Genomic DNA, 54,119 nt, shown 5'->3' with positions numbered 1-54,119 from the left:
GGAGCGGTGGACGCCGTTCGCGTGTGTCTCTACATCAGGGCCTGATTCAAGGTTAGGGCTTCCCTGACGCGTTCGAGGGGGCGCGCAGCGCTCCGACAGCGTGAAAGGACGAATATGGGTCAGCTCAACGCCGGCATCGTGCCGGTCACCCCGTTCCAGCAGAATTGCACCATCCTCTTCGACATGGACGACAGGCAAGGCGTTGTCATCGATCCGGGCGGCGACATCGACAAGGTGCTGGCGGCGCTCGAGGACAATGCGATCACTGCCGGCGCGATCTGGATCACGCACGGCCATATCGACCATGCCGGCGGGGCCATGGAACTGAAGGAGGCGCTCGGTATCGAGATCATCGGCCCGCATGCCGCCGACCGGCCACTGCTCGCCAATCTCGAGAACCAGGCAAAGCGCTACGGCATCACCGATCCCGTGCGCAACTGTGTCCCTGACCGGTTCCTTGCCGAAGGCGAGACCGTTTCGTTTGGCTCACATGTGTTTGAGGTGCTCCATTGTCCGGGCCACGCACCCGGCCACGTCGTCTACTATAACCGGGCGGCGAAGTTCGCCCATGTCGGCGACGTGCTGTTCCGCGGTTCGGTCGGCCGCACTGACCTGCCGGGCGGCGATCACGCCGCGCTGATCGCCTCGATCAAGGAGAAGCTTTTGCCGTTGGGCGACGACATAGGCTTCATCTGCGGCCATGGTCCCGGCGGCCGCTTCGGTGAGGAGCGGCGGAGCAATCCGTTCCTGATCTGAAACCGCTTGCCGGAAACAAAAAGCGCGGCCTGTGCGACCGCGCTTCTTTCCGGCGGGAAACTGCCTCCGTTAATTGGCGGTGCAGAAATGCTGTTCGCCGTCATAGCCGGTGAACGTGCCGGTACGCGCGTTGAAGCTCCGGTAGCGGTCCGAGCAGTATTCGTACCAGCCGCGGGTCCACGGCTCCGCATAGCTTTCGGCATAGGCTACTCGCGGCTGTACGTAATAACGGCGCACCGGGGCAGGCCGGTAGTACTCATCATCATAGGCCGGATCGTAATAGCGGGGCTGCGGACTGGCGAGGGCACCGCCGATCAGGGCACCGGCCGCAAGGCCGAGCACGCCGGCGGCAACGGCGTCGCCGTGGCCGTGGTGGCGGCGGTGATGACGCCATTCGTCGGCATTGGCCGCGGGCAAGGTCGCAAGTGTGGTCGCAACAACCGCGGCGGACAGGATGGCAGTCTTGAAAATTCGGTTCATGTCGGTCTCCTTCGTGCCGGCCCGGGTCGTTTTCGGGGGATGCGGTCCGGCTTTAACGAAGATTAATATGCGACCGTGGCTGAACGGGGGCTGAACGAACTTTGACCGGGCGGTTCATCTAACTGGGCGATTCAAGCGTGCGGCAAACTCCGCAGACCAGACCGGCCCACGTCCATTCTGCCCAGGGCTGGTTCAGCCGATCGACAGGTTGACGGCTTTCGGACCCTTGCCGCGCTTGTCCGGCTCGGTGTCGAATGTCACTTTCTGCCCATCCTCAAGACCGGGAAGACCCGACGCCTGCACGGCCGAAATATGGACGAAGACATCTTTTGCCCCGTCGTCCGGCGTGATGAAGCCGAAGCCCTTGGCGTGATTGAAGAATTTGACGGTGCCGGTCTGCGGCATGGGAAGCTCCTTTGATCCCACAAGTCCAGTCTCGGGCCGGCAAATGCCCGGAGGGAAATTTGTCCTTTATTTTAGTGCCATCGGCAAGAGAAAGTTTTGCGGGCACCAGCAAGCATCCCGGAACACAAAAGGCGCGACGAAAACCGCCGCGCCTTTACAGAATCCAAGTTCACTCCAAAGCCTTGCAGCATCCTCACACCCCGAAAGGACGCGCGGCACGCTGTGGTTTCAGGCAGCGCGGAGATTGACCGCTTTCGGACCCTTGCCCATACGGTCGGGCTCGACATCGAAGGTGACCTTCTGACCGTCGACGAGCGTGCGCAGCCCGGAAGCCTCGATCGCCGAGATGTGGACGAACACATCCTTGGCGCCGCCATCGGGCGTGATGAAGCCGAAGCCTTTGGTAGCGTTGAAGAATTTAACGGTGCCGGTCTGGGCCATTGGGGAAACTCCTTCACCCGTGTCAGTCTTGGTGGTTCCGCCCGCGCCTGGCGCCGTGGGCAAGTCCCGGTGGTTGCTTCGGCAGTCATGCATTGGCGCATGGTAAAACCCCCCGCCGAAAACGGGGCTGTCAGAGATTCACAGTATCGGGGAAAGGTCGTCCAAAACGTTCCGCTCTCCGGGTCGCAAATGCCCGAACACAAAATTTATCGCACGGAAACGTGATGCTTGCAAGATAGAGCCGCGGGCGGCCCAACGGGCGCATCCCGACGCATCGCACCGATAGTCCCGGTTCTCCGCGCGGTCATCGGCCAGACTTCACCCAGGCATGGTCCAGCAAGCGGGACAGGTGCTGTCTTGGCTTGCGCCGCCGTACCGCCCTGGCTCGCCAGTTGCAAACAGGGGTTGCATTTAGCAGCGGAATGACGAGGATCGGCCTGACCCAGGCACCATTTGTGCAGGCAGGAGTTTCGAGGGGAGGGAACATTCATGCGGCTTCTTGCGGCAATCTTTCCGCGGCAGGTTTTTTCCATCCTGTTCCTGTCGGCAATTCTCGCAGCCTGCACCGTCGTGGTGGATGATGAGGGGGCGGGGCCGCGCCCGCCACGGCCGGGGCCGCAATTCTGCACCAAGCAATATGACCCGGTCTGTGCCCGGCGCGGCGGCGACCGCCAGACCTTTGCCAATGCCTGCCTTGCCGAACGGGCCGGATACCGCATCATTCGCGAGGGCGAGTGCCGCGGCGGCGGCGGTGGTGGTGAGGAGCAGACATTCTGCACCCGCGAATACCGCCCGGTCTGTGCCCGTCGCCATGGCGAACTGCGCACATTCCCCAACGAATGCGAAGCCCGCGCCGCGGATTATCGCGTCGTCGATGACGGGCCTTGCTAGCGCACCGGCCTCACTGTTCGTCCGGATAGGCACCATCGGCGGGGCCGACGTAGAGCTCGGCGCCGTCTTCGTTGGAGATGCGCAGGCGATCGGGGATCTGCGGCATCATCAGCGTGTGAAGCAGCGTGGCGGCGCCTTGCAGGGCGGCGCGCAGGTTCGGTGCCTCGAGCGACACTCGATCGAGTATCGCTTCGTCGGCATCGCGCGAGCGGTAGAACTCGATGACGAAGTTCAAGCACGCCTCCAGGCAGATTGTCGTGCGATCGAACCCTAGCCTTTGGACCTGGGTTTCACAGCGGTCTCCGCCTGCTTGACCGCCGAGCCGAAGGGCGAGGCCGGTTTTGCCGCCACCTTGTCCTTCTTGGGCTTGCGCGTCTCGCGATTGCTGCGCTGTTGACCCTTGGCCATTTTCTGATCCCTTATACGTGTTGCGGATTGCTTTCGGATCAGTTGGCCGGGTTGTCGACCGGTTCGAGATTGTCTTCCGTGGTGACCCGCTCATAGGTCTCCTGATCGCTGCGGATGCGATATTGCGGCGAGCCGTCCTTGACCGGCAGCCGGCTCTTGATCTGGAACAGCTCCGCGGTCTTTTGGGCAAGGCCGGTGCGGCTCTTCATACGGACGGTCTGGCCGACGGTGAAGATATGCGCCGGCGTGTCCGTGCGCCGCGCACTCTGCTGGAAGCGGATCATGTGGCGTTCTCCTGGTCGTGCTGAAGCGCTGCGTCGAGCTCGGCATGGTCAATGGCGACAAGCTGGCTGGTCGCGCTTTTCACTGTCCTTGCCGGCAGATGGATGAAAGTGGCGACGCGGCGCCAGGCAGGCCACGACATGCCGTCGATCAGCTCTTCGTCGTGGTCGATGTCATAGTCGCCGGCCGGCTGCACGCCATCCAGCCCGCCAAGCACGAACGGTGCCGCGAAATGCGCGATGGAATGGGTGGTGCGAGCAGACATTCTTGTGCCTCGAAGTTCTCGCTTGTGCCTTGAAGTTTCTCGTGCCTTGAAGTTTCTTTCCGGCCTGCCCCGGAAGCGGAGCCTGCATTGCGGTACCAGGTGTCGGCGATTTGGATAAGTTTGGCGGGCCGAGAACCCCTGACGCCGCGGGGCCAAGCATGACCCAAAACGGTTTCATACCATTAGTCTGAAAATACGGCTTATTCAAGAAGTTTTCGGCCTCTTACCCCTACCAATGCAAAATTACTTTTCTATAGTTATCTGCAGAACGATGATACGATCCCGGTGCACCTCAAAACTTGTTTGAAGAACTTCCGGAAAAATTCCTCCGGCATTTGTATTTATCCAGGTATCAAAGGATGTGAGTGATGAATTCCGCAAGAACACCTGATGTCCCGACAGTTGCAGTCAGTCCCGTCACCAAGCCGATAAAGGTCTTGTCGCCGCGCCTCACTATAAGAAGCGACGAGGCGGCGAGGCGAAGAATTGCCGACACTGACGGAACAGCGCGGCGGGCGCGCCAGCTTGCCGAAAGCAACCGCCTGATTTGACGCGCAACCATGACGCTGAATTTTCCCAACCCCAGCCGCTCCTATGACGCGGCGGCCAAGCGCATTCGTTTCGTCGGCCATGACGGCATGCTCGAAGTCCCGTTCTTTGTCGAGGTTGCGGCACTTTCGGCGGCAAACCCGGCTGCAAGCGGAGCCGAGGCCGAATTTCTCAACGCCTTCGACGCCAAGCGTTCGTCGATCCACGAGATTGCGCGCCAAGCCTACTCGCACGGCCGCAAGAACATGTATGTGCTGACGCCGACCGACTTTCGGTAAGTTCCCGGGTTCGGAGGTTTGCTTCGCAACGACCGCCGTCTGCTCTTGCACGTGCCGCAGCGATGGCCTAGATCGCGGCAGGCGGACAACACGGCAGGTTTCCCATCAACAGAAATCCGAGACGACCGGCAGGCGCACGTTACGGCTCAGGCGGACAGCCGCCGCTGGGGCTCGACCAGCACGTGCAGCAGGCGCTGCAGTTGCACCAGGCGGGGCGCCGGCAGGAAGCCGAGGCGCTTTACCGTCAGGTGCTGTCGCAAAAGCCCAACCACCCGGCTGCTGCGCATTTCCTCGGGCTTCTGCTGCACCAGACCGGGCGCAGTGCCGAGGGGCTGGCGCTGATCGAACAATCGGCGCGTCTGCAGCCGAACAATCCGGATTTCCTCAACAATCTCGGCACCGTACTGCGCGACCTCGGCCGGGTAGCGGCCGCCGCCGATCTCTTCCGCAAGGCGGTGGCGATCCGGCCGGAGCAGTTGGCGGCGCGTGACAATCTCGGCTCGTCGCTGAAGCAGCTCGGCCGATTCGAAGGCGCCGAGGATATTTATCGCGGCACGATCGGCCGCAACCCGTTCCATGTCCGCGCCCGCGTCGGGCTTGCCGAAACGCTGCAGGAAGCGGGCCGGCTGGGTGAGGCACTGGCTGTTTTTCGCGAGGCACTGACGATCCGGCCGAAGGATGCCGATCTTTTGCACGGCTTGGGCGTCGGGCTGATGGAAAAGGGCAATCTCGACGAGGCTGCCGATCTTTTCAGGCAGGCGCTGGCGGTGGATCCCGGCATGGCCAGAGCCTGGCTAATGCTCACCCAGGTCAAGCGCCAGGAGGAGCGCGACGCCGAGCTTGCCCGCATGGAGGCGGAGCACGCCAAGGCGCCGCAAGGCAGCCTGGCGCGCATGCAGCTTTCCTTCGGCCTCGGCAAGGCCAATGACGACCTCAGGGAATATGGCCGCGCCTTCGACTATTTCGCCGAAGGCAACGCGATCCGCCGCCAGGGCATCGACTACGACGCCGGCAAGACGCGCGGCGAGTTCGAGGCGATGAAGGCGGTGTTCGACAAGGCCTTTTTTGAAAAGCACAGGCCGAGCGGGATCGCCGACGCCACGCCGATCTTCGTCGTCGGCATGCCGCGTTCCGGCACCACGCTGGTCGAGCAGATCATCGCCAGCCATCCGCAGGTCTATGGCGCCGGCGAGCTCAGCATTTTGAAGACGGCGGTTGGCAAGCAGTTTCCGCTCGGCATGAAGGGCGGCTTTCCCTGGGGCATCACCGACATGCCCGACAAGGCCTATGCCGAGGCCGGCCAGGCCTATCTCGACATGCTGCACGCCCGCTATCCGGGTTCTCGGCACGTCACCGACAAGATGCCCGGCAATTTCCTCTTGGTCGGCTTCATCCATATGATGCTGCCGAAGGCCAAGATCATCCATTGCGCGCGCGATGCGGCGGCGACCTGCCTGTCGATCTACAAGGTGCATTTCCGCGGCGACAGCCACCGCTACGGCTACGACCTCGGCGAGCTCGCCGATTTCCACAATCTCTACACCGATATCATGGCGCACTGGCACGCCGTGCTGCCTGGTGTCGTGCACGACGTTCGCTACGAGGATTTCGTCGCCGACCAGGAAGGCCAGTCGCGGGCGCTGATCGCCCATCTCGGCCTGCCGTGGGACGACGCCGTGCTGTCGTTCCACAACACCGACCGGCCGGTGCGCACGGCGTCGGCCGCGCAGGTGCGCCAGCCGATATATCAGGGCTCGGTCGATCTGTGGAAGCGCTATGGCGACCGGCTGAAGCCGCTGCTCGACCGACTAGCGTAATGCGTTGCGGACCTACAGCTCCAAAAACGGCTGGAAGCCGCCAAAGATCATGCGCTTGCCGTCGAACGGCATGGTCTCCCAGTCCGGCTTGAGGCGCGGATCGGCCATCACCTTGGCCATCACCGCGTCACGATTCTGCCTGGATTCATAGACGATCCAGGAGAAGACGACGACCTCGTCTTCCTTGGCCTGCACGGCGCGCGGGAACGAGGTGAGCTCGCCATAGGGTACGTCGTCGCCAATGCATTCGACATAGGCCAACGCGCCATGCTCCTTCCAGACGGCGCCGGCCGTCTGCGCCATTTTCTTGTAGGCATCGAGATTTGCCTTGGGCACGGCCAGTACGAAACCGTCGACATAGGACATCTGTCTTCCTCCATGCGATTGTTTTCCTCTCCCTCTAGAGCGGGGAGAGGTGATTTCAAACACAGCCTGTGTTGGATGTTAAGCTGCTTTCACCGGTGCGTTCATTGCCCATTCGACGCCGAACGGATCACGCATATTGCCCCAGCGGTCACCCCAGAACATCACCTGCAACGGCACGACTTCCTCGCAGCCCGCCTCGATGGCCCGCTTCCACCAGGCGTCGATGTCGTCGCTGCCGAGATGGAGCTGCATGGTGTAGCCCTGCGGCTTCACAGCGGCCATTCCATGCTCGGGATAGAAGTCGGAAAGCATCAGGGTCGAACCGTTGATGTGGAGATGGATATGCATGGTGCGGCCCTGTTCATCCGGCGGATAGGCAAAGACCTGCTCGGCACCGAAGGCCTTTTGGTAAAATTCTGCGGCTTTGAAAGCGCCGTCCAACTGAAGGTAGGGCGTCAATCCGCCAAGCACTTTGGCGGCGGACTGGGTCTGTGGCTGGTCATTCATATCATGCTCCTCTTTGCGTCTGGTTTGCCTTTGCGAACCACAGGACGAACGGAACGGCGACGATCCTACACGGCCGATGGCTTTTTTGGACTCGAAATGGCGTCTGCTGCCAGGCCAACTGCCACCTTTCAACCTTCGATGCGAATCCGCGGGCTGTTTTGCGCGTCGACGACGATTTCCGGCCAGCCGATATCTTTGCGCAGCTCGATCGGCAATGAAAGGATGGCGCGTTCGCTGCGATAACGAGCGCGAGCCGCCGAGTAACGCGTTACGGCGTGACCTATGGATGACAGAATAGACATGATGCTTTCTCCTCGATTGGCGCCGGCATCACCGTGTCGGCGTCCCAAGGACGTGGCATGCGATCATCATCCGACAGGGCACCGGAATTTTTCTCGCAATTTTTCAGCTGCCCGCTTCGGCAACCTCCTGGAAGAACCCCTCCGGGTCGTCGACTTCGGTCAGCCGCCGTTTCTTGATCAGCCAGAAGCGGTTGCCAACCGCGCGGATGAAGGAGCGGTCGTGCGAGGCAAGCAGGCAGCTCGCCTGACGTTCCAGCAATTCCGCTTCCAGCGCTTCCTGGCCATCAATATCGAGGTGGTTAGTCGGCTCGTCGAGCAAACAGAAATTGGGATTGGCGAGCCTGAGCGCCAGCATCATCAGCCGTGCCTTCTGTCCGCCCGACAGCACGCCGATTCTGCGCTCCTGCATGTCGATGCTAACGCCGGCGCCCGCCAGCAGCGAGCGGGCGCGCTGCTCGCCGACATCGAATCTGCGCGAGAGCATCGCCAGCGGCGTGTCGTCGCCGCTGATGCCCGACAACGCCTGGTCGCTATAGCCGAGCACGGTCGACGGCGTCACCTTCACGCCTTGCGCCGCCGTTTGCGGCGCGACGATGGCATTCCGGATCAGGCCGATCAGCCGTGATTTGCCGACGCCGTTACGGCCGAGCAGGACGATGCGGTCGCCTTGGCAGATGTGGCGCTTGCCGGTGCTGAACAGAACCGTGCCGTCGGGTGTTCCGACCGCCAAATCTTCGAGCGTGATCAGCACCTTGGCATGGCTGCCGCGATTGGCGAGCTTGATCGTGCCCGCCGATCTTTCGCGGTGTGCCGGCGCTGCCGCTTCTTCCAGACGCTCTGCCCGCTGGTTAAGCTGCTTGGTCTTGACCGTCAAAAGGTCGCTGCCGGAATTGATCCCGATATTGTTGAGCTTGGCCGCCTGCCGGCGCAGCTGCTGCGCCACTTTCATGTCGCGCTGGAATTTGCGTTCGGTCGAGGCGTCGACCTCGTCCAGCGCAAGCCTCGCCCGCGAATAGGGCAGCGAAAACACCGGCGATTGTTCGGGACGCAGGAACAGCGTGCGGTTGGTCGTCGCGTCGAGGAACGCCCGGTCGTGGCTGGCGATCACCACCGGCACCTCGCGCGGCAAGGCGTTCAGCCAGGTCTCGAGCTGGCTGATCTTGGCGAGGTCGAGATGGTTGGTCGGTTCGTCGAGAAGCAGGACGTCAGGATCGGTGACCCAGACGCGCGCGATCAGCGCCAGCCTTTGCCAGCCGCCGCTTAAGGCCAGCATCGGCCGCTCGCGCATCGGCTGCGGCACGTCGAGCGAGTCGAGAACCACATCGACGCGCCATTGCTCGCCTTCGGCCTGCTCGGCTGGCAAGGCGTCTGCCACCACCTCATGAAAGCTGCGCCCGGCCAGCGCAGCGGGGATGACCTGCTCGACATAACCGATGCGCAGGCCGCGCGTGCGGGTGATGTCGCCTGTGGTGGCTTCGAACTCGCCCGTCAGGCACCTCAAAAAAGTGGATTTGCCGCGACCATTGGCGGCGACGATGCCGAGCCGGTCGCCGGCGCCGATGGTGAGGTCGAGATGGGAGAAGAGCGGCGCACTCATGGTGACGCCGAGGGACTTGAGGCTGATCAGGGCCATGTCGATTTCTCTGGTCTGTCCGGAGTGATTCCGGCTGATGCACTTTGACGGTGCGCAGGCTGGCCATCAGGCTCGGCGTTGCAGCACCACGAAAGGCGGACCAAAAAAATCGAAGCGGGAAGAAAAACCCGGACCGTCTCTGGTCAGCCCTGCAAGCAAGCTCGCAGGGCAGAGACAGGGCCGCGCTGACGGTGGTGGTCGAAAAACACGCAGCCCTCCTTTCAAGACGTTCGAGTATAGGGATTGGGTTACACCAGGGGTGGGGCCGATGGCAAGCGGTTGGCGCTGGAGTGAGCGAGCGCCGAAGCTGCCAATCTCCCCCCTTGTGGGGGAGATGTCCGGCAGGACAGAGGGGGGCGCGAAGGATCGCTACCGTCCCGGCCGACCCGCCTTGCCGGGGCGGCGCTTTTCGCGGCGGGCGTCGGCGGGATCCTCGTAGGAGCCGATACCGGCACGCTGGCGGACAATGGGTTTGGCGGAAACGTCGTGTTCCTTCGCGCCCCCCTCTGCCCTGCCGGGCATCTCCCCCACAAGGGGGGAGATTGGCTGCGGTTTCGCCGGCACTTTTCCCTCGACCGGCTTCTCGGTCCGCCGCACCGTCATCTCGTCCAGTGAGTTCTTCCTGAACAGCGGTTTGGTCGGTTCACCCGGTATACCGAAATCCGAGCCGTGCGCCTCCTGCGCCGACTGTTTCTTGAACAGCGAACGGGACACCGCGCCTGACGGTGTCGGCATGTCGGTGCCAGGCCCCATATCGTCCAGCGACGGCTTGGCGAACAGCGGCTTCTTGACCGGCACAGCGCCGTCGGCGCCCATTTCGTCGAGCTCCGGCTTGCGGAAGAGGTTGGGCCGGGCAGCCTTGGCCGCCTCTTCGGCGGCATGTGCCTCATCGAGCTTGCGGAAACGCTCCTGTTCCTCTGCTGTACGATGTTTGGCCACGCCCTTGTTGTGCTTGCCCTTTTCGCGGCCCGAGACCGGGCTTTCCATGTCGGCATATTTGGCCAGCGGATCGTCGGAGATGGACAGCTCCATCTCTCGCAGCCGCTTGATCTCGTCGCGGATGCGGGCCGCCTTCTCGAAGTCGAGATTGGCGGCGGCGTCGCGCATCTGCTTGTCCATCGCGTCGAGATGGGCTTTCAGATTGTTGCCCATCATCGCGCCGGCGCTGTCGGTGAACTGCGAGATGTCGGCGCGGACATGGTCCTTCTCGTAGACCGAATCCAGAATGTCCGAAATGCGCGACTTGACCGATTCCGGGGTGATGCCGTTGGCCGCGTTCCACTCCATCTGCTTTTCACGACGGCGGTTGGTCTCGGCCATCGCCCGCTCCATAGAGCCGGTGACCTGGTCGGCATAGAGGACAACCTTGCCGTCGACGTTACGCGCGGCGCGGCCGATGGTCTGGATCAGCGACGTCTCTGAGCGCAGGAAACCTTCCTTGTCGGCGTCGAGAATGGCGACGAAGCCGCATTCGGGAATGTCGAGGCCTTCGCGCAGGAGGTTGATGCCGACCAACACGTCGAAGGCGCCGAGGCGCAGGTCGCGCAGGATTTCGATTCGCTCCAGCGTGTCGATATCGGAGTGCATGTAGCGGACGCGAATGCCCTGCTCATGCAGATATTCGGTCAAATCCTCGGCCATGCGCTTGGTCAACACAGTGACCAGCGTGCGGTAGCCGGCCCTAGTGGTTTCGCGGATTTCGCCGACGACGTCGTCGACCTGTGTCTTGGCCGGGCGCACTTCGACCGGCGGGTCGATCAGGCCGGTCGGGCGGATGACCTGCTCGGCGAAGACGCCGCCGGACTGCTCCATCTCCCAGGCGCCAGGCGTCGCCGAAACCGCGACGGAGAGCGGGCGCATGGCGTCCCATTCCTCGAAGCGCAGCGGCCGGTTGTCCATGCAGGACGGCAGGCGGAAACCATACTCGGCCAGCGTCGCCTTGCGGCGAAAGTCGCCGCGATACATGCCGCCGATCTGCGGTATGGTGACGTGGCTTTCGTCGACAAAGACCAGCGCATTGTCGGGGATGTATTCGAACAAGGTCGGTGGCGGATCGCCCGGCTGGCGGCCGGTGAGATAGCGCGAATAATTCTCGATGCCGGCGCAGGAGCCGGTCGCCTCCAGCATCTCCAAGTCGAAGCGGGTGCGCTGCTCCAGCCGCTGCGCCTCAAGCAGGCGGCCAGCCTTTTCAAGCTCTTGCAGGCGATACTTCAGTTCTTCCTTGATCGACTTGATGGCTTGATTCAAGGTCGGGCGCGGCGTCACATAGTGCGAATTGGCGTAGATCTTGACGCTCTTCAGCTCGCCGGTTTTCTGGCCGGTCAGCGGATCGAATTCGGTGATCGCCTCGATCTCGTCGCCGAAAAGCGAGATGCGCCAGGCGCGGTCCTCGAGGTGGGCCGGGAAGATCTCGATCGTGTCGCCGCGCACCCTGAAGGAGCCGCGGACGAAGTTGATGTCCTGGCGCTTGTATTGCTGGGCGACGAGGTCGGCGAGCAGCGCGCGCTGGTCGAGCCGGTCGCCGATCTGCATCTGGAAGGTCATCGCCGTATAGGTCTCGACCGAGCCGATACCGTAGATGCAGGACACCGAGGCGACGATGATGACGTCGTCGCGCTCGAGCAGCGAGCGCGTCGCCGAATGGCGCATGCGGTCGATCTGCTCGTTGATCGAGGATTCCTTCTCGATGTAGGTGTCGGTCCGAGGCACATAGGCCTCGGGCTGGTAATAGTCGTAGTAGCTGACGAAATACTCGACGGCGTTTTCAGGGAAGAATTTCTTGAACTCGGAATAGAGCTGCGCGGCAAGCGTCTTGTTGGGCGCCAGGATCAGAGCGGGGCGTTGCGTCTCCTCGATTACCTTGGCCATGGTGAAGGTCTTGCCCGAGCCGGTGACGCCGAGCAGCACCTGGGTGCGGTCGTTGCTGTTGACGCCCTCGACGAGATCCTTGATCGCCGTCGGCTGGTCGCCGGCCGGCTGGAAATCCGAGACCATCCTGATGGCGATGCCGCCTTCGGATTTCTCCGGCCGGGCAGGACGGTGCGGCGTCCACATCACGCCGTCCTTGTGCAGCGGATTGCCGGATTCGATCAGCGCCGACAGCGCCGCGACGGTGGCGGTGACGCCGCCCGAGGCCATGGTCTCGGCCTCTTCCAGGGAGACATCGAGGCCGGCGACAGGGTTGAGACCGGCCGCAGTACGCTCCCGCGCCGAAGCCGCGCCGCCCATCGAGGTACCGCGTGCCGTACGGCCGGGGGAAGACGAGCGCTCCGGGATTTTCTTCGCCGGCTTGGCGCCTTCCCTCCCCCTCGAGGGGAGGGTGGCGGCGGAGCCGCCGGGTGGGGTCGGTGCGGCAGTGCTCGGCGCTCCTTTGCGTGCCGCGCTGCCTCCGGCGACCCCCTCTGTCGCCTTCGGCGACATCTCCCCCTCGAGGGGGGAGATTTGGCGCCCTTCCTTCTCGGCTTCCTGCTCGATCTGCTCGGCCCAGTCGGCGATCGAGCCGGTCAGCGGCGCGCCGGTGAACTCGGCCTGCGGCGCCTCGGCAAAGCCGCCCTTGCACAGGGGCTCCGAGGCATCGAGGAAATCGGTCAGCCGACTGCGCCGCTTGGGCGGCGAAGCGCGCTCGTCATTCGCCGGCGGCGGCGTTTTCTTGTCGGAGAGTCTGGCCATGGCCCGAATATGGGAGGTATCGGCCAAAATGGAAAGAGCGGAGTGGCGGGTGGCGCGAGGCGCAATTTGGCTGCTGACAGCAGGCTGTCAGGAGTGACGTCGAACCACGCCCTCAATTAAACCACAGCGCAAACGTCAGAAACCCGGCGCCGCCGAACTGGCGCTGGATCTGGTTGAACTCCTCGCTGGTGAGAACCTTGCCGCGTTCGAGATAGGGCGCGATGGCCGGGCCGGTGATCGACAGCACCAGGTCGAAGGGTTTTGGCTCGTCGAAGAAGCGCTTCATGTTGATGCCTTTGTCGGCGATGCGGAAATGCGGCAGCAAGCTGCGGCCTTCCAGAAGATCCTCGGCCATGGCCAGGGCGGCGAGCCAGGCCTGCACCTGCTGCTCGCCGACGTCGAGGCCGGTCAGCGGGCTGGCGCCTTTCTGCTGCGGCCCGGGCAGCCATTCGCGGTCATTGTCGGTTTCGGCGCGGATGGCTTTCCAGTCCTCGCGCGACAGCCGGATCATTTCCATGAGATGGCGGCGTGCCGCTTGCCGGCGCTCAGGCTCGACCACTTGCCAGTTGATGAGATGCACCAGGGAGATGAAGTCGGCGAGGCGCCATTCGGACGTCAGAATGCCGCCGCCCATGCCGCCGTCCAGCGGCACGAGCGTGTCCTGCAGCGGCAGTTTTGCGCGCGGGAACAGCATGTGGAAGGAGCCGTCGAACGTGTTCCTGAAATCATGCGCCAGCCAGAAGTCGGCCTGCGCCATCAGGAACTCGGCATAGCCCTGCAGCCAGTAGCCGTCGGCGCGGTCGAATCGGAAGGTGAGGGCGGGTGCGGCCACGTCTGGCGCACCGCTGCCGCGTGACAGAGACGCCATGATCGCGGCAGCACTTTCGTCCGGCGCGATCATGCCGTCTTCGTTGAGGTCTATGCCGAGGCGGGTGAGGTCGATGACCATGCTGATGTCCGCGTCGGCGGGCACCGAACCGAGCGTGGCTGCGGATTTCTCCAGCCTGTCGCGGAAGGCAACGAGAATGGCGCGGAATTGCTCGTAGGTCAGCGGCTCGGGATTGGCATTGTCCGGCACCGGCAGCCGCATCAGCGGCAGCATGAAGGATTGCGGGCTTTCGAAACCGTGGCGGTGCAGGCCGCCGGCCAGGATCTCCAGCGCGGTGAAGAATTCGCCGGCGCCGGCGGCGTAGGCAGCTGCCGGATCGCCGGGCGCTGCGGTTTCCAGCGCGGCAAGGGCGCCGTCGCGCTCATTCACCGTTTTTGCCTCGAACAGGGCGGCCTGTTCGGGAGCCGCGGCACTGGCTGAAGCCAGCGGCAGGAGAAGAATGATGGCGCACGCCACCAGCCTGGAAAAACGCTTCATCGTGATCGCCCCTTTTGTCGCTCCGCAGTGGATCATACACGCATTTGGTTCGCTGCGCCTGTGGCCCTGTGGTTCACCCATAATAGTCGACGCTTCAATCAAGCCGGCGGACGGTCTACACAAGGCAAACGATTGGGCGTCGCGTGTCGAACTATCCGCTTTCCTACAAACTGTCCTGGCTGCCACGCTTCCTCTGGCCTTCGCTCGATGGCGACGCGCGCGGCTTTGCTCCGGCGGCCGCAGCCCTGCTCGAACCGCCGCCGGCGCGGACGGTGCGGCTGGCTTTCGTCGGCGATATCTCGGCGGTGGCCAATCGCCGCGCGCCGGACTGCGATCCGGCGATTGCGGCACTGCTTGCCTCGGCCGATCTAGTGGTCGGCAATTGCGAAAGCCCGGTGGTGGAGCGGCCGAGCGCTGTTTTGGGTACAAGGTTTGGCACGCATCACGCGATGAGCGAGCGGTTCCTTGCCGAGGCCCTGGCCGCCGTCGGCATCCCGCGTGAAAAACTGGTACTGTCGCTGGCCAACAACCATGTGCTCGACCAGGGTATTGCCGGCTTCGACGAGACCGTCGCCGCGCTGGAGCAATTAGGCATCCGCACGATCGGCACTGCGGCTCCGGTCGAGCGGTTTGCGGTTGGTTCGCTGACCATTGGCCTTGCCGCCTTTACCTTGTGGCGCAATACGGGCGCGGCTCAGTTCGCGGGCCGAGTCTCGATGCAAGGCGATCCGACGCAATGGCCGCGCGACGCCGCTTCGGGTGTCGATCTCCTCTGCGCGGTACCGCATTGGGACTGGGAATTCCGGCATTTTCCGCGTGCGAAGACGCGGGCACTGGCGCGGCTTCTGGCCGAACATGGCGTCGGCCTGGTCGCCGGACATCACGCCCATGTCGTTCAGCCGATCGAGCGGATCGGCCAGACGCTCGTTGCCTATGGGCTCGGCGATTTCATCGGCACCGCCTTCGCGCGGCAGCCATGGCCGGGCCGCATCGGCGCCATTCTCGTCGTCGACATCAGCGCCGATTCCGGCACGCGCGGGGCCATCGCCGCCTACCGGCTGCATGCCTTCATGCGGCTGTGCGCCGGCGATCACGAGCGGCTGGTCCCGGTCGAAGCGCTGGAAGGAAAATTGGGGCAAAGGGTTCTGGCCCGCCTCGATGCGATCTTCGGTGCCGTGCGCTGACGGCCGCGCTGACGCGGTCCACCAAACCGGCTATCATGCTCAACGCGGGCAGGCTTGTGGCGGCGGTGGGTGATGGAAACTGCGGATTTCATGCCGAGCGAAGCGGTGATCGCCGGCCTCAGGAAGAACATCGAGGCCTATGAGGCCGAAAGAGCTTCGGCCCATCGCCGGACGCGCTGGCGGGTGCCACTTTTCATCGGGCTGGTGCTGGTTTTCGTGGTGTTTGTGGCCTGGCTCTTCAACGGGGTTGCCGACCCGAACGAGCAGTGGTTCTCGACCCCGCATGTATTCCTCTATATCGGCGGATTCCTGGCGGCGATCCTGCTCTATTTCCGGGCGATCAAGCCAGCGAGCAAATTGCAGCAGTCGTTTCGCAACAGTTTGCTGCCGATCGTCTTCGGCTTCATCCAGGACGTGCGCTATCAGCATGGCGTAACGCCGAACTCCTTCGATCGGCTACCACGCGAGACGATTGGCGCGTTCAACCGTTCATATTTCGAGGACATCGTTTCCGGTCGGTACGAAGACTTTGCGTTCGAGCTCTATGAGGTGACGCTGCTGGAGAGGAACGGCAAGACCACATCGCAGGCCTTCAAGGGCGTCATTATCGCGTTCGACACCATTGCGCCGTTCCCGGGAATATTGGTGGCGGCGCGCCGTGCCAATATGGTGGTCGGTTTCTTCCGAGGCATGTTCGGCGGCAAGACAGAACAATTGTCATGCGGCGTACCCGAACTCGACGCCGCCTATGAGTTCCACACCGACAACATCGAAGCGGCGCGGCCGCTGGTGACCGGCCGGCTGGCGCAGGCGCTCGAATGGCTCGGCGAAACATGGCCGAAGGAACCGGCACGCGTCGCGCTCAACGGCAGCGACGGCTTTCTGCTGCTTCCGCAGACGAAGAACTTCTTCGAACTGCCGGACATCTCTGTGCCGCTCGACTATGCCAAGCATGTTGCGCCGATGATCGCCGACATAGCCACCATCCTGGCGACCGCGGCACTGGTGCGCAAGATCGGCGTGAAGGACGAGGAGGCGGGTTAGTCCGGCTGGGCGGTCAGCAATCGAAGCCGCGTTGGCTACGCATGTAGGCGACTTCTTCCTTCGACATCGACCTGAACATCACACAAACGGTGAAACTGCCAACCTGGTGACCGTTTCTGGTGTATCCCCAGTCGGAAATATCGTCTCGGTTGAATTCGATATACTGGCCAGCCACGACGTTGTGGACACTATGTGGCTCATTCGCCAATATCCCCACGAATCCGTTTTCGGTCCGCTGGAACGGGATGACCCAGAAGTGTTCGGTGACGTTTCCGTCCTTGATCATCACCTTCAGTTTGAATGTGTCCGTTCCAGGTGGCGGTTTCTGGGATAATGCCAGGAATTCATCCAAGCTGGCACGTGCCTGTGCAGTCGCCGCCGCCATATCTGGATCGTCAGGCGCGACTGCGACGACGCTGTCGTCGCCCTGACTGGAATCCTGAGCCTCGGCGGATATCGGAGCAAGCGCTAGCATCAGGGACAGAATCGCGCGGGACAGGTGCTTCATGGAATGGCGCCCTTACAATGGTCAGCATCATCATGGATCCGTTCGTATTTTCAATCATAGCGCGAAAAATACATTCACTGCAACCATAAGAAAATGCTCCTGATGCCGCAACTGCCGCTCTAGTTCTGCTACGCACTCCGGCTATGGTTTTTGCCGGAAGCTCGCGCTATCTCTGAGGCGGCGAGGGGTAGCATGATCGAAGAACGCAAGGGGTTTCGCCTATCGCGGCGGCTGCTGTTGGGTGCGGCGGTGGTCGGCGGCGCGATGCTGTGGGGCGGCACGACCGTGGCGCGGCTGGCGCGCGGTCCGTCCGGGCAGAAGAATTCCGGACGCATCGCCGACATTGACGGCATCGACCTGGCGCAGAAGCCGCTGGAGGGCCCGCCAGCCTACGATCCGTCGCTGCCATGGCTGACCAAGGGCGGCAACATCAACGATGCCAGCGGCCTGTCGATGACGCCGGTCTATGGCGTCGTCGAAGTCAGCGAGGAAGACCACATTGCGAGTGCGCTGGCCTTTGCCCGCACCAATGGCCTGAAGGTCTCGGTCGCTGCGGTCCGCCATTCGATGGGCGGCCACGCTTTCGACGACAACGCACTGGTCCTCGACATGCGCAAATTCAACAAGGTCAGCATCGACGCGGCGGCGAAGACGATGACCTTGCAGCCGGGCGCGCGCTGGCACGACATCCAGAACCTTTTGCACCCGCACTTCGCGGTGAAGGCGATGCAGTCGACCGACATCTTTTCGGTCGGCGGCTCGCTGTCGATCAACGCGCATGGCATGGACCACCAGGCCGGCTCGGTCGCCGGCTCGATCCGTTCGATGCGGGTGATGCTGGCGGACGGTTCGGTGACAACCTGCTCACCGGCCGAAAACACCGAGCTGTTCCGCCACGTCGTCGGCGGCTACGGCCTGTTCGGCGTGGTGCTGGAGGCGACACTCGACATCGTCGACAACGTCGTCTACCGGACCTCGCGCGAGATCATCAAATCGGACGATTTTCCAAAGTTCTTCGCCGAGGTGCTGGAGCCAAACAGGACGATCGGTCTGTTTTATGGGCATCTGTCGACTGCGCCGGGTAATTTCCTCGAGGATATGATCGTCTACCGCTATGACAAGGTGGCCGACCAGCCGCCGGCCGACCAGCCGGCAATCGGCGAGCCCGGTTCGGTCGGGCTCAAGCGGGTGATCATCAACCTGGCGAAATGGGGCAGCCTGTTCCAGGAGCTGAAATGGTTCACCGAAAAGACGCTGGAGCCGCAATTCGAGAGCTGCACGGTGGCGCGGACGACGGCAATGGCCGAGGGCGAGGCCTGCCTCGTCACGCGTAACAATCCGATGCACGATTCAGTGCCCTATCTGTTCAACGATCTGCTCGACGAGACCGACATACTGCACGAATATTTCATCCCGCGGGCCGCCTATAACCCGTTCATCGCGGAAGCGCGCGAGATCCTGCGCAACCAGAGCCTGCCGGTGCTCAACGCGTCGGTGCGCATCGTCCACAAGGAGGATGTGGCGCTGAATTATGCGCCGGAGCCGGCCTATTCGCTGGTGCTCTACATCAATCAGCCGACCGACGCCGACGGCAATGCCAGGATGCGGGCGCTGACAAGGGCGCTGATCGATGTGACGATCAAGCATGGCGGGCGTTTTTTCCTGCCCTACCAGCTCCATTATACGGGCAACGAGCTGCTTGCCTCCTATCCGGAACTGCCGTCCTTCCTGGCGAAGAAGCGGCAATACGATCCGGACGAGCTGTTTTCGTCGATTTTTTATCGCGCCATCAAGGCATTGATCGGCACGGCCTGAGCGGCGGCTACAGACCGTCAGGCAGTTTAGCCGCCAGCCAGTTCGCCGAACGCCTGGCGATGCCGATCGTTGCCGACGCGGCGCGGCCGAGATCGGTCGTGACCACGGCGTAGCCGGCCTTCGTGCGGTAGAGCACGGCGCGGCCGCCATCAACCGCCGCTTCATAGGCGACCGGCCGGGCGGCTTCCGTTTCCGTCGCCGTTGCCTGCGTTCCGACCGCAGCACTGGGCCGATGGCTCAGCTCCGGTGGCAGCGGGTCTGTCGCGGCCGTGCTGGCCGTCGTCAATTCAGGCTCGGAAGCGGTCGCCGCGAGCTGCGATGACGAGTTCTGTGTCCGGCAGATGCCGGAGACCAGCGGATAGTCGAAATTGCGCTCGTGCAGCATCTGGCTTTTCATCGCCGCTTCGCATTCGGCGATGGTCGACCATTTGGCGGGCGTCTCGCCGATATATTCGCAAAGCCTGGCGTCGCAATCGCAGCCGACGATGGTCATGGCGACAAGGGCGGTCTTGATCACGGTCTTGTCCCTCCGAGTTGCCCGGCGCATGTGCGCAGGACAAATTGCTGCGGCGTCATCAATCGTTGCGGAACAAGGCGGGATTTGGCCGCGATTGTGGAATGAGCGTGGCGGAGCCTCACGCAACGTCTTGCCGGGGCGGGCTGTGACCGAAAGGCCTCAGTAATCGTAGACGTGCTCGAGCCTGGCGCCCGCCGTCATCAGCGCCGGCAGCACGAGGTGCAGCTTGCGCACGGCGACGGTCAGGCCGGTGCGGCGCGTCGAAGGTTCCGCCGGAAGCGGGTAGCTGAACAAGGTGCGTGCGCCTTCGGGAACATTGATCTCGTCATTGGAAAGCATGGTGATCATGATCTCGTCATTGCCGCCGATCTCGACGAAGGAGACGCCCTTGCCGATCAGGCGCGGGATCATGTCGGTGAACACCTGGTAGCGCCTGGTGACGAAGACCGTGCCGTCGGCGCCGAGATCGCGCTCCAGCAAGGTGTCGGGCTCGTTGCGCGTCACCTCGCTGACCGGACCCTTGGCCCAGACGTGAATGTCGAGCAAGGCCGGGTCGGTGGTGGCGGCGAGCGCCGACTTGATCAGATCGGCGTAGCCCTGCTTGATCGTGTCGGCGAGGCCGAAGGCGAGCTTGCGTTCACTGGTGCGGACAGCGCTGTCGTCCGCTGCCGGCTGGACGGCAAACAGGCCGGCACGCTTTTCGGCATAGGGAAACTGGTACCACGGCACCTGGTCGAGAAAACCGGCATAGTCCGCCGCCACCTTCGCCTGGTAGATGTCGACCGCGGTGCGCTTGCCGGCTGTCGCTTCGGTGACGCGGCCGACCGTATTTTCATAGGCCCACTGGATGGCGTGCTCGATCGTGTGGCTGGTGCCGATGATCACCAACATCTGGTGGTTGTCGAGGTTGAACTTGTAGGTGGAACTGGCGCGGATGACCATCGCATAGTCCTGCCAGAAGCGGCCGATATAGGAGAGATATGGAAAACCGCTCGGCTGGTTCTTGTCGACGAAGCCGGCATATTCGCGGGCGGCGTAGACGATGGCCCATTCCGGATAGGTGAGAAAGGTCGATTCCTCCGGCCGCTGGTAGCCGGGGATCTCGGCACGGACCTTGTCGGCCAGCGCCTTCGGCGGGGCACCCTCAGTGACGCCCGGCAATGGTGTTGTGTCCAGCGACGGCGTCGTGAGAAAGCCGTAGGCCAGCCCGGCGATCGGGATCAACACGACAATGACGACGACCCAGAGGATCGCCTTGATGATGCGCTTCAGCCAGCGGAACAGGAACATGGCCGGTCAGGCCGTGGCGAAATGGTCGTACACACGTTTCGACAGCCAGAACCCGACATAGACGGCGAAGCCGCCGATGACGATGTGCGGCAGGTTGGCGAAGAAGCGGGCCGGGAATTCGATGTCGTTCAGGGAACGGAAGCCGTTGATGAAAATGCCGCCATCGAGGCAGCCGGAACCGGTGACCAGGCCGAGCACGCCGTCGAACAGATAGACCGAGCCGAACAGCTTGAAATAGAACACCGCCTGGCGGTGCGAGATGAAGGCGGCCGCCAGCGCCCAGACGCCGGAGAAGGCGTGCAGCAAATCGTCGTACCATTGCAGCGAGAACAGGCCGAACAGATTGCCGCCGGCATCGTTGAAGGCCGGCACATAGCCGACCGCAACAACGCCGAAGAACAGGAAAGCATAGGCAACAGCAAGCTTCTGGATGAGCGTCATGAAATGTCCCCCTGCCGTCAGCCCTTTTAAACGGCCCCCGACGGCAAATGGATAGTAGCTGATTTTGGCGCAGGGTGAAGCGTCGCCGGCAAAATCGTCAGGCGGGGTCACAAAGACAGTCGGCGCCGGGATTTCTCCCAGCGCCTCCCTGTCAGATCAGGACACGGTCGCGGCAGCAACTCCCGAAAGATATCGCGCCAAGCCGGCCTTGATTTTGACGGTCCTGCCAGTCGCCGCCCGAGGGCAGCGTCCGTTCCGGACCACGCCGGTCTCCGCTCTTGCAAGCTTTGCCCAGCGCGCCATCGAAGGTTTTTGCCGTCCTTCATGGCAGCATCGGTCCGCCGTCGGCGTTCGCACGCTTTCCGCGGCCCCGTAGGTCTCGGCGTCCATCTCTCCAACAAGCAAGCCTGTTCTCGTTCAGGGCCGTACGGGCCTCAGGAAATCCGCCGTTCCGCTTTACCTTTCGGCGTGGCGATCGGTAGCCGCCTGAGATGGGTTTAATGTACGCCGGGTAAGTGTTTAGCGAAACTACCGCGAGCCTGTGGATAGCGGGATTATCGGGGACTGACCCTGCCAAAATAGCGACTTACCGATCTCTGCCGCCGCCGGCCGGGCTTTGCCGCCTCGATGCCGAAGCCGCATTGTCGGCAATCGACCCTTGCCCCGCGGCCCGGCGCGGGCTTCAATGCCGGCAAATGATTGGAAGGCGTGTTCGATGGCCTTGGGGAGGCAGGCTTGAAGGTCGCGGTGATTCTCAATCCGATCGCCGGCGGCGGCAGGCTCAAGCGGCATTGGCCCGAGGTTGCGGCTTCGCTGAAAAGACATTTCGGCGATTTCGAGCTGCGTGAAACGCAGGCCGAGGGGGATGCCGAACGGCTGGCGCTCGACCTTGCCGCCATCGGCTTCGAGCTGGTGATCGCGGCCGGCGGCGACGGCACCGCCAGCGAGGTCGCCGACGGGCTGCTGAAGGCTTTCCGGGAAAGCGGCCGGACGGCCGAACTCGGGCTGGTGCCTTGCGGCACCGGCATCGACTTCGCCCGCGGGCTCGGCCTGTCGAACAATGTCGATCTGACACTAAAGCGGATTGCCGAGGCCAAGCCGCGCAAGGTCGATGCCGGCTGCATCAGCTATGTCGACGACCATGGCGCGCTGGCCAGTCGCCATTTCATCAACATCGCCAGCCTCGGGCTTTCCGGCGCCACCGACCGCGCGGTCAACGCCGACAAGCGCAAGGGCAAGGTTTCGGCCAAGGCGCTGTTCTACTGGCGCACGGTCTGGGAATTCCTCCGTTACCGCTTCCAGGACGTTGCGATCACCATCGACGACGGCGCCCCGGTCGAGGCGCGCATGGCGCTGGTGGCGGTGGCCAACGGCAAATTCTTCGGCGGCGGCATGATGATTGCGCCCGACGCCGAGCTTAACGACGGCGCGTTCGACATCGTTATCCTGCGCGCCGCCGGCAAGCTGAAGCTGATCTGGGACATCCGCCTGCTCTATGGCGGGCGGCACCGCAACCATCCGGCGATCACCATTTTGCGCGGCAAGAAAGTGGTTGTCGAGCCGCTCGGCGATGTGCAAAAGAACGCCGCGCTGATCGACATAGACGGCGAATCGCCGGGTCGCATACCGGCAACTTTCGAAATTCTGCCCGGTGCCTTGACGCTGAGATATTGAATCAAGTCGTTGAGACTTTGAATCAGGTCTTCCCGGCCTTGCTTCCGACGATCTGTCCAATCAACTGAAATCAATTGATAATCTGGCTAATCTCAGCTTCGAGCTTAGCCGGGAAACCAGTCGCGCGCAGCTCGGTGCCGACCGCATCCTCGAGCAGCTTCACGATCATGGTCGACCAGGCGCTGCCGCCATAGGCCTGCTTGCCCTGCTGAAAGATCGCATCGACATGTGATGCAAGCGCGAGCGGCACGCCGAATTTTTCGCCCATGCCGAGCGCGAAGCCGAGATCCTTCAGTGCCAGGTCCATGGTGAAGCCGATGTCGTAGGAGCCGTTCAGCACCAGCTGGCTTTCGGTCTCGTGGACGAAGCTGTTGCCCGAGGAGGCGACGATGGCGTGATAGGACTGGGCAAGGTCGAGCCCGCTTTTCTTGGCCAGCATCAGCGCTTCGCCGGCGGCAACGAGATGGATGAAGGCCAGCATATTGGTGATCACCTTGATCGCCGCCGCCGAGCCGACCGGACCCATCAGGAAAGACCGGGCGCACATCGCCTCGATGGCCGGCCGGTGGCGGGCATAAAGCGCTGCCTCGCCACCGACCAGCGCGGTGATCTTTCCGACAGCCGCCAGATGCACGCCGCCGGTGACCGGGCATTCGAGCGTCTCGACGCCTGCTGCTGAAGCCAGTGCCGCGAGCCACACGATCTCGTCCTGGCCATTGGTCGACATCTCGATCCAGCTGCCGCCGCTGGGCAGGCCTTCGAGCAATCCGTCGGGGCCGGCCAGTACCGCCTCGCTGACCTTCGGCGAGGCCAGGCAGGTGATGGCATTGCCGGCGCGGGCGGCGGCGTCGGCCGGGCTGTTGGCGGCTTCGGCGCCGAGCAGCACAAGGCGCTCGACGGCGGCGGGGTCGCGATCGTAGACGCTGACGGCAAAGCCGTTGCGGATCAGGCTGGCGGCGAGCTGGCCGCCGAGATGGCCAAGACCGATGAAGGCATATCCCTGACGCGTGCTCACGGCATCAGCGGCGTCTGCATCATCTGCAAATGCAGGTCCTTGCCGGTCCAGGGATGCGCCTCGCAGACGGCTTCGTCGAGCTCGACGCCAAGGCCCGGCTCCTGAGACGGGATGACGTTACCGTCCTGCCATTCGATCTTCTTCTTGAGCAGCTTCGCGTGAAAACCGTCCCACTGCTTCAGCGATTCCAGAATGAGGAAGTTGGGCAGCGTCACCGCGAGCTGAATGTTGGCGGCGCCGACGATCGGTCCGCAATAGCAGTGCGGCGCGATCTGGATGTGATAGGCTTCGGCCATGGCGGCGATCTTCTTGGTTTCGAGAATGCCGCCGGAGCGGCCAAGGTCGGGCTGAAGAATGGTCGCCGCACGGTTCTCGATGACGCGGGCAAATTCGAATTTGGTGGTAAGTCTTTCCCCTGTTGCGATGGGGATCGAAGTGCCCCTTGCGACCTGAGCCATGACCTCGGGCATGTCGGGCGGCACCGGCTCCTCAAACCACAGCGGATCATAGGGCTCGATGGCACGGGCGAGGCGCAGCGCACCGGAAGCGGTGAACTGGCCGTGCGTGCCGAACAGGATGTCGGCCCTGGTGCCAACCGCCTCGCGGATCGCTTTGACCATGCGGGCGGAGAGGTCGATGTCGACGAGGCGCGGCTGGTGGCCGTCGAAGGCGGTGTAGGGGCCGGCCGGGTCGAGCTTGACGGCGTTGAAACCCTGCTCGACATATTCGAGCGCGCAGGCTGCAGCCAGATCGGGATCGTTGTAGACGTTCTTGCCGCGGGCGTCCTCGGAGTGGACGCTGCCGCTGTGCGGGTAGAGGTAGGTATAGGAACGCAGCGTTTCGTGCACCTGGCCGCCAAGCAGCTTGTAGACCGGCTTGCCGGCCTCCTTGCCGATGATGTCCCAGCAGGCGATTTCGAGCGCCGAGAAACAGCCCATGCCGGACACGTCGGGGCGCTGGGTGAAGCCGGATGAATAGGCGCGGCGGAAGAAGGTCTCGACGTCGTGCGGATCGCGGCCGACGAGATAGCGCTCGGCCATGTCCTCGACCATTTTTGCGGTGACATGGGCCGAGAAGGTGGCGTTGTAAGCCTCGCCATAGCCGACCACGCCGCCATCGGTGGTGAGCTTGACGAAAATGAAATACTTGCCGCCGATGCCGGGTGGCGGATTGCCGACCACCCAGGTCTTGACGTCGGTGATCTTCATTTCTGATCCTCCAGAACCAGTTCGGCGCCCTTCCATCCGGTCATGATAGCGGCGGCGTTGGTGTTGCCGGTGATGTTGTCGGGAAAGATCGAGGCATCGATGACACGCAAGGCGTCGATGCCGTGCACCTTCAGGCGCGGATCGACGACGGCGCGCGCCGCGTCCGGCCCCATGCGGCAGGTCGAGACCGGGTGGTAGACGGTGCCCGAGCGCTTCCTGAAATCCTGAATGAGATCCGCATCGGAGGTGATCGACGGACCCGGCAAAACCTCTTCCTCGATGATCTCCGCCATCGCCGGCATCGAAGCGATCTTCCGGACGAATTTCACCGCCGCAAGCATTTCGGCGACATCCGCCTCGGTCGAAAAGGCGTTGGCGACGATTCTGGGATAATCGCACGGATTGGCGGAGCGGATCATGATTTCGCCGCGGCTCGACGGACGGCAATTGGACAGCCCGATGGAAAAGCCCGGCCATGGATCGGGCGTCAGGATCGGCCGTTCGCCGCTCTTCGGAATGACGGTCGAAAACGCCTGGAAATAGAGCTGCATGTTGGGCCGTGCCGTGGCCGGATCGGTGCGGAAGAAGCCGCCGGCATTGTTCATCGACAGCGACAGCGGGCCTGAGCGCAAAAACACGTACTGCATGCCGACCAGCAGCTTGCCCCACCACGGGCGCAGGATCTGGTTGAGCGTCGGCAGCCTGCCCTTGAAGGTGTAGTTGATGCCGACATGGTCCTGCAGGTTTGCCCCGACATTTTCGTTGGCGTGAACGACGGGAATGCCCAGACCACCAAGCAGCGTCGATGGACCGACACCGGTGAGCTGCAGCAGTTGCGGCGAATTGACCGAACCGCCCGACAGGATGACCTCGCGGCCGGCACGGGCGGTCTTTGTCTCGCCATTCTGGAGATACTCGACGCCGACGGCACGCTTGCCCTCGAACAGGATTTTTGTCGCCAGTGCATTCATCTCGACGCGAACGTTTTTGCGCTTCGTCGCCGGGCGCAGGAAGGCGCGCGCAGCCGACATGCGGCGGCCGTTCCTGGTGGTGATCTGGTAGACGCCGACGCCTTCCTGCGAGGCGCCGTTGAAATCCGGGTTGATCGGCAGGCCGGCCTGATTGGCGGCGGCGAGATAGCGCTTGGTGAGTGGATGGACGGAGGTCGAGCAGTCGGTGACGTGCAGCGGGCCGCCGACGCCGCGCCATTGGTCGGCGCCGGCCTGATTGTCTTCCAGCGCCTTGAAGGCGGGCAGCAGGTCGTCGAAGCCCCAGCCGGGATTCCCGGCCGCTGCCCAAGCGTCGAAATCCTCGCGCGCGCCCCTGATCCAGACCATGGCATTGATCGAGCTCGAGCCGCCGAGCAGCTTGCCGCGCGGCCAGTGGTCGACATTGCCGGCAAGCCCGGGGTCCGGATCGGCTTTGTAGTTCCAGTTGACCGCCGGGTCGAAGAAGGTTTTGCCGTAGCCAAGCGGCATCTGGACGTAGAAGCGGCGGTCGCTGCCGCCGGCCTCGAGCACCAGCACCGAGAAGCGGCCGGAAGCCGACAGCCTTTCGGCCAGGACCGAACCGGCCGAGCCGGAGCCGACGATGATGAAGTCATATGTTTGCATGGTGGCTGCGGCTGGCTCCGGAATTCGGCTCTAACCTAGGCTTCGGCGCGACGCGGCGTCGCCGGGTCTTCCGGCATCCGATGTGAAAAAAGCGACTGGCAACTTCGTTTGAATTTCGACTTTCGGCGCCAAGAAGATTGATGAAGACCTAACTTGCCCACGCATCGAGTTGATTGAGGACAGCAATCGCTGGATAGGATTTTCGGTTGGGATAAGCATGCCTATGATAGGCATTCCAATAGCTTGTGGCCCTGGTGCGCATCGTACGCATTGTGTTTCGGTTCTGTCGGACAAAACTGGCATAGGCTGATGCGTCCAGATCAGGTATTGCCGCGTAGATATCTTCGGCGATTTCGACGACATATTCGCCCAACAGCAGAACGACGAAGGCGATGCTCCAACTTTCGTTCAGCGAAAGGATCACCCTGGCTGATTTCTGCCGCAAAAAGCCATCTGTCGATCGTGTCAGCAGGCAATGCGACGGAAACGAAAAGCCAAGGTGATGCTCTCGCACGCTTGGCAGAAAATGTAACCGATAAGGAATATAGATGCCCGCTCCATCAGAAATGAGATGCCGGGACGTCGTTCGGTAAGTGTCGTCGACAAAGGGCGTCAGCTCCTCCTCTGCCATGGTGGTCAACATGCTGAATGGGAAAGCCCACTTCGCAACGCCTGAGAATGGCTTTCGTCGTGAACCCATCCACGTTGTGCCCCATGACCAAAGTTGAAACATCTATATACCGGGATCACGTCGGCTGCGCGATGGCGCTGCGACCGCGTCGACGCATCGCCGAATTTCAAGCCCCGCCATCTGAGCTCAGGACCTTGGTCACGCCTTCGCCTGTGCTTTGTCGGCAAGCCCGTCCGGGCATCACAGGCGATAATCGGCGATCTGCTTGAATTCATAGCGCATGATCGGGCGGGCCGGCGTCCTGCGGGCAACGACCTTGAACCCGGCGCGCGCGAAGGTGGAGGCATATCCACTGCCGGAAGCGCTCGGCGACACGTCGGCGTCGAAAGGATAGGCTTCGAGTGCCGGAGCATTTGCGCGCCTTGCGACTTCCAGAGCCTGTGCAATCAGCTGGGATGTTACGCCGCGGCGGCGGTATTGTTTTCGCACGTAGAGGCAGGACAGGGACCAGACCGGCCTGTCGTCCACGCGCTTGAGCTGCCATAGCCGATCGAGCCAGGGCAGGGCATCTCGCGGCGTCAGCTGGCACCAGCCGACAGCCACATCGCCGTCGAAAGCAAGCAAACCCGGAGGCGGACCATGCTGGACGGCTTGCCGGAACGCTGCCTTGTTTTCCTCGCCGGGCCGCTTTCGATAAGATCGACCGATCCGCGCGTACATACACCAACAACGACTGCAGACGGCGCTGTCACCGAACAGGTCCTCGAGCGCCGGCCACAGATCGGGCGTCAATGGGCGAATGCTGAGTTCCATGTCAGCCGTCATTCGCTATCGATGTTGCCCAGTCTAGCGTTCACTGCGCGCTAGCGCACCATAGGTTGCGGTCCATGCGGGGATGTTCGAAACGGGGATTCACTCAGCATCCCCGCCGTGCTCCGGCTCAGCGCAGAAAACCGAGCACGGCCTCCATCAATTCGGCGGGGTACTCGACGTTCGACAAGTGGACCGCGGGCAGGACAACCAGTTTCGCGCCGGGCACCGTCGCCGCGATCAGCTCGCTATGGCTGGCGGCTGTCACAGTGTCGTGGCGGCCGGCGATCACCAGCGTTGGCCTGGAAATCAGCGCTATGGTTCGGCGAAGGTCCGCATCGCGAACCGCCGCAAATAAACCAGCCAGGCCTTGCCGGTCGATGGCCAGCAGCATGGCGCGAAATTCTTCGATGACGGGCTCGTTGGCCGCCAGCATACGCGCAGGAAACCAGTTGCCCAGGAACATCTCGGCGGTTTCCGACATGTCCGGCGCCTGCAGCACGGCGGCAATCCGCTCATCAAACTGCTTTGCCGGTCCGAGGTAGGACGAGGTGTTACTCAGGATCAAGCGCTCGATCCGCTCGGGCGCGTGGATGCCGAGCCACTGCCCGACGAAGCCGCCCAACGACAGACCGAGGAAGTGTACGCGTTCAATGCCCAGGGCATCGAGCAACTCGATCACGTCGCGGCCAAGCCGGTCGAGCGAATAAGCGCCGGCCGGAACGCTCGACCCTCCGTGGCCGCGAAAATCATAGCGCAGAACACGGAAATGCTTCGACAGCTCGTCGACCTGCATGTCCCACATCCGCAACGTGGTGGCGATGGAATTCGACAGCATCAGCACGGGCTTCCCGGCGTCGCCGTCGATGCGGTAGGCGATGCGTGTGCCATCGCCGACGGTCACGAAATCCAGCTCATTCATGGTGAATACACCTTCCTTCTTGGAGCGTTGAATGCGGCAAAGCCTAGCTGCGGCGCGCTTTTGATGATATTACAAAGATGGGACCAACTCTGTAATAAAAGCTGACATGGCCGAATTCACCCTGCACGACCTGCAATGCTTCGATGCCGTGGTTCGCTGCGGCGGCTTTCAGCCTGCGGCGGCCATGCTGCATCGCTCGCACCCGGCTGTGTTCGCCGCCGTGGCAAAGCTTGAGCGGCAACTCGACCTAGTTCTTCTGGATCGCGGCGGCTATCGCGTGCGCCCGACCGAGGCAGGGCTGTCGTTCCATCGCAGGGCACAATCGCTGCTGCGCGAGCTCGAGGGCTTGCGGCTTCATGCTGCTCAGCTGTCAATGGGCGAAGAAAGCGAGATCCATGTGGTGATCGGCGACCTGTGCCCGCGCCCGCAGGCACTGGGCATGCTCGGACGGTTCTTCGCCCAGTGCCCGGGCACACGCCTGCATCTGCACTTCGAGGCGGTGGGCGGGCCGTGGGAGCGCCTCTTCGACGACGAAGCCGATTTGATCCTGCACTGGATCGACAAGAGCGACCCGCGCGTGGAATGGATCGATCTGTGCAAGGTGCCATTCGTTCCGGTAGTGGCGTCGGGCTTTCTGCCGGAGCGGATCAAGCACCCCATCACGCCGGATCAGATGCACGGGTTCACCCAATGTGTCATGCGCGACACGGCCCGCCATTCACCGCAACAAGACTACTTCATGATCGAGGGTGCGCCTCAATGCATGGTGGCCGATCAGGGCATGAAGAAGGAAATCATCCTGCAGGGTCTCGGGTGGGGCCACATGCCCCGCTTCCTGATCGAGGAAGAGCTGCGCGACGGACGCCTGCAATCCATTGCCGGTCGTCATCTGCCAGGCCGCACCGAGGAGTTGGTGGTGGCGCGCCGCCGCGACCGGCGCACGGGCCGATCTCGAACCGTCTGTGGGATCATATCGAGCAAGAGGCGCCGACGTTGGGGGCGGTTCCGGTAGAGGGCGAAATGACACCCTAAGCGGCCATGACACGTTTCACATGACAGGGATTTTAGCCGGTTTCGCCACACAACGGTCGCGGGACAAACACCTTGCAGACGGCAGAGTGCGACCCTTTCCGGTCCTCGGCGGCGGACGCGATGAACGGCTCGATTGAGCCCGAAACGAACTTCTGCCACATCGGTAACCTGCCGCCACCTCCTCAGCAAGATATGTGCTATTCTGAGGATATGCCCGCGCCCTCCGACCGATCACCCGACAAGTCGCCGGAAGACGGTGCAGTTGCATCGGATCCGTATGCGGAGCTAGCCAATCGCGGAGATTGGTCCAGGCTTCACCGCGAACTGTCAGACAGAGACCGCCGCAGTGAACTTGGCGGCGCCGAGCTCCAGCGCCTCGGGGAAGCCGCCTACATGCTTGGGCGCGAGGAGGAATTCGTTCGGGACTACGAGAGGGCCTTCGAAGAGCATCTCCGGAACGGACGCGAACGATCTGCAGCGCGTTGCGGCTTCTGGATCGGGCTCACCCTGATGTTTCGCGGAGAATTCGCCCAAGGCAGCGGATGGCTGACCCGTGCCAACCGGCTGGTCGCGGATCATGCGCCGGAATGTGCAGAACACGGCTACCTTCAGCTTCCAATGGTCGAACAATGCCTCGCCGCCGACAGTCCGGACGAAGCATTCGCGCACGCAACACGTGCAGCGGAGATCGGACAGCGCTGCGAAGATTCGGACCTCTTGGCTATCGCGCGCCACCTTCAAGGCCGGATATTGATCCTGCGCGGCGACTATGTGCGCGGCTTCGAACTGCTGGACGAGGTGATGGTTTCGGTCATCTCGGGCCGGCTCTCACCGATCGTTACCGGGCTGGTCTACTGCAGCGTGATCGAGATCTGTCAGAAATTTCATGCCACGAGCCGGGCGAGGGAATGGACATCGGCGCTGGTCGGATGGTGCTCGGGACAGCCCGACATCGTTGCCTTCACCGGCCGATGCCTGATCCACCGGGCCGAAATCCTGATCCTCGACGGCCACTGGGACGAGGCCGGCCGTGAGGCCGGTGTCGCCAGCATCCGCCTTCAGCAGGGGCCCTCGAAGCACCACGCCGGTCCGGCATTCTACCAGAAGGGCGAGGTCTTTCGCCTCCGCGGCCAATGGGACGAGGCCGATGCCGCTTATCGCGCAGCGAGCAGGCTCGGGTTCGATCCGCAGCCGGGGCTGGCGCTTATGCGATTGCAGCAGGGGCACGAGCAGTCGGCCCTTTCGGCGATCCGCCGCGCACTGCAGTCGGTCGACGACATGCCCGGCAAACTCCGCCTCTTGCCGGCTGCGGTGGAAATCACTCTCGCTGTCGGTTCTGCCGATGACGCCTGGGAACTGTGCGAAACACTGCGCGACTGCGCGCGCCAATATTCCGCGGATGCAGTCCGCGCCGCAGCCGCCGAGGCTACCGCGCGGGTGCTGATCCATGCTGGTCGAGCCGCGGAGGCATTGGCCCATATCCGGCGCACAGTGGAGATCCTCTGGGACCTTCGGGCGCCCTATCATCTTGCCCGGATGCGGGTGCTGACAGCGCGGGCCTGTCTCGCAACCGGCGATACTGAAGCGGCGCAGACCGAACTGGACGAAGCGATAAGACTTTTCCGCGAGCTCGGCGCGCGCCCCGACGAAGCCGTTGCCGGCAAGCTGCGGGCGACCATGACGGCGACAGGCAGCGAAGCTCTCACCCCCAGACAGTCGCAGGTTCTGCGCCTGATCGCGTCAGGCCTGACCAACCCGGAAATTGCCGGCGAGCTCGGTTTGAGCCAGCGGACGGTAGACCGTCACGTTAGCGATATCCTGACGCGGCTGAACGTGCGCACGCGCGCGGCAGCCACGGCCTTTGCGATCGAGCACGGCCTGATCGGCATGGGCGTATCTGGGTAATCTTACCCAAGCCAAAATTTCTCGCTGCGTGGGTATTTACGCCGAAGCGGGCAACCGTGGCGCGGGTCTAAACGTCATGGTGTGGTAAAGGCCACAGGAGGTTTTCCCGATGCAAACGAATAATAGCAGCATGAGCGGGCCGGGCGGTGTCTGGCTCGCCACCGGAACGCTGCTGCTGGCGGCTGCGCTCGTCTTTCACGGGCCACCGGACGCGGATTTGTCCGTTCAGATGCAGAATATCGCCGAGGGCCATGGGCGATGGGCTACGGTCCATTGGACGGCGGCAGCGGCGCTGTTCCTGATCGCCGGCGCTTCGTTCCTGAACCTGGCGCTCAACCCCCGGGTCCGGCATTCGCCGATGCTGAGTTCCGCCTGGATGGTGATGGCTCTCGGCGCCCTGACCACGTTCTCCACCGCAGTCGCCGAGGCATCGGTGGTCGCGGTCGCGGCCGACCGGGGTGACACCAACGCTTTCATGACCTGGTGGGCGTTTTCCGGCGGCATGGGTAACGGATTCTGGGCGCTGGCCTTGGCGACAGCGCTTGTCGCGTATCACGACGCCCGCGACAACGTCGGGATACTGCCGCGATGGGCCGCGATCGTCGGCTCGGCGTTCGGTATCCTTTCGGCAACCGGGTGGACACTCGGTGAGCAGCTCGGGATCGGCATCGGAGGTCCGATCTGGCTGATTTCCTCGCTTCTCATGTGCCTGTGGCTCGCGTGGTACGGGCTGTCCTCAAGCAGCGTCCGGTCGGGGCAAGCCACGGCGTAAAGCGCCTGATCCAGCATCATCTTGAGACAGGAGGAAAAAATGTCCCTTCAAACGAAGGAAATCGAGGCGACGATCCACGACATCCACGAATTCTTCACCGACTGGGTGGCGGGCCGATGCCCTGGCGACGACGCGACGTTCAAGAAGAACGCGCTCGACCGGATCAGCGACGATTTGGTCGCCATCATGCCAGGCGGCAGGGCGTTCGGGAAAAAAGACTTCGCAGGTTACATGAAGAGCATCTACGGATCGAATCCGGCCTTCCGTATCAAAATACGCGACATCCGGATCAGCCATCAAAGCGCCGACCTGGCGATCGTGAACTACCACGAATGGCAACGCGACGCGAAGGACTCCGATGAACCGAACAATGGCCGGGTCACGACGATGGTGGTCCGCGATCGCGGCTACAGCCGCGGGCCCGAGATCTTGCAGGTTCATGAAACCTGGCTCCCAGCCGATGTCGTTCAGTCCGCGGATTTCGCGTTCTGAAAAGCCTCGGTCCGAAACGGGCAGAGAAAGGAATTGCGCTGGCGGGACCATCGGCTCTGCCGCCGTCATGGAGCCAGAACTTTGCTTCTTTTTCAGCCCGAATTGATCCACATTCACCTGCCTTTCCAGGCATCGGTCACGTTATCCGCGAAGGCAACGCCTACGCCTACGTCCCGACGCCCTGGCCCGTTTTGTGAAGCACGCCTATCGGCGAGGGCTTGGTTCTGTCGCGCCATCGGGCGCGCCAGCCTTCTCGTTGCAGCCATTTAGAGAACTGCGAACTTCGGTTACAAGATTGCCGGAGCAGGAGCATGGAACCATGAAATGGAGACGAGTCTTGGCCGCTTCAACTGTGCTCGCGATCGTGCTCGTCCTTGGATATTCTGAAGGTTACACAGGTCGGTTCCTGTGTCGCAATTTCAAGGACGGCTGGTTTGAAAGAAGTGGGTTTATGGCGTGCTATAGAGCGCCATAGCCCACATCGATTTGACCGTTTTCCGCCGATATTGTTGAAAAGTCACCCAGCCAACCGCCTGACACATTCCGTTAGAATCTCGTTTCAGGACGAGGTTGATCGCGTATCACGAATACGCCGCCAGCTCGGCTACGGTATGCAAGCGTACTGGTTGCGCTCGTCTAGCTTCGCGCCGCATCTTTTCAACACTGTCGACCGATAGCCGAATTTCAGGCGGCGACACCATTCAGTGGCGTTGACCTGTCTGTGCCGTGACGATACGGGATCGGGACAATCGGCTTCGAGAGGATTGGCCAAATGGTGCATTACGCGGACGGGCGGCCGATCGGCGATCTGACGCTCAGGACGCTGGCCATGCCTTCGGACGCCAATGCGGCAGGCGACATTTTTGGCGGCTGGGTGATGGCGCAGATGGATCTCGCCTGCGGCATCCGCGCCGCCGAGCGCGCCAAGGGCCGCGTGGTGACGGCGGCAGTGAAGGAAATGTCCTTCGCCAAGCCGATGAAGATCGGCGACACGCTGTGCATCTATACGCATGTCGAACGCGTCGGCCGCACCTCGATGACGCTCAAGGTCGAGGCCTGGGCGCAGCGCTATCTCTCCGACCTGATGGAGAAGGTCACCCATGCCGACTTCGTCATGGTGGCGCTGGACGGCGAAGGCAAGCCGAAGGCGGTTCCGGCCGAAGGCTGACCGGCCTGATTCCAGAAGACGGATTTATACAGCCGTCTCTCCCGCGCGGGGGATGCGGACAGCGATCCCGCGTGGTCTTTGGCCAACGGGTTCCCGCATGCGCGCCTGCAGCGCGACCGACGGGATCTTGGGAGGAAAGACAATGCGTCAACACATGCTGAACGCTGCCCTGGCGGGTGCCTTTGCAGCCTTGCTCTGCCTGTCGTCCGCGAGCGCTTTTGCCGAGGTCAAAAAAGGCGATCCAGGCGCTACCTGCACGTCGGAAAACCGCACCATCAACGGGCAGGCGGCCAAGTGCGAGATCTGCTCGGCGACGAAATGCGATACCAGCGGCACGACGGTGAGCAATTGCCGCAAGGAGACGACTACGACCTGCACGATTGGCGGGCGGGTGGTCAGTCCCAACCCGAAATGGAACCGGATCGAGAAGCTGCCGAAGAGCAAGATGCAGTTACAGCAGTAGGGCTCGTCCAGGGTTATCCCAGGCAGGTTCAAACCCTTGTAGCGCAAGGGTTCAGCTGTGCATGGCGTCGAACTTCTCGCGCGCGGCCTTGACGCGCTCTGTGTTCTTGCGCGCCCATTCGCCGAGCGCATCGACCGGCACAAGCAGCTCGTAGCCAAGATCGGTCAATTCGTAGTCGACCCGCGGCGGGATGGTCGGGAACACCGTGCGGGTGACGAAGCCGTCGCGCTCGAGCCCGCGCAAGGTGGTGGTCAGCATCTTTTGCGAAATTCCGCCGACGGCGCTGCGCAGCTCGTTGAAACGCAGTGGCCCGTTGCCGAGCTTGCCAACGACGAGCACCGTCCATTTGTCGCCGACGCGCTGCAGGATTTCCGAGATGGCGCGGCAGTCCTCGGTGCGGTGCGGGTGCCTTGGTAACAAAAAAGTGCCTCCTTGCACATTGAGCGGGTAGTTACTCATATAGCTCAGGTATCTAAACGATACCAGTATTCCCGTAAGGAGAGCCCCCTCTATGTCAAAACCCAAAATCGCCATCATCATTGGTTCGACCCGCGCGGCCCGCTTTGCCGACGTCCCGACCCAATGGATTGCCAAGATCGCCAAGTCGCACGCCGACATCGACGTTGAAGTCGTCGACCTGCGCGATTTCCCGCTGCCGTTCTTCGATGAGGTCGCATCCTCCGCCTGGGTGCCGTCGCAGAACGACGTGGCGCAGCGCTGGCAAAAGAAGGTCGCCGGATTCGACGGCTTCATCTTCACCGCCGCCGAATACAATCATGGCCCGACGGCCGTGCTGAAGAACGCCATCGACTACGCCGCCAACGAGTGGAACAAGAAGCCGGCCGGCTTCGTCGGCTATGGCAGCGTCGGTGGCGCGCGCGCGGTCGAGCAGCTGAGGCTGCATGCGGTCGAGTTGCAGATGGCGCCGGTGAAGTCCGCCGTCCACATCGCCTGGTCCGATTTCCTTGCCGTCAAGCAAGGCGACAAGAAGCTCGACGAGTTCGAGCACCTCAACCAGGCGGCAACCGCGCTGGTCAACGATATTGCATGGTGGGCCAGGGTGCTGAAGACGGCGCGTCAGGCCGATGCCGTCGCCGAGGAAGTCAAGGCGGCCTGAGCACAGGTTCGAACAGTCCTCCCAAGGATTAATTCTCCCAAGCATTGGGGCGGCGCATGCGCCGCCCTTTTTGTTCACACGGCATGAGCGTCCGGCGCTTGCCGTGGCCTGATGATGCAATCGGCAAGGCGGTCCATCTCATTCAGTTCGTCGGCGTGATGCTGGCCCCACTGGCAAAGTGCCAGCAGGATGGGCTCGAGGCTGAGGCCGAGCCGCGTCGCCGAATATTCGACGCGCGAGGGCATCTCGGCAAAGATCTCGCGGCGCACGAGGCCGTGCTCTTCCATTTCGCGAAGCTGCTGGATCAGCACTTTCTGGGTGATATCGGGCATCAGCGCCTGCAGCGCCGACAGCCGCCGGGGCCCGTCGAAGAGATGGTACAGGATTACCGCCTTCCAGCGGCCCGAAATCACCTTCAGCGCGCGCTCCGCCGGCAGCATCGGCAGTCTCTTGATCAGCTTGGCCATGGTCACCTCCCGGTCAGCAGTGGACAAATCGGTGTGTAGTCGAAGCAAGGCAGATAGTGGCAAACAGCGGCCGATGCCAACAGCGATCGGCGCATGCGATGAGAGCCATTCAACTGAACCGTTTCGGCGGGCCCGACGTTCTCGACATAGTCGTGGTGCCGAAGCCTGATCCGCAAGCCGGCGAGGTCCTGGTCCGCGTTCATGCGGCCGGGGTGAATTTCTTCGAAGTGCTGATGCGTAGGGATCGCTATGCGGTGACGCCGCAACTGCCGATGATCCCTGGCGTCGAGGCCGCCGGGATCGTCGAGGCGCTCGGGCAGGGGGTGGAGGCTTCCTTGCTCGGCACGCGCGTCGCCGCGCCGTTGCTCTCCTCGAGCCGGCCGTTTGGCGGCTATGCCGATTATGTGACGATCGACGCAAGCCTGGCCGTGCCCTTGCCGGATGCGCTCTCTTTCGAAGACGCGACGGCATTGATGGTGCAAGGGCTGACGGCGCTGCATCTATCGCGGCAAAGCCCGCCGGCCGGCAAATCGGTGCTGGTCGCGGCTGCCGCGGGTGGCGTCGGCTCCCTGCTTGTCCAGCTTGCCAAGCGCGCCGGGGCGAGCCGTGTCATCGCGGCAGCCGGCAGCAAGGCCAAGCTCGACCTTGCTTTGTCGCTGGGGGCCGACGCTGCCGTCGATTACAGCAAGACGGATTGGCCGGAGCACGTCCGGGCAGCGACAGGCGGCGCTGGCGCCGACATCATCTACGACATCGTCGGCGGCCCGCTGACGGCGGTTGCGCTGGAGGCTTTGGCGCCTTGCGGAGAGTTGGTGTTTGCCGCACTGGGGAGATACAGGCTCGGCGCCCCGCAGATGGAGGCGATGATCGGTCGCAACCAGTCGCTGAGGGGTTTTGCCCTGCTGCCGCTACTGTCTACGGACGGACTCCGTGACGGTCTTTTGGAGCTTTTCGATCTGGCCGCGAGCGGTGAGCTCAAGGTGACCAACGGCGGCCGCTTCCCGCTCGACCAGGCCAGCCACGCGCATCGCCTGCTGGAGGAGCGCGGCGCTACCGGCAAGGTCGTCTTGATACCTTAGTAGGTGCTCGGCAGGAGCCGAGGATCCGGGCGTGTGCCGTATAGGCCGTCAGCGAACCCGGTAGAACGGGTTCGGCAACAGGAACAGCTTCTCGGCATGCCCGCCGAACAGGTCGGATGGCTGGTCACCGACATTGGCAATTATCGTGTAGCCGGCCTTTTCGATTTCGGCCCTTATGGGTGCCTTGAAATCTGCGGCGGAGCCGTATTTGGCCCCAGGCTGGACCATGTAAAGTTGCTCATAGCCGGCATAGCCGGCCGACTGCAGGTTCTGTTCAGTTGCCTTGCGCTGGTCCTCCGGACGTCCGGTGATGAAGAACACCGTGACTTTCGCCGTTCGCGCCTGCCGGAAGACCTCCAACACCGGGTCAATGGCCGGATCCTTCGCAAGCTGGTCCCAGGCGGCCCAGCCACAGGGACCGTCGATTGCGATGTCGCAGGCGCCGCCGATCGGGCGGCCGAAATTATCACGTGTGATCACTTCCCAGTTGGCCAAAGCCGTCTCGTCGATGTCGAGCACCAGTGCGGGGCGAGGCACCTCCATTGCGCGCTTGACGATCCAGTCGCCTGCCTGCTTCGCCACAGCGGCAAGGTCGCGATCATAGTCGCCGGAATCATGATAATTGGCAGCCGCCAGCATCGCATCGCCGACATTGGCTGGCTGGGACGGGCTTGTGAGAAGGAGCGAGTCGGAACGCGCCGGCGCAGGAACATTTGTGCCGATCGTCAGCACGATTGCCCCGACACGCGCAATTCTATTCCAACCAATCGCCCGCATCACGAGACTCTGCGGTCACGAGAAGTCGGCTGTCAAGCGAGGTCTTCCACGGTAGTGTCTCAGTTTGAAATTTGAAACTCGCGAAAGCGCCTATCCCGGTTTGCTCGCCTGGGCGAAACCGCCTATGTGCTCAGCGGAAAGTATGGAAGGCACCCAATGTCAGATCCGATTCAGTTGCTACCATTCGCCTTGTTGACAGTCCTCACAGCAATCCCCGCGTGGGTGCTGTTTGGACGACTAAGAATGTCTCGGGCGTGGGCGCTTCTCTCTGTGGTCCCGTTGGGAATGATAATCATTCTCTGGGTCGTCGCGTATAAGCGCTGGCCAATTCAGGAGGCAGCAATTGCCCATCGGACCTAAAGGCCAGAAGCGCCCCACCGATGTGATCGGCAACGCCGTCCGCGTCATGCGCATGCAAGACTCCTGCGAGGAAGTCGTGCTTCGGTGGCCAGGCACGCCGCCACCGCCTGACTACGATGGACCGTCGTCTTAATTTCAAACTGAGACACTACCCTTCCACAGGTTCTCGAGACTGCGACGCTGAATTGGACATTCCAGATGCCGAATGTCTCTATGGGTTGCTGCAAGCTACACGATTTCCGCCGTTGCGGTCTTTCCCTCCGACAGGTGACGCACCGCCGAAACCGCCGGCGGAAGTGCGTCACCCGAAGTCATAGCCACCACGGCCTTTGCCGTACGCTATGCCGCCTGAACGATCTCGACCAGCTCGACGTCGAACACGAGATCCCGTCCGGCCAACGGATGATTGCCGTCGAGCTTGACGCTGGTGTCGTCTACGCCGACGACTGTTACCGGCATCGGGCGCCCTTCTGGGGTTCTGACCTGCAATCGAGTGCCGATATCGACGTTGATGTTGTCTGGTACGCGGGCGCGATCGACGGTCATGACCGCTTCGGGGCGGTGGGGGCCGTAGGCGGCGTCGGCGGGAATGGTGACGGTGCTTTTCGCGCCCACCTCCATACCCTCGACATGGGTTTCGAGACCGGCGATCACTTGTCCTTCACCCAGCGTGAATTGCAGCGGTTCGTTGCCGGAAGAATCGAACTGAGTGCCGTCAGCCAGGCGGCCATTGTAATTGATGCGCACGGTGTCGCCATTCTTGGCCTGTGTCATGATAGCCATCCTTTGAAAGTTTCGAGGGGCCGGCCAAAGCTCACGGTCCCGTCCTCGATCATCCACGCACTCGGGTGCGCGGGGCGAAACGCTAAAACTAGGGACCTGGCTGCCGATGTAAACCCCGATTGAGCTACGCCGGCATGATGCCGCCGGCGCTCGCTGCCTTCGGCAGGAGTGCGCCGGTCTACCGGTCATGCCGGCTCAACCCATTCAGGCGGCGTGCAAATGGTGGCTAGATCAGGTGATGGCCGCCATCGATGCGGATTGTCTCGCCGGTCGTGAAGTCGCTTTCCATGAGATAGACATAGGCGGCGGCGACGTCGGCAGCGGCCGGAATTTTTCTCGATGGCAACCGGGCAGCCATGTCGGCAAGGAAGCCGGACTTGGCTTCTCCAACGATCACGCCGCAAATGGGTTGAGCAGAAGGCCGAGAGAACAGGATCGTCTACATTCGAGCGGCTATTATCGGCTCGCCCGAACCGCGGTGATGATCAAGGCATGCGAGTCGAAAAGCACACCGTCCGCGGTCAAATGCGCGTCGAGCAGATCGCGCAACCGCCGCAGCGCCGCATCGGCATCCACATCTGCGCGGGCGAGCGGATCCTTGACCAGTTGCAGGCCAAGCAAAGCGTCATAGGCCGCATCGACGTCCCTGCCGTAGAAGACCGGCTCATGCACTTCGGCGAAGTCGATCGACACAAATCCGGATGCACGCAAGATCTCCGCGGTGATGGCGGGATCGCCAAGCGAAAACGGGGTGGCGGCGCCCGCCGATATGGCGGTCCCCGGCGCAATTGCCCGCTGAATGGCAGTCGCCCATTCGTTGCGGTTCTGGCCCTGCCATACCATCCATACAAGACGCGCCCCTGGTCGCATCGCCCGGGCGATGTTGGCGAACGCCGCCGCCGGATCGGCAAAGAACATCACGCCAAACCGACTGATGCACAGATCGAAGCCCGCCGGCGGAAACACCAGCAATTGCGCATCGCCGCGCTCAAAGGCGACGTTTCGCAATCCCTCTTCCGCGCTACGCCTCCGGGCGATCTCGAGCATCTGCGCCGATACGTCCACGCCAAGCACGCTGCCTTCCACCGCGACACGGGCGGCATCGCGAGAGGATTGTCCCGAACCGCATCCGATGTCGAGCACGCGATCGCGCGTTCCCGCCTTGACCGCAGCCCTGAAGACCTCGTTGTGCCGTCGCAGTTCGGCGTCGTAAAAATCAGCGCAGTTCAACACCATCGCACGCCTGCCTGGAGATGGGGCCGGCAGCATTTCCGGCCGCTCCGCTCTGATCTTTTCGCGTCGGGTCAGCCCAGGACTGTCAACCGCGCCGTGCCACCTCGATCGCAGCAACGTCTATTTTCTTCATCTCCATCATGGCGTCGAATGCGCGCTTTGCTTCATCGCCGCCGGCGGCCATCGCTTCGGTCAGCACGCGCGGCGTGATCTGCCAGGAGATGCCCCACTTGTCCTTGCACCAGCCGCAGGCACTCTCCTGGCCGCCATTTCCGACGATGGCGTTCCAGTAGCGGTCGGTCTCCTGCTGATCGTCGGTGGCGATCTGGAAGGAGAAGGCTTCGTTGTGTTTGAACGCGGGCCCGCCATTGAGGCCGAGGCAGGGGATGCCGGCGACCGTGAACTCGACCGTCAGCACGTCGCCCGCCTTGCCGGACGGGTAGTCGCTGGGAGCGCGGTGGACGGATTTCACCGAGCTGTCGGGAAAAGTCTCGGCATAGAAGCGGGCCGCGGCCTCGGCGTCCTTGTCGTACCAAAGGCAGATCGTGTTCTTGGCGATTGTCATTGCTGGTCCCTTTGCTTTCGAAATCAATCTGGGCTTTTGAAATCAACCCGGGTTTTCACAGCCGGCCGCGGCGTTGCACCACGAACATGGAAATGCGCTCGTGCCATCGACGTTCCGAAAGCAACACCTGCCCGGAATCAAGCTACCACGGCTGGTGCTTTCAGGACCAGATGCGGCCAGTGACTCGAACCGGCGATGGTCGGCCTGGTCCGACCGGCGGCCTCACTTTTTGCGTGGGGCAGCGCCGCTTTGCTCAAGGTCGCGCTGGCTTTCCGTTGGCGCGCCGTTGCCTCAGAAGGCGCATAAGCAAGTTCCGTCTGTCCTTGCGCGGGACGAGTTCGATGTCGCTGACAAGTTTTGCGCCGCCCTTGTGCCGCTCCAATGTGATCTTGCGGCTGTGGAAGGCCTCCAGTTCGGCGCGGTGCGCCACGCTTATGATGGTGACCTTCGGCAATTCGCGAATGATCATCTCCATCATCTTGTCCTGGCTCTTCTCATCGAGCGCCGACGTTGCCTCATCCAGCACGATGATATCGGGGCGGTGCAGCAGAAGACGCGCGAAGGCGAGGCGCTGCTTTTCGCCACCCGACAAGGTCTGGTCCCATGGCGCATCCTCCTCGATCCTCTCGTTGAGATAATCGAGTCCCACCTTGTCGAGGGCAGCCTTGATCTTATCCAGCGTCCAGTTGTCGGCGGCGCCCGGATAGGCGACTGCGCGGCGAAGCGTCCCGGTCGGGATGTAAGGCCGTTGCGGCAACATGAACAACCGTCTGTCGGCGCGGATGTTGACGCTGCCGCTACCCCATGGCCACAGACCCGCGACGGCCCGCACCAGCGTGCTCTTGCCCGAGCCGGATTCGCCGGCGACGAGCACCCGTTCGCCCGGTTCGATCACGACCTCGGTTTCCTTGACCACGGCGGTGCCGTCGTCGAGCGACACGGAGAGATTGTTCAGGCTGAGCATCGCATCGCCGCCGGTTTCGCCGCGCTGTATGCGTCCCAGCGTGTTGCTCTGCTCCGCCCGCTCGAGCCCGTCGAGCGACATCATCAGCGAGGCGATGCGCCGTGCAGAGGCGTTCCAGTCGGCGAGACGGGGATAGTTGTCGACCAGCCATCCGAACGCGCCCTGCACGATGGCAAACGCCGAGGCAGCCTGCATGACCTGTCCAAGTGTCATGCTGCCTTCGAGGAACTTTGGAGCGCAAAGCAAGACCGGCACGACAGGCGCAAACAGGCTCGACCCCTGCGACACCAGCGCCGTGCGCATGTGCTGGCCTGCAAGGAGCGCCCATTGCCTGAGCACATGGCCGAACGTCTTGTCGATGCCGCTACGCTCTTCCTCCTCGCCGCCGAGCAATGCGATGCTCTCGCCGTTTTCCCGCACGCGCGTCAGCGTGTAGCGGAACTCGGCTTCAGCCTGATTTTTTCCCTCGGAGAGGCGGACGAAATGGCGGCCGATGACCGCCATCGAAGTGGACGTGATCGCGGAATAGAGCACCGCGGTGATGACCAGGAAGCCGGGAATGGTGACGGTCGAACCTGCGATCGGCAGGGTCAGGGCGCCGCCGATCGTCCAGAGCACCACGATGAAGGTCGAGGCCGACAGAAATGCGACGATGACACCGGCGATGAAATCGACGGGCGATTCGGTGGCAATCCGCAAATCCTCGGCGATGCGGGCTTCGGGGTTGCTGTGGTCGCCGCCGACGAGATTCAGCTGATAGTAGCGGCCGCTCGCCAGCCAACGCGCGATGACCGCTGTGGTGAGCCAGGAACGCCAGCGGCGCTGTATCCTCATGCGAAAGAAGACTTGTGCCACCACAAGGCTTGCGCTTCCGAACACGAGTGGCAGGAACACGGCGCTCAGCCAATATACGGTATGGGCATCGCGTTGCTCGATGGCGTCGAAAATTGCGCGATTCCAGACATTGATCCCATATTGGAAGCCGACATTGGTGACGATCAGAACCAAAAGCCCGATCGTCAACGGCCAAGCGACCCTGTCGCCACTGCTACCCCAATAACCGCGCGCGCTGATCCAGAAGCGCTTAAGCAGGTATCTCTTGCGCGCCCGCTCGGCCTCTTCCGGCGTCAGCTCAGGATCGGGTTCGATGACATCCGGCAGCGGCGCGGGCTCGCCGACGACCTCTGACGCGACTTCGACGGTCGATTGTTTCTCGCGGCGCAACTTCTCGGCATCGCGCGATTGGGCGCCGTCAACCGATTTCGGCTTTAATTTAGCCTCGGGCATCCGGCGATAACGGCTTAAAAATCAGAAGGTTTCATAGCGTCCGCTCGAGATGCCGGATGCCAACAACGCCACGGCTTCTCAGCTGTTCCGGTGCTTGCAGCAGTTTTCGAATGAGAGGCTTTGATCGTTGCGGGCGGCAGGCCGCCGAGCGTCGGCTTAGCGGCGCGAGAAGTGCCATCGGCCCGAGTCAACAGGATCGAGGAGGAGAGATCATCTCGATTGCGATCGTGAGCATCTGCTGCCCAGCCCGACCGTGCCAGCGCTGAATTCCGGAACAAGGGTGCGATTTTGCCGTTGAGCCAGAAACTGGAAGCGACCCGCATGTCCGAATTGCCGAATGAAGAGATCGAAGGGCGGCTGAACGCCCAGCGCGAGACTCTGGCGCTGGTCGTTGCGCTGCTTGCCAGCAAGGATACGGCACCCGAGCGAATATGGGCCGAACTGGAGGCCCGTTTTCAGTTTCAGAACAGTCAGGAGGACCCCGGCGTCCTGCCAAGCAGCGCATTCGCCATCGAGGCTGCGAAAATGCGGGAGTTCAAGCTGATCGCCGAAGAGGCGAGGGCGCGCAATGCCGAATGGAACGGCAGGGACAAGCCACAGGGCGCCAGCTGAAACCCCGGCGAGTGGTTGCAGGACCGGCTATTTTACGGTGACTGAGCAAGCGTCAGCTTTGCTGCAAAAGTGCGCGCGCCAACTCTTGCCATTCCTCGTCAAGCGTTAAGGTCGACGGCGCCGCATTGCTGCGGCGATACCAGTATTCCGCATTCGACTGGTCGCCTTCCTTGCGGTGGAGATAGGCATGCACGTGCATGCCCGCCGTATCGTCGCGCTGCTGCGCGCACTCGTGCGCCTTAGCCCAATCGCCCTTTGCATCCCACCACAGCGCCTGCAGGGCAGGGCTCAAGCCGGCTGGCGGCTGTGCTTTGACAATCGAATCCCTGAAGGCTCGCAGATCCATTTTTCACCATAGCGACGGTACAGGGCGCCGATAATAACCGCGCCGGCAGCCGACCGCTAGCGCGCATCGGGCGGGATGACCGGAATGGGTGTCGGAAGCGGATAACCGCGCGGCCAGGCACTTGATTCGATCTCCACGTCCGCAATGGGTCCGCGAGTCGCCGTTGCCTGCACGGGCTGGAGAGCGGATGCTCCTTTTCATCTCGTCGCGAACGTGATGATCTCTGGGCTCGAAGGGCCAAGTGGGCTGCCGTCAAAGCCGCCGAATTGCTGTTCGATCCGTAGCCCCGCTTTCCCCAGCAGGGTCGATAAGGCGTCCATGTCGAGGAATCGCAAGGTGCTGCGACTAATTTGCGGAAGGCTCGGATGCTTTCCGCCGAACCTGTGGGTGAATGTCACCGTCTGTCCATCGAACGGCATGATCACCTCTGTTGTGATCTGCACCAGAGACCCGTCAGGCAGCTCAACGACGACCGCATTTTCGGGTGTCCAGTGCTCCCACGCCCGCACCGAAGGGTTCCGCGTTTCGAAAGCGAAGCATCCGCCTGGCACAAGGGCATGTCGGACAGCCGCCATGAAATCCCCCAGGTCTTCGTCGCTGACAAGGGCCTGGAATGCGTGCCCAGTCATCACAATGAGATCAAACTCGGCTGTCCAGCCGGTCGATTGGAGATCGCCGAGGACCCATTCGATATCCGTGCGCGTTCGTGCGCGATTCAACACGCCGGGTGCTGGGTCGATGCCGCAGAGCCGCCCTGAATGTCCCGCCAGGCGTGCCTCGTGAAGGAGGGTGCCCGTTCCACATCCGACATCAAGCACCGCGTCTGCTGTTAGAATGCGGGGTAGGTAGAAATCATAGTCGTCGCGCGCAGATCTCGGGTGCCAGGCATCGTAGACGGCAGCGAGATACGGGTCGGCGAAAAGCTGGTCGACCATAGGCGGTATTCCCAATCAACTTTGACTGTGCGAGCGGTGTCGCCGCGAGCATATAGCCATAAATCGCGCCGCTTCTTACCGCACGACCTCGCGGTGGCCGCCGGGCAGGCGGGTGGCGATGAGCTTGTCGATGCGGCGGCCGTCGAGATCGACCACCTCGAAGCGCCAGCCTTGCGCGTCGACACATTCGCCGGTCGCCGGCAGATGGTGCAAATGCGACAGCACATAGCCGGCGACGGTTTCGTAGTCGCGGTTCTCGGGCAGGTCGATGCCGAGGACCTCCGCCATCTCGTCGGCCTGCATGTAGCCGGCGAGCAGCCATGAGCCGTCCTCGCGCTTGACGGCGTTTTCCTCTTCGCCGGCGTCGAGATCGGAACGGAAGACGCCGGTGATCGCTTCCAGAATGTCGGCCGGGGTGACGATGCCTTCGAAATGGCCGTATTCATCATGAACCAGCGCCATCGGCACGTCGGATTCCTTCAGCGTCGCAAGCACGTCCAGCGCATCGGCCTGGTCATGCACGATTGGGGCCGTGCGCACGTGCCGGCGCGGGTCGAGAGCGCGACCGCCGAGCATCGCCGCCAGCACGTCGCGGGTCTGGACGACGCCGATCATGGCGTCGACGCCGCCGTCGCCGGCCGGCAGGCGCGAATGCTGGGTGTCCATCAGCAGCTTCCTGATGGCCGCCTCGTCGGACTGCAGATTGATCCAGTCGACCTCGGTGCGCGGCGTCATCACCGCGCGCACGGCACGGTCGCCGAGACGCATGACGCCGGCGATCATGCGCCGTTCGTCGGATTCGATGGTGCCGTGGTGCTCGGCTTCGGCGACCAGCATCTTGATCTCCTCGTCGGTGACCTTATCCTCGCTCTGGCCGTGCTGGCCAAGCAGCCACAGCAGGGCGCGGCCGGAAAAATCGAGCAGGAAGACCAGCGGCGCCGAAACGCTGGCGAGGATGGTCATCGCCGGAGCGACCCTGACGGCGACCCGTTCGGGGTCGCGCAATGCGATCTGCTTGGGCACCAGTTCGCCGATGACCAGCGAGCCATAGGTGATGATGGCGACGACAATGCCGACACCGAGCGGGTCGGCAAGGCTTTCGCGGACGCCGGCCGACGCCAGGAAGGTGGCCAGCCGCTCGCCGAGCGTGGCGCCGGAAAAGGCGCCTGACAGGACGCCGACCAAGGTGATGCCGATCTGCACCGAGGACAGGAACTTTCCCGGATTGGCGCCGAGCGCCAGGGCCCGGCCGGCGCCCTTGACGTTGCGGTCGATCATCGCCTTGAGGCGCGCCGGCCGCGACGAGACGATGGCGAGCTCGGACATCGACAGAAGGCCGTTCACGCAGATGAGGACGACCACGATGGCAATTTCAGCATAAAGCATGCCGGTCCATAGCATTGCCGCGCGGTTTTCGAAAATAGGACGGTCGCGCTTTTTAAATTTAGCGAGCGGAGCAGTCAGGCGGCCCCCATGCCGCATCCCAGGGCGGCGCGGAAAAATGCTCGATCAGGGCGTCGACGACGACGCGCACCTTTGGCGCGAGATTGCGTGTTACCGGCCAGATGGCATGCACCACCGTGTTTTCGACAAGACAGTCCGACAGAACCATTTCGAGCTCGCCGCGCCTGATGCTGTCGGCCGTCAGCCATGTCGGCAGATAGACGATGCCGCAGCCGGCCAGTACAGCATCGAGCATCGGTTCGCCGTGGCCGAGCACTAGCCGCGCCTTGGGCGCGAACTTTTCGAGGCGGCCGTCGGCATGCCTGATGGTCCAGGGATGGACCGTGCCGTCGCGGCCGTAGCCGATGAGACTGTGCCTGGCCAGGTCCTCGATCGAGTGCGGCCTGCCATGGGCGTCGAGATAGGCGGGGGCGGCGACGATGGCCGAACGTTGGGCATAGATGCGGCGCGCGGCGATCGACAAGCTGTCGTCGAGGTCGCCCATGCGGACCGCCAGGTCGATGCCTTCCTCGATCAGGTCGACGCGCCGGTCGTTGAACGAGATTTCCATCGTCAGATCCGGGAATTTCTTGGAAATGCCGAACAACAGCGGGGCGACGCACCGGCGGCCGAAGGCCAAGGGCAGGTCGACGCGCAGCCGCCCGGAAGGCACCTGCTTGCGCGATGCCAACAGCGACTGGGCGGCTTCGATCTCGGCCAGTGCCCTGACGCAGGCTTCGTAGTAGCTCAGGCCCTCACTGGTCGGGCTCAGGCTGCGGGTGGTGCGGTTGAGCAGGCGGACGCCCAATCGCTGTTCCAGCTGTGCGATCGACTTGCCGACCGCCGATTTCGTGACATGCAGCCGTGCGCCGGCGCCGGTGAAGCTGCCGGCCTCCACCGCGTGAACGAATGCGACGATGCCTTGCAAATTGGCCGATTCCAATGAAGCGCTCCTATTGTAGAATTTTACTCCTTAATCTGTTGCGGAACATGCCACATGGAAGCACTTTTCTCCATAGTGAAACGGCGTAAATGTCTCGCGCAACCATCAACCACGGAGCGCGAACCAAATGAGCACCGAAAACAGATCCTGGAAGATGACCGGTTTCGGCCTGTCCAGTTTGAAGCCGGCTGAGGGAAAGCTGCCCCAACCCGGGCCGCATGATCTTCTGGTACGCGTCACAGCGGTATCGCTGAATTACAAGGACAGGATGATCGTCGATGGCGTGCTGATACCGGACCTCAGCTTTCCGTTCGTGCCGACATCGGACGCGGTAGGCGAAGTGGTCGCCACCGGCAGCGAAGTCAGCCGCTTCGGCATCGGGCAGCGCGTGCTCGGCCAGGTGATCGCCGACTGGCCGGACGGCGACGCCCCGCCGGTGCTGCACAAGCATACGTTGGGTTCGTCACTGCCCGGGACGCTGTCCGAGCATGTGCTTTTTCACGAGGATGCCGCCGTGGCGGCGCCGCCGTCGCTCAGCGACGTCGAGGCATCGACGCTGCCGATCGCGGCGCTGACGGCGTGGTTCGCGCTGGTCGAGGCGGCCAAGCCGATCCCGGGCGAAACCGTTCTCATCCAGGGCACCGGCGGCGTGTCGCTGTTTGCGCTGCAGTTTGCCGCCGCCTTCGGCCTGCGCGCCATCGTCACCTCGAGCAGCGACGAGAAGCTCGATCGGGCGAAGGCGCTCGGCGCCTGGAAGGGGATCAACTATCGCAGCCAGCCGGCATGGGACGAGGCGGCGCGCGAACTGACAAACGGCGCCGGCGTCAGGCATGTGCTGGAAATGGTCGGCGGCGACAATGCGCGGCGCTCGCTCAATGCGCTGGGCGCCGACGGCAGGCTGTCGCTCATCGGCCTTCTCGGCAGCATGGAGCTCAGTTTCCCGATCATTCCGTTCCTGCGCAACCGGATCGTCGTACAAGGCATATCGATCGGCCACCGCCGTGCTTTCGAGCGGATGAACCAGGCGATCGAGACGCTCGCGATCAAGCCGGTGATCGATAAGGTGTTTGGCTTCGACGAGGTGCCGCAGGCATTTGAGCGTCTGGAGACGGGACCGTTTGGCAAGATCGTGATCACCGTGCCCTGACCTCGTCGGGACGAAAATGGCTGTCAGACGGGAAGGCCGATTGCGCGCCTACGGCAGTTGCAGCAGGACGCCGATGATGGCCTTGCCGTCGGTGAAATAGGCATCGCCTTCGCCGTTGCGCCCGGTCTTTGTGGCGCCGACGCCTGGTATCTCGCTGGTCGAGATCAGCATGCCGGCGGCGGAGAGATCGCGCATCAGCGCATCGCGCTCGGCGTCGATGTCGGGGCCGATGTGATGGGTGATCGCGCCGGTGTCATGGCTGAGGCCGACGCCGCGGTCAAAGCTTGCCGAGCCAAGCCAAAGCGGGCGGCCGTCGTCGCCGGTTGAATCGGTCTGCCAGAAGCGGACGTGGTGGCGCCGGTCGGCGCTGTCGCCGACCGGTTTTTCGAAGGCTAGGTCCTGGGCGCGTCCTTCGAACAAAAGCCGGCTGACCGGCGCATCGGGATAGGGGCGGTTAAACAGCACGCTTTCGCCGATCTCGATCGCGGTCTTCAGTGTGACCGCGTCTGCCGTATCCCAGCCGGCGACGGCAAAGGCATGGACAAGCTCCTTCTTGGTGCCGACCAGGCCGACATTGATCGGATCGCCCGGAATGCCTTGCGGCGTGTGCGTCACCATCTCGAATTGCTGATTGCGAAAATTGCGGTCCCGCAACGTCCAGAACTCAGGCGCGGCGAAATAGGCGAGCGAAAGATAAGCGGCACAGCATGCCACCAGCCAGGTCGTTGCACGTCGTCGAAGGCTTCGTTGGCTCAAGAGGCACCACCCAAGCGTCTGCGCACCATCTTAATCGGCGCAGCAGGTCTTGGGCAGGGGCCGCAATCAGCGGCAGGCGCGGTAGCCGTTCTTGCGGTTCTTGATGTCGAAATGGAAATGGTTGCGGTGGTCGTAATTGTAGCCGGGGCCGAGCACGGTGGTGAAATACTGGCAGCCGTCGGCGCGCACATTGTTGAGGAAGCCGCGTGTGCGGAAGGCGAACAGGCCGGGCTTGCGGACGTCGATGTCGTCGCCATTGTTAAGCTCAATGCTCATCACGTCGAGCGCATTGCCCTTGCCGTGTTCCGACAAGACACCTTCGCCGGCAATCCTGCGGCAGGAATAGCTCGAGCCCTGGTGGATGGTCTTGACGCCTGAAAAATAGCGCCAGCGGGCCGACGGGACGAGTTCGTTCCTTGTCCAGCCGGCAAAGGTGGCGGCCATGTCGCAGGTCAGCGTCGCCGCCGGCTTCATCTCGACGCTGCCGATGGCCGAGACCTTGACCGGATAGTCGATGCCGCACTGGCCTTCATGGATCGGCGCAACGTCGGTGTAGACGACGCCGAGGCGCTTCAGTTCCTTGCGGCAATCGATCTCCGTGGCCGGCATCTGTTCGGCCGGCGACATCGGATTGTCCATGCGCGGATAGGCGGCCGTCATATAGGGGTTGGACGGGACGAGGCGCTGCATACCCGAATATTGCGGCCCGGAATCTTGCATGCCGGAATCTTGCGGGCCGGAATATTGTGGGTCGGAATTAGGCGGGACGGCAGCGGTCTGGCTGCCGACATCGACGGCCGGCTGCAGCGACAGCACGCTGCCGGTGTTGCAGGCCGAGACCGCCGCAATGGCAAGCATGGCGGCAAGCCTGCCGGCCATGCGCGCGCGTCCTGTGTGCCGCGCAGCGGCAAGCGCAGCGCGAAGTAGCCCGGCCATCGGAAGGGTTCCTGTCCCCAGATGGCACAGACTCTAAACCTGAAGAGTAAAGGAAAAATCAGCGGCGCCGTTCACGCCTGCGGCCAAATTGCGGCGCCCGCCATCGGCGGCCGGCGTCATTGGCAAAACGTGCCGCCATTGCGGCGCGGTTCGAGATCGAAGTGGAGATGCAGCGAATGATCGGCATCGCTGCCGGGGCCAAGCACGGTCTTGAACGGCCCGCAGGCCGCCTTGCGCACTGCATCCAGGAATTTCGCATCCTTCTGTGGCGGCGCTGGACCGACATCGATCTCTTTGCCGTCGGAGAGCGTGAAGCTGGCGATGTCGAGCGCGTTGCCGAAGGCGTGCTCCGACAGTTTGCCGCCGGCGTGGCGCGGCCGGCAGACGAAGGCGGAGGCCTGGCCGATCGATTTGATATCCGTGCCGAACTCGGCCTTTGCGGCAGGCTGGATGACGGACGCAGCAAAGCGGGCGGCCGCTTCCGCCATCTGGCAATTGAGCTCGGGGTCCGGGCCGATGGCGATGGATTTGCCGAGCGTCTTCAGCACGATCGGGTAGGGGATCGAGCAACCGACCGCCGTATCATGCTCGGGCTTGCGCTCCTCGAAATCGACGCCCATCGACTTCAGCCGCCTGCGGCAGGCCAATTCCTCGGCCGGCATTTCTTTCCCGGCAATGGCGGCCGATCGAGGATCTGGAAGAATTTTTTGCTCCGCCTTCTCGTCTGCCTCGGCCGGGTTTGGTGGCGCGCCCGGTGGGCTTGCCGGCGGCTCAGCCCGCGCCGGCTTTTCGGGCGGCTGTGGTGCAATCGCCGGCGGCTCCGGCTGGCTGGTCGTAGGTTCGCCGTTCTGGGGCTGGCCGTTCTGGGAGTGACCGCCTTGGGGCTGAGTGGCCTGGGGCGGCTCAGCCGCCGGGGCATCCGCCGGGCGCGGTTCGGGGACCGGGATCTCGGTTGGTGGCGGCGGAGTGACTTGCTGGTTGAGCTGCGGAACCGGTGCAGTTTGCGGCAGCTCGGGCGTCTTGGCTAAAACGGGTCCCGTCAGCGGCGTAGCCGCAACGGCCAGCAGCAATCTGCCCAATCTGAAAAAGCCAAACGCCGCCATTACGTCGCAACGGCCAGAATGCAGGGAAGTTGCCTTGGGCGAGGAGGGCGACCGATCACAATCGGTAACCGCGTCGTCACGCGCCGATCGCTTCCAGGCCTTCCTCGAGCCAGTCCGCCAGCAGCGGCATGCCGAGCAGATATTTTGCCGTGCGCTTGTTGGCGCGCTCGCGGGCAGCGGTCAGCGCGTCCATCCATTCCGTTGCGTCATAGTCGCCGCGGCCGACCCAGGCCAACGCAATCAGTTCGGCCGCTTCGTCGACATTGAGATCGTCGATCAGCTCGCGCAGTTCTTCTTCGGTGAGATCTTCGGAGCTTTCCTCGGCAAGGCCGTCATGATGGTGGTTGTCGTGCGCGTTGCCGTCGAGCTCTACCTCGTGCTCGGCGCCGTCGGCATAGTCTTCGTTGACGGCTGCGCTGAGCGCCTTCGCCTTCAGGATGAACAGGCGCACGGTGTCGGGACCGATCGAAAGCTCCCAGTCTCGTTCAACGCGTTGCTGCACCGGCCGTCTCCCTGCTTCGTGCTCGGTCGGTCCCGATGATAGCGGATTTGCAGCGCTCGTCACGTTCTCTTGCGCGGCGGCGTTAATCGTGAAGCATGATTTCCGATGCCCTCCGTTGCCGGGATAAGATGGCCTTCCTGGGAGAGATCGCCGTTTTGAGATAGGATGGCATTTTCCGGGGACGAAACGGCTTCGGCCCGGCGTTAGTGTTGCATTGTCAGGTTCAAAGGAGAGTTCAATGCGCAGACGATTGCTGATTTACGCCATGGCCATCGCCGCCCTGCCGCTGATTGCGGCTCCGGCGTTTTCGGCTGGTGAAGGCGGGGGAGGTGGCGGTGGCGGCGGCGGCAATGGCGGCGGCGGCGGCCAGAGCCAGTGCAAGAAGGGGCAGGCCTGGGACAAGAAGCAGAAGAAATGTGTCTCGCCAAAGCAAGGCATGCTGGATGACGACAGCATCTATGATGCCGGTCGCGCGCTGGCGATGGATGGACGCTACGACGAGGCGATCGCCGTGCTCAGCCTCGCCGCCAACAAGCAGGACCCGCGCATCCTCAATTATCTCGGCTATTCGCACCGCCATTCCGGCCGTGTCACCGTCGGCCTCGGCTACTATGAGGAAGCTCTGCGCATCGACCCGAATTACACGCTGGTACGCGAATATCTCGGCGAGGCGCACCTGCAGATCGGCGATCTTGCCGGCGCCCAGGAACAGCTCCGCGAAATCGAGAAGCGCACGGGCAAGGGATCTCGCGAATACGGCATGCTGTCGGAGCAGATCGATCATTTCATGAGGAGCTGATCCGACCTCCGGAACGCTGCTCATAACCGGCTGCGAGCGATCGCAGCCGGTTTTTTGCTGTGCTGGATGCTGCCCCGAACCCGGAATTTGGCATCACGGCACACGTGATGCGCCCCTTGACGTGAGGTCAGCCGCGCAATCGGTGGACGATTTTTCAAAATCCGACTTTTTGGACGTGAAAAACCCGCGAAGATTGCTATATCTTGCAGGATTGTGGTGAGACGGTTCCGTTAGCGAGGCTGCCGGACCGTTTTCTTTTTGTACCATCGACAAGGTCGCTCCCGATTGCGGGGGCGGCGGCAGGAAAGGTCAGGCATTATGAACAAGGTCCCGATGACAGGCGAGGGGTTCGCGTCATTGAAGGAAGAACTGCGCTGGCGCCAGCAACAGGAGCGGCCGCGTATCATCGAGGCGATTTCCGAAGCGCGCTCGCATGGCGACCTCTCCGAAAATGCCGAATATCACGCGGCAAAAGAGGCACAGAGCCTCAATGAGGGCCGGGTCAACGAACTCGAGGACCTGATCGCGCGGGCCGAGGTGATCGACGTCACCAAGCTCAGCGGCGACAAGGTCAAGTTCGGCGCCACCGTGGTGCTGGTCGACGAGGATACCGAAGAGAAAAAGACCTACCAGATCGTCGGCGACCAGGAGGCCGACGTGAAGTCCGGCCGCATCTCGATCTCCTCGCCGATCGCGCGCGCCCTGATCGGCAAGGAAGTCGGCGACGCCATCGAGGTCAACGCACCGGGCGGCGCCAGGGGTTATGAGATCGTCCAGGTGCAGTTTATTTAAGGGTTAAGGGCGTGGGTGCCTTTAGCCTCATCAGGTAGCGCCGCCCCTCATCGCCCTGCCGGGCACTTCTCCCCGTATAGTGACGGGGAGAAGGGGCTGTCATCGATGATTTCGCCAATTTTCAGCGTTGCAAATAAGCGCCGACTTTTGCGTTCAGCCCCTTCTCCCCGTCACTATACCTATCGGATTCACACATTTTGCAGATTGAGTTTGGTTCCGTACTTGATGGCGTGGAATTCGGCGAGGCCGATGCG

At 62.8% G+C, this 54,119-nt stretch carries 59 protein-coding genes and 1 pseudogene; 20 read left to right on the top strand and 40 right to left on the bottom strand.

Annotation, left to right across the window (positions count from 1 at the left end):
• The first annotated feature begins 114 nt into the window (after positions 1-114).
• Positions 115-756, top strand: a complete 642-nt coding sequence (locus AC0L2X_RS20295) for an MBL fold metallo-hydrolase (protein WP_352508119.1) — start codon at positions 115-117, stop codon at positions 754-756.
• Positions 757-825: 69 nt separating this feature from the next.
• Here the strand turns inward: AC0L2X_RS20295 and AC0L2X_RS20290 are convergent, their stop codons facing one another.
• The 3 genes from AC0L2X_RS20290 to AC0L2X_RS20280 all read right to left on the bottom strand — a co-directional run bounded on the left by AC0L2X_RS20290 (position 826) and on the right by AC0L2X_RS20280 (position 2,082).
• On the bottom strand, positions 826-1,236 hold the full coding sequence (locus AC0L2X_RS20290) for a BA14K family protein (protein ID WP_023678410.1): 411 nt from the start codon (positions 1,234-1,236) through the stop codon (positions 826-828).
• A 192-nt stretch (positions 1,237-1,428) separates the two neighbouring features.
• Positions 1,429-1,641: a cold-shock protein gene (locus AC0L2X_RS20285; protein ID WP_006202521.1), complete on the bottom strand. Its 213-nt coding sequence runs from the start codon at positions 1,639-1,641 to the stop codon at positions 1,429-1,431.
• 228 nt (positions 1,642-1,869) lie between these two features.
• On the bottom strand, positions 1,870-2,082 hold the full coding sequence (locus AC0L2X_RS20280) for a cold-shock protein (RefSeq protein ID WP_006202520.1): 213 nt from the start codon (positions 2,080-2,082) through the stop codon (positions 1,870-1,872).
• A gap of 489 nt (positions 2,083-2,571) precedes the next feature.
• Between AC0L2X_RS20280 and AC0L2X_RS20275 the strand changes: the two genes are divergently transcribed.
• A complete protein-coding gene (locus tag AC0L2X_RS20275) occupies positions 2,572-2,973 on the top strand; it encodes a Kazal-type serine protease inhibitor family protein (protein ID WP_473559037.1) in 402 nt (133 codons plus the stop codon).
• A 10-nt stretch (positions 2,974-2,983) separates the two neighbouring features.
• Here AC0L2X_RS20275 and AC0L2X_RS20270 read toward each other — a convergent pair whose 3' ends face one another.
• Genes AC0L2X_RS20270 through AC0L2X_RS20255 form a run of 4 tightly spaced genes read right to left on the bottom strand, consistent with a single transcriptional unit; the run spans position 2,984 to position 3,928 of the window.
• The gene (locus AC0L2X_RS20270; protein WP_292661267.1) at positions 2,984-3,208 is read right to left on the bottom strand and encodes a hypothetical protein; all 225 of its coding nucleotides are present in this window, start codon (positions 3,206-3,208) and stop codon (positions 2,984-2,986) included.
• A gap of 35 nt (positions 3,209-3,243) precedes the next feature.
• Entirely contained in the window at positions 3,244-3,381 is a 138-nt protein-coding gene (locus AC0L2X_RS20265) for a hypothetical protein (protein ID WP_352489015.1), read from the bottom strand.
• Positions 3,382-3,419: 38 nt separating this feature from the next.
• Entirely contained in the window at positions 3,420-3,665 is a 246-nt protein-coding gene (locus AC0L2X_RS20260) for a hypothetical protein (RefSeq protein ID WP_352489017.1), read from the bottom strand.
• Positions 3,662-3,928, bottom strand: a complete 267-nt coding sequence (locus AC0L2X_RS20255; protein ID WP_473559040.1) for a hypothetical protein — start codon at positions 3,926-3,928, stop codon at positions 3,662-3,664. Before AC0L2X_RS20255 ends, AC0L2X_RS20260 begins: the two co-directional genes overlap by 4 nt.
• A gap of 560 nt (positions 3,929-4,488) precedes the next feature.
• Between AC0L2X_RS20255 and AC0L2X_RS20250 the strand changes: the two genes are divergently transcribed.
• Both AC0L2X_RS20250 and AC0L2X_RS20245 read left to right on the top strand, forming a co-directional pair.
• Positions 4,489-4,755 (top strand): DUF1488 family protein, encoded by a 267-nt coding sequence (locus tag AC0L2X_RS20250; RefSeq protein WP_473559041.1) that lies wholly within the window; start codon positions 4,489-4,491, stop codon positions 4,753-4,755.
• Between the two features lie 182 nt (positions 4,756-4,937).
• Positions 4,938-6,572, top strand: a complete 1,635-nt coding sequence (locus AC0L2X_RS20245; protein WP_473559042.1) for a tetratricopeptide repeat-containing sulfotransferase family protein — start codon at positions 4,938-4,940, stop codon at positions 6,570-6,572.
• A gap of 12 nt (positions 6,573-6,584) precedes the next feature.
• On the opposite strand, the gene AC0L2X_RS20240 is transcribed toward AC0L2X_RS20245, so the two are convergent.
• The 6 genes from AC0L2X_RS20240 to AC0L2X_RS20215 all read right to left on the bottom strand — a co-directional run bounded on the left by AC0L2X_RS20240 (position 6,585) and on the right by AC0L2X_RS20215 (position 14,415).
• On the bottom strand, positions 6,585-6,938 hold the full coding sequence (locus tag AC0L2X_RS20240; RefSeq protein ID WP_473559043.1) for a DUF1428 domain-containing protein: 354 nt from the start codon (positions 6,936-6,938) through the stop codon (positions 6,585-6,587).
• Between the two features lie 78 nt (positions 6,939-7,016).
• Entirely contained in the window at positions 7,017-7,445 is a 429-nt protein-coding gene (locus AC0L2X_RS20235) for a VOC family protein (RefSeq protein WP_254819275.1), read from the bottom strand.
• 128 nt (positions 7,446-7,573) lie between these two features.
• Complete coding sequence (locus tag AC0L2X_RS20230) at positions 7,574-7,747, bottom strand: hypothetical protein (protein WP_023719167.1); 174 nt, start codon at positions 7,745-7,747, stop codon at positions 7,574-7,576.
• 103 nt (positions 7,748-7,850) lie between these two features.
• A complete protein-coding gene (locus tag AC0L2X_RS20225) occupies positions 7,851-9,380 on the bottom strand; it encodes an ABC-F family ATP-binding cassette domain-containing protein (protein WP_473559045.1) in 1,530 nt (509 codons plus the stop codon).
• 369 nt (positions 9,381-9,749) lie between these two features.
• A complete protein-coding gene (gene uvrB / locus AC0L2X_RS20220; protein ID WP_473600271.1) occupies positions 9,750-13,049 on the bottom strand; it encodes an excinuclease ABC subunit UvrB in 3,300 nt (1,099 codons plus the stop codon).
• 112 nt (positions 13,050-13,161) lie between these two features.
• Positions 13,162-14,415 carry a hypothetical protein gene (locus AC0L2X_RS20215; RefSeq protein WP_473559049.1) on the bottom strand — a complete coding sequence of 418 codons (1,254 nt, stop codon included), beginning with the start codon at positions 14,413-14,415 and terminating at the stop codon, positions 13,162-13,164.
• Between the two features lie 143 nt (positions 14,416-14,558).
• Here AC0L2X_RS20215 and AC0L2X_RS20210 point away from each other — a divergent pair, with 143 nt between their 5' ends.
• Positions 14,559-15,599, top strand: coding sequence for a CapA family protein (locus tag AC0L2X_RS20210; RefSeq protein ID WP_473559051.1), 1,041 nt, complete (start codon positions 14,559-14,561; stop codon positions 15,597-15,599).
• Between the two features lie 72 nt (positions 15,600-15,671).
• On the top strand, positions 15,672-16,643 hold the full coding sequence (locus AC0L2X_RS20205) for a hypothetical protein (RefSeq protein WP_473559053.1): 972 nt from the start codon (positions 15,672-15,674) through the stop codon (positions 16,641-16,643).
• A 13-nt stretch (positions 16,644-16,656) separates the two neighbouring features.
• Here AC0L2X_RS20205 and AC0L2X_RS20200 read toward each other — a convergent pair whose 3' ends face one another.
• On the bottom strand, positions 16,657-17,151 hold the full coding sequence (locus tag AC0L2X_RS20200; RefSeq protein WP_473559054.1) for a YegJ family protein: 495 nt from the start codon (positions 17,149-17,151) through the stop codon (positions 16,657-16,659).
• Positions 17,152-17,343: 192 nt separating this feature from the next.
• On the opposite strand from AC0L2X_RS20200, the gene AC0L2X_RS20195 reads away from it, so the two are divergent.
• Positions 17,344-18,966 carry an FAD-binding oxidoreductase gene (locus tag AC0L2X_RS20195; protein WP_473559056.1) on the top strand — a complete coding sequence of 541 codons (1,623 nt, stop codon included), beginning with the start codon at positions 17,344-17,346 and terminating at the stop codon, positions 18,964-18,966.
• Between the two features lie 7 nt (positions 18,967-18,973).
• Here the strand turns inward: AC0L2X_RS20195 and AC0L2X_RS20190 are convergent, their stop codons facing one another.
• The 3 genes from AC0L2X_RS20190 to AC0L2X_RS20180 form a co-directional block, all read right to left on the bottom strand.
• Positions 18,974-19,483, bottom strand: a complete 510-nt coding sequence (locus tag AC0L2X_RS20190; protein ID WP_473559058.1) for a hypothetical protein — start codon at positions 19,481-19,483, stop codon at positions 18,974-18,976.
• A 159-nt stretch (positions 19,484-19,642) separates the two neighbouring features.
• Positions 19,643-20,773, bottom strand: a complete 1,131-nt coding sequence (locus AC0L2X_RS20185; protein ID WP_473559059.1) for a hypothetical protein — start codon at positions 20,771-20,773, stop codon at positions 19,643-19,645.
• Positions 20,774-20,779: 6 nt separating this feature from the next.
• Positions 20,780-21,214: a hypothetical protein gene (locus tag AC0L2X_RS20180; RefSeq protein ID WP_473559061.1), complete on the bottom strand. Its 435-nt coding sequence runs from the start codon at positions 21,212-21,214 to the stop codon at positions 20,780-20,782.
• Positions 21,215-21,949: 735 nt separating this feature from the next.
• On the opposite strand from AC0L2X_RS20180, the gene AC0L2X_RS20175 reads away from it, so the two are divergent.
• On the top strand, positions 21,950-22,888 hold the full coding sequence (locus AC0L2X_RS20175; protein WP_473559062.1) for a diacylglycerol/lipid kinase family protein: 939 nt from the start codon (positions 21,950-21,952) through the stop codon (positions 22,886-22,888).
• A 70-nt stretch (positions 22,889-22,958) separates the two neighbouring features.
• Here AC0L2X_RS20175 and AC0L2X_RS20170 read toward each other — a convergent pair whose 3' ends face one another.
• The 6 genes from AC0L2X_RS20170 to AC0L2X_RS20145 all read right to left on the bottom strand — a co-directional run bounded on the left by AC0L2X_RS20170 (position 22,959) and on the right by AC0L2X_RS20145 (position 29,087).
• Positions 22,959-23,903, bottom strand: coding sequence for an NAD(P)-dependent oxidoreductase (locus tag AC0L2X_RS20170; RefSeq protein WP_473559064.1), 945 nt, complete (start codon positions 23,901-23,903; stop codon positions 22,959-22,961).
• Positions 23,900-25,111, bottom strand: a complete 1,212-nt coding sequence (locus AC0L2X_RS20165; protein WP_473559065.1) for a mandelate racemase/muconate lactonizing enzyme family protein — start codon at positions 25,109-25,111, stop codon at positions 23,900-23,902. The genes AC0L2X_RS20170 and AC0L2X_RS20165 overlap by 4 nt, the downstream gene beginning before the upstream one ends.
• Positions 25,108-26,724: a GMC family oxidoreductase gene (locus AC0L2X_RS20160; protein ID WP_473559067.1), complete on the bottom strand. Its 1,617-nt coding sequence runs from the start codon at positions 26,722-26,724 to the stop codon at positions 25,108-25,110. The genes AC0L2X_RS20165 and AC0L2X_RS20160 overlap by 4 nt, the downstream gene beginning before the upstream one ends.
• Before the next feature lie 148 nt (positions 26,725-26,872).
• Positions 26,873-27,367 carry a hypothetical protein gene (locus AC0L2X_RS20155; RefSeq protein ID WP_473559068.1) on the bottom strand — a complete coding sequence of 165 codons (495 nt, stop codon included), beginning with the start codon at positions 27,365-27,367 and terminating at the stop codon, positions 26,873-26,875.
• 228 nt (positions 27,368-27,595) lie between these two features.
• Entirely contained in the window at positions 27,596-28,168 is a 573-nt protein-coding gene (locus tag AC0L2X_RS20150; RefSeq protein WP_473559069.1) for a GNAT family N-acetyltransferase, read from the bottom strand.
• Positions 28,169-28,295: 127 nt separating this feature from the next.
• Entirely contained in the window at positions 28,296-29,087 is a 792-nt protein-coding gene (locus AC0L2X_RS20145) for an alpha/beta fold hydrolase (RefSeq protein WP_473559070.1), read from the bottom strand.
• Positions 29,088-29,193: 106 nt separating this feature from the next.
• Between AC0L2X_RS20145 and AC0L2X_RS20140 the strand changes: the two are divergent.
• Positions 29,194-30,119: pseudogene (locus tag AC0L2X_RS20140) on the top strand (LysR family transcriptional regulator).
• 327 nt (positions 30,120-30,446) lie between these two features.
• On the opposite strand, the gene AC0L2X_RS20135 reads toward AC0L2X_RS20140, so the two are convergent.
• Complete coding sequence (locus AC0L2X_RS20135; protein ID WP_352489049.1) at positions 30,447-30,860, bottom strand: hypothetical protein; 414 nt, start codon at positions 30,858-30,860, stop codon at positions 30,447-30,449.
• Here AC0L2X_RS20135 and AC0L2X_RS20130 point away from each other — a divergent pair.
• The 5 genes from AC0L2X_RS20130 (at position 30,837) to AC0L2X_RS20110 (ending at position 34,919) form a co-directional block, all read left to right on the top strand.
• Complete coding sequence (locus AC0L2X_RS20130; protein ID WP_473559072.1) at positions 30,837-32,024, top strand: helix-turn-helix transcriptional regulator; 1,188 nt, start codon at positions 30,837-30,839, stop codon at positions 32,022-32,024. The two genes, AC0L2X_RS20135 and AC0L2X_RS20130, sit on opposite strands and share 24 nt — an antisense overlap.
• A gap of 109 nt (positions 32,025-32,133) precedes the next feature.
• A complete protein-coding gene (locus AC0L2X_RS20125; RefSeq protein ID WP_473559074.1) occupies positions 32,134-32,796 on the top strand; it encodes a hypothetical protein in 663 nt (220 codons plus the stop codon).
• Between the two features lie 39 nt (positions 32,797-32,835).
• Positions 32,836-33,288: a nuclear transport factor 2 family protein gene (locus tag AC0L2X_RS20120; RefSeq protein ID WP_473559076.1), complete on the top strand. Its 453-nt coding sequence runs from the start codon at positions 32,836-32,838 to the stop codon at positions 33,286-33,288.
• Between the two features lie 772 nt (positions 33,289-34,060).
• The gene (locus AC0L2X_RS20115) at positions 34,061-34,456 is read left to right on the top strand and encodes an acyl-CoA thioesterase (RefSeq protein ID WP_023678380.1); all 396 of its coding nucleotides are present in this window, start codon (positions 34,061-34,063) and stop codon (positions 34,454-34,456) included.
• A 97-nt stretch (positions 34,457-34,553) separates the two neighbouring features.
• Positions 34,554-34,919, top strand: a complete 366-nt coding sequence (locus AC0L2X_RS20110) for a hypothetical protein (RefSeq protein ID WP_473559078.1) — start codon at positions 34,554-34,556, stop codon at positions 34,917-34,919.
• A 51-nt stretch (positions 34,920-34,970) separates the two neighbouring features.
• Here the strand turns inward: AC0L2X_RS20110 and AC0L2X_RS20105 are convergent, their stop codons facing one another.
• The gene (locus tag AC0L2X_RS20105; protein ID WP_023678378.1) at positions 34,971-35,339 is read right to left on the bottom strand and encodes a winged helix-turn-helix transcriptional regulator; all 369 of its coding nucleotides are present in this window, start codon (positions 35,337-35,339) and stop codon (positions 34,971-34,973) included.
• Between the two features lie 91 nt (positions 35,340-35,430).
• Here AC0L2X_RS20105 and AC0L2X_RS20100 point away from each other — a divergent pair, with 91 nt between their 5' ends.
• Complete coding sequence (locus tag AC0L2X_RS20100) at positions 35,431-36,036, top strand: NADPH-dependent FMN reductase (protein ID WP_473559080.1); 606 nt, start codon at positions 35,431-35,433, stop codon at positions 36,034-36,036.
• 74 nt (positions 36,037-36,110) lie between these two features.
• Here AC0L2X_RS20100 and AC0L2X_RS20095 read toward each other — a convergent pair whose 3' ends face one another.
• Positions 36,111-36,503 (bottom strand): winged helix-turn-helix transcriptional regulator, encoded by a 393-nt coding sequence (locus tag AC0L2X_RS20095; protein WP_473559082.1) that lies wholly within the window; start codon positions 36,501-36,503, stop codon positions 36,111-36,113.
• Between the two features lie 98 nt (positions 36,504-36,601).
• Here AC0L2X_RS20095 and AC0L2X_RS20090 point away from each other — a divergent pair, with 98 nt between their 5' ends.
• A complete protein-coding gene (locus AC0L2X_RS20090) occupies positions 36,602-37,582 on the top strand; it encodes a quinone oxidoreductase family protein (protein WP_473559084.1) in 981 nt (326 codons plus the stop codon).
• Between the two features lie 48 nt (positions 37,583-37,630).
• Here AC0L2X_RS20090 and AC0L2X_RS20085 read toward each other — a convergent pair whose 3' ends face one another.
• The 6 genes from AC0L2X_RS20085 to AC0L2X_RS20060 form a co-directional block, all read right to left on the bottom strand.
• Positions 37,631-38,221 carry an HAD family acid phosphatase gene (locus AC0L2X_RS20085; protein WP_473559085.1) on the bottom strand — a complete coding sequence of 197 codons (591 nt, stop codon included), beginning with the start codon at positions 38,219-38,221 and terminating at the stop codon, positions 37,631-37,633.
• 837 nt (positions 38,222-39,058) lie between these two features.
• Positions 39,059-39,493 (bottom strand): FKBP-type peptidyl-prolyl cis-trans isomerase, encoded by a 435-nt coding sequence (locus AC0L2X_RS20080; protein WP_352469784.1) that lies wholly within the window; start codon positions 39,491-39,493, stop codon positions 39,059-39,061.
• 235 nt (positions 39,494-39,728) lie between these two features.
• A complete protein-coding gene (locus AC0L2X_RS20075; RefSeq protein ID WP_473559087.1) occupies positions 39,729-39,899 on the bottom strand; it encodes a hypothetical protein in 171 nt (56 codons plus the stop codon).
• A 59-nt stretch (positions 39,900-39,958) separates the two neighbouring features.
• Positions 39,959-40,738: a class I SAM-dependent methyltransferase gene (locus AC0L2X_RS20070; protein ID WP_473559139.1), complete on the bottom strand. Its 780-nt coding sequence runs from the start codon at positions 40,736-40,738 to the stop codon at positions 39,959-39,961.
• An 82-nt stretch (positions 40,739-40,820) separates the two neighbouring features.
• Positions 40,821-41,294: a VOC family protein gene (locus AC0L2X_RS20065; protein ID WP_473559141.1), complete on the bottom strand. Its 474-nt coding sequence runs from the start codon at positions 41,292-41,294 to the stop codon at positions 40,821-40,823.
• A gap of 259 nt (positions 41,295-41,553) precedes the next feature.
• Complete coding sequence (locus AC0L2X_RS20060) at positions 41,554-43,551, bottom strand: ABC transporter ATP-binding protein/permease (RefSeq protein WP_473559089.1); 1,998 nt, start codon at positions 43,549-43,551, stop codon at positions 41,554-41,556.
• Between the two features lie 321 nt (positions 43,552-43,872).
• Here AC0L2X_RS20060 and AC0L2X_RS20055 point away from each other — a divergent pair, with 321 nt between their 5' ends.
• The gene (locus AC0L2X_RS20055; protein ID WP_292658141.1) at positions 43,873-44,163 is read left to right on the top strand and encodes a hypothetical protein; all 291 of its coding nucleotides are present in this window, start codon (positions 43,873-43,875) and stop codon (positions 44,161-44,163) included.
• 52 nt (positions 44,164-44,215) lie between these two features.
• Here AC0L2X_RS20055 and AC0L2X_RS20050 read toward each other — a convergent pair whose 3' ends face one another.
• From AC0L2X_RS20050 to AC0L2X_RS20035, 4 genes are all read right to left on the bottom strand, one after another.
• A complete protein-coding gene (locus tag AC0L2X_RS20050) occupies positions 44,216-44,509 on the bottom strand; it encodes a hypothetical protein (RefSeq protein ID WP_473559090.1) in 294 nt (97 codons plus the stop codon).
• Positions 44,510-44,706: 197 nt separating this feature from the next.
• Complete coding sequence (locus AC0L2X_RS20045) at positions 44,707-45,444, bottom strand: class I SAM-dependent DNA methyltransferase (protein ID WP_473559091.1); 738 nt, start codon at positions 45,442-45,444, stop codon at positions 44,707-44,709.
• A 75-nt stretch (positions 45,445-45,519) separates the two neighbouring features.
• Positions 45,520-46,830, bottom strand: a complete 1,311-nt coding sequence (locus AC0L2X_RS20040) for a hemolysin family protein (RefSeq protein WP_352489066.1) — start codon at positions 46,828-46,830, stop codon at positions 45,520-45,522.
• A 58-nt stretch (positions 46,831-46,888) separates the two neighbouring features.
• Positions 46,889-47,830 carry a LysR family transcriptional regulator gene (locus tag AC0L2X_RS20035; RefSeq protein WP_473559093.1) on the bottom strand — a complete coding sequence of 314 codons (942 nt, stop codon included), beginning with the start codon at positions 47,828-47,830 and terminating at the stop codon, positions 46,889-46,891.
• Between the two features lie 127 nt (positions 47,831-47,957).
• Here AC0L2X_RS20035 and AC0L2X_RS20030 point away from each other — a divergent pair, with 127 nt between their 5' ends.
• Positions 47,958-48,977: a zinc-dependent alcohol dehydrogenase family protein gene (locus tag AC0L2X_RS20030; RefSeq protein ID WP_473559094.1), complete on the top strand. Its 1,020-nt coding sequence runs from the start codon at positions 47,958-47,960 to the stop codon at positions 48,975-48,977.
• A 48-nt stretch (positions 48,978-49,025) separates the two neighbouring features.
• Here the strand turns inward: AC0L2X_RS20030 and AC0L2X_RS20025 are convergent, their stop codons facing one another.
• From AC0L2X_RS20025 to AC0L2X_RS20010, 4 genes are all read right to left on the bottom strand, one after another.
• Positions 49,026-49,733: an LssY C-terminal domain-containing protein gene (locus AC0L2X_RS20025; protein WP_352489069.1), complete on the bottom strand. Its 708-nt coding sequence runs from the start codon at positions 49,731-49,733 to the stop codon at positions 49,026-49,028.
• A gap of 66 nt (positions 49,734-49,799) precedes the next feature.
• On the bottom strand, positions 49,800-50,669 hold the full coding sequence (locus AC0L2X_RS20020) for an extensin-like domain-containing protein (RefSeq protein ID WP_473559096.1): 870 nt from the start codon (positions 50,667-50,669) through the stop codon (positions 49,800-49,802).
• Positions 50,670-50,785: 116 nt separating this feature from the next.
• Entirely contained in the window at positions 50,786-51,331 is a 546-nt protein-coding gene (locus AC0L2X_RS20015) for an extensin-like domain-containing protein (protein WP_473600270.1), read from the bottom strand.
• 517 nt (positions 51,332-51,848) lie between these two features.
• Positions 51,849-52,274, bottom strand: coding sequence for a DUF3775 domain-containing protein (locus tag AC0L2X_RS20010; protein ID WP_352489072.1), 426 nt, complete (start codon positions 52,272-52,274; stop codon positions 51,849-51,851).
• Positions 52,275-52,512: 238 nt separating this feature from the next.
• Between AC0L2X_RS20010 and AC0L2X_RS20005 the strand changes: the two genes are divergently transcribed.
• Together AC0L2X_RS20005 and greA are read left to right on the top strand one after the other, a co-directional pair.
• Positions 52,513-53,073, top strand: coding sequence for a tetratricopeptide repeat protein (locus AC0L2X_RS20005; protein ID WP_352489073.1), 561 nt, complete (start codon positions 52,513-52,515; stop codon positions 53,071-53,073).
• A 318-nt stretch (positions 53,074-53,391) separates the two neighbouring features.
• A complete protein-coding gene (gene greA, locus AC0L2X_RS20000) occupies positions 53,392-53,865 on the top strand; it encodes a transcription elongation factor GreA (RefSeq protein WP_023719113.1) in 474 nt (157 codons plus the stop codon).
• The last annotated feature ends 254 nt before the right edge of the window (positions 53,866-54,119 follow it).

The sequence above is a fragment of the Mesorhizobium sp. WSM4828 genome (assembly GCF_055811175.1).
The sequence above is the reverse complement of the archived record's forward strand: the minus strand, read 5'-3'. Positions and strand labels throughout refer to the sequence as shown.

What these genes read in the sequence shown, in the direction of transcription:
- AC0L2X_RS20080 (WP_352469784.1), bottom strand. Translation starts at nt 39,493, where the DNA reads ATGACACAGGCCAAGAATGGCGACACCGTGCGCATCAATTACAATGGC.
- AC0L2X_RS20020 (WP_473559096.1), bottom strand. Translation starts at nt 50,669, where the DNA reads ATGGCCGGGCTACTTCGCGCTGCGCTTGCCGCTGCGCGGCACACAGGA.
- AC0L2X_RS20250 (WP_473559041.1), top strand. Translation starts at nt 4,489, where the DNA reads ATGACGCTGAATTTTCCCAACCCCAGCCGCTCCTATGACGCGGCGGCC.
- AC0L2X_RS20045 (WP_473559091.1), bottom strand. Translation starts at nt 45,444, where the DNA reads ATGGTCGACCAGCTTTTCGCCGACCCGTATCTCGCTGCCGTCTACGAT.
- AC0L2X_RS20070 (WP_473559139.1), bottom strand. Translation starts at nt 40,738, where the DNA reads ATGGTGTTGAACTGCGCTGATTTTTACGACGCCGAACTGCGACGGCAC.
- AC0L2X_RS20230 (WP_023719167.1), bottom strand. Translation starts at nt 7,747, where the DNA reads ATGTCTATTCTGTCATCCATAGGTCACGCCGTAACGCGTTACTCGGCG.
- AC0L2X_RS20155 (WP_473559068.1), bottom strand. Translation starts at nt 27,367, where the DNA reads ATGTTGACCACCATGGCAGAGGAGGAGCTGACGCCCTTTGTCGACGAC.
- AC0L2X_RS20285 (WP_006202521.1), bottom strand. Translation starts at nt 1,641, where the DNA reads ATGCCGCAGACCGGCACCGTCAAATTCTTCAATCACGCCAAGGGCTTC.
- AC0L2X_RS20015 (WP_473600270.1), bottom strand. Translation starts at nt 51,331, where the DNA reads ATGCCGGCCGAGGAATTGGCCTGCCGCAGGCGGCTGAAGTCGATGGGC.
- greA (WP_023719113.1), top strand. Translation starts at nt 53,392, where the DNA reads ATGAACAAGGTCCCGATGACAGGCGAGGGGTTCGCGTCATTGAAGGAA.
- AC0L2X_RS20060 (WP_473559089.1), bottom strand. Translation starts at nt 43,551, where the DNA reads ATGCCCGAGGCTAAATTAAAGCCGAAATCGGTTGACGGCGCCCAATCG.
- AC0L2X_RS20290 (WP_023678410.1), bottom strand. Translation starts at nt 1,236, where the DNA reads ATGAACCGAATTTTCAAGACTGCCATCCTGTCCGCCGCGGTTGTTGCG.
- uvrB (WP_473600271.1), bottom strand. Translation starts at nt 13,049, where the DNA reads ATGGCCAGACTCTCCGACAAGAAAACGCCGCCGCCGGCGAATGACGAG.
- AC0L2X_RS20260 (WP_352489017.1), bottom strand. Translation starts at nt 3,665, where the DNA reads ATGATCCGCTTCCAGCAGAGTGCGCGGCGCACGGACACGCCGGCGCAT.
- AC0L2X_RS20050 (WP_473559090.1), bottom strand. Translation starts at nt 44,509, where the DNA reads ATGGATCTGCGAGCCTTCAGGGATTCGATTGTCAAAGCACAGCCGCCA.
- AC0L2X_RS20265 (WP_352489015.1), bottom strand. Translation starts at nt 3,381, where the DNA reads ATGGCCAAGGGTCAACAGCGCAGCAATCGCGAGACGCGCAAGCCCAAG.
- AC0L2X_RS20180 (WP_473559061.1), bottom strand. Translation starts at nt 21,214, where the DNA reads ATGACGCTCATCCAGAAGCTTGCTGTTGCCTATGCTTTCCTGTTCTTC.
- AC0L2X_RS20280 (WP_006202520.1), bottom strand. Translation starts at nt 2,082, where the DNA reads ATGGCCCAGACCGGCACCGTTAAATTCTTCAACGCTACCAAAGGCTTC.
- AC0L2X_RS20085 (WP_473559085.1), bottom strand. Translation starts at nt 38,221, where the DNA reads ATGCTGGCGGCTGCCAATTATCATGATTCCGGCGACTATGATCGCGAC.
- AC0L2X_RS20200 (WP_473559054.1), bottom strand. Translation starts at nt 17,151, where the DNA reads ATGAAGCACCTGTCCCGCGCGATTCTGTCCCTGATGCTAGCGCTTGCT.
- AC0L2X_RS20235 (WP_254819275.1), bottom strand. Translation starts at nt 7,445, where the DNA reads ATGAATGACCAGCCACAGACCCAGTCCGCCGCCAAAGTGCTTGGCGGA.
- AC0L2X_RS20090 (WP_473559084.1), top strand. Translation starts at nt 36,602, where the DNA reads ATGAGAGCCATTCAACTGAACCGTTTCGGCGGGCCCGACGTTCTCGAC.
- AC0L2X_RS20110 (WP_473559078.1), top strand. Translation starts at nt 34,554, where the DNA reads ATGCGCGCCTGCAGCGCGACCGACGGGATCTTGGGAGGAAAGACAATG.
- AC0L2X_RS20295 (WP_352508119.1), top strand. Translation starts at nt 115, where the DNA reads ATGGGTCAGCTCAACGCCGGCATCGTGCCGGTCACCCCGTTCCAGCAG.
- AC0L2X_RS20240 (WP_473559043.1), bottom strand. Translation starts at nt 6,938, where the DNA reads ATGTCCTATGTCGACGGTTTCGTACTGGCCGTGCCCAAGGCAAATCTC.
- AC0L2X_RS20150 (WP_473559069.1), bottom strand. Translation starts at nt 28,168, where the DNA reads ATGGAACTCAGCATTCGCCCATTGACGCCCGATCTGTGGCCGGCGCTC.
- AC0L2X_RS20275 (WP_473559037.1), top strand. Translation starts at nt 2,572, where the DNA reads ATGCGGCTTCTTGCGGCAATCTTTCCGCGGCAGGTTTTTTCCATCCTG.
- AC0L2X_RS20215 (WP_473559049.1), bottom strand. Translation starts at nt 14,415, where the DNA reads ATGAAGCGTTTTTCCAGGCTGGTGGCGTGCGCCATCATTCTTCTCCTG.
- AC0L2X_RS20145 (WP_473559070.1), bottom strand. Translation starts at nt 29,087, where the DNA reads ATGAATGAGCTGGATTTCGTGACCGTCGGCGATGGCACACGCATCGCC.
- AC0L2X_RS20095 (WP_473559082.1), bottom strand. Translation starts at nt 36,503, where the DNA reads ATGGCCAAGCTGATCAAGAGACTGCCGATGCTGCCGGCGGAGCGCGCG.
- AC0L2X_RS20005 (WP_352489073.1), top strand. Translation starts at nt 52,513, where the DNA reads ATGCGCAGACGATTGCTGATTTACGCCATGGCCATCGCCGCCCTGCCG.
- AC0L2X_RS20125 (WP_473559074.1), top strand. Translation starts at nt 32,134, where the DNA reads ATGCAAACGAATAATAGCAGCATGAGCGGGCCGGGCGGTGTCTGGCTC.
- AC0L2X_RS20165 (WP_473559065.1), bottom strand. Translation starts at nt 25,111, where the DNA reads ATGAAGATCACCGACGTCAAGACCTGGGTGGTCGGCAATCCGCCACCC.
- AC0L2X_RS20030 (WP_473559094.1), top strand. Translation starts at nt 47,958, where the DNA reads ATGAGCACCGAAAACAGATCCTGGAAGATGACCGGTTTCGGCCTGTCC.
- AC0L2X_RS20040 (WP_352489066.1), bottom strand. Translation starts at nt 46,830, where the DNA reads ATGCTTTATGCTGAAATTGCCATCGTGGTCGTCCTCATCTGCGTGAAC.
- AC0L2X_RS20160 (WP_473559067.1), bottom strand. Translation starts at nt 26,724, where the DNA reads ATGCAAACATATGACTTCATCATCGTCGGCTCCGGCTCGGCCGGTTCG.
- AC0L2X_RS20255 (WP_473559040.1), bottom strand. Translation starts at nt 3,928, where the DNA reads ATGTCTGCTCGCACCACCCATTCCATCGCGCATTTCGCGGCACCGTTC.
- AC0L2X_RS20055 (WP_292658141.1), top strand. Translation starts at nt 43,873, where the DNA reads ATGTCCGAATTGCCGAATGAAGAGATCGAAGGGCGGCTGAACGCCCAG.
- AC0L2X_RS20100 (WP_473559080.1), top strand. Translation starts at nt 35,431, where the DNA reads ATGTCAAAACCCAAAATCGCCATCATCATTGGTTCGACCCGCGCGGCC.
- AC0L2X_RS20205 (WP_473559053.1), top strand. Translation starts at nt 15,672, where the DNA reads ATGGAAACTGCGGATTTCATGCCGAGCGAAGCGGTGATCGCCGGCCTC.
- AC0L2X_RS20120 (WP_473559076.1), top strand. Translation starts at nt 32,836, where the DNA reads ATGTCCCTTCAAACGAAGGAAATCGAGGCGACGATCCACGACATCCAC.
- AC0L2X_RS20185 (WP_473559059.1), bottom strand. Translation starts at nt 20,773, where the DNA reads ATGTTCCTGTTCCGCTGGCTGAAGCGCATCATCAAGGCGATCCTCTGG.
- AC0L2X_RS20225 (WP_473559045.1), bottom strand. Translation starts at nt 9,380, where the DNA reads ATGGCCCTGATCAGCCTCAAGTCCCTCGGCGTCACCATGAGTGCGCCG.
- AC0L2X_RS20195 (WP_473559056.1), top strand. Translation starts at nt 17,344, where the DNA reads ATGATCGAAGAACGCAAGGGGTTTCGCCTATCGCGGCGGCTGCTGTTG.
- AC0L2X_RS20115 (WP_023678380.1), top strand. Translation starts at nt 34,061, where the DNA reads ATGGTGCATTACGCGGACGGGCGGCCGATCGGCGATCTGACGCTCAGG.